54 protein-coding genes and 2 pseudogenes (1 of these 56 running past the window's edge) are annotated in these 57671 nt (G+C 40.1%); 23 read left to right on the top strand and 33 right to left on the bottom strand.

Translation table 11 applies throughout. The features are described 5' to 3' along the window. The 3 genes in view from EXE29_RS04600 to EXE29_RS04590 are tightly spaced (at most 11 nt apart) and all read right to left on the bottom strand, a layout consistent with a single transcriptional unit that may run on beyond the window. A protein-coding gene (locus EXE29_RS04600) for an NAD(P)(+) transhydrogenase (Re/Si-specific) subunit beta (protein WP_106984607.1) crosses the window boundary here: on the bottom strand, positions 1-1130 show its 5' portion. 325 nt of this gene lie to the left of the window's left edge; 1130 of the gene's 1455 nt are visible here — the first part of the coding sequence; it begins with the start codon at positions 1128-1130; its stop codon lies beyond the left edge, outside the window. A 3-nt stretch (positions 1131-1133) separates the two neighbouring features. Beyond that, positions 1134-1454: a proton-translocating transhydrogenase family protein gene (locus EXE29_RS04595; RefSeq protein ID WP_106984606.1), complete on the bottom strand. Its 321-nt coding sequence runs from the start codon at positions 1452-1454 to the stop codon at positions 1134-1136. A gap of 11 nt (positions 1455-1465) precedes the next feature. Further along, a complete protein-coding gene (locus EXE29_RS04590; protein WP_106984605.1) occupies positions 1466-2593 on the bottom strand; it encodes a Re/Si-specific NAD(P)(+) transhydrogenase subunit alpha in 1128 nt (375 codons plus the stop codon). An 889-nt stretch (positions 2594-3482) separates the two neighbouring features. On the opposite strand from EXE29_RS04590, the gene EXE29_RS04585 reads away from it, so the two are divergent. Continuing rightward, positions 3483-4400, top strand: a complete 918-nt coding sequence (locus EXE29_RS04585) for a DMT family transporter (protein ID WP_117007189.1) — start codon at positions 3483-3485, stop codon at positions 4398-4400. 43 nt (positions 4401-4443) lie between these two features. Here the strand turns inward: EXE29_RS04585 and soxR are convergent, their stop codons facing one another. Beyond that, complete coding sequence (soxR, locus tag EXE29_RS04580; protein ID WP_117007188.1) at positions 4444-4944, bottom strand: redox-sensitive transcriptional activator SoxR; 501 nt, start codon at positions 4942-4944, stop codon at positions 4444-4446. Positions 4945-5013: 69 nt separating this feature from the next. On the opposite strand from soxR, the gene EXE29_RS04575 reads away from it, so the two are divergent. Together EXE29_RS04575 and EXE29_RS04570 are read left to right on the top strand one after the other, a co-directional pair. After that, on the top strand, positions 5014-5439 hold the full coding sequence (locus EXE29_RS04575) for a RidA family protein (RefSeq protein ID WP_117007187.1): 426 nt from the start codon (positions 5014-5016) through the stop codon (positions 5437-5439). Between the two features lie 18 nt (positions 5440-5457). Next, positions 5458-6651, top strand: a complete 1194-nt coding sequence (locus EXE29_RS04570) for an MFS transporter (protein WP_106984601.1) — start codon at positions 5458-5460, stop codon at positions 6649-6651. 72 nt (positions 6652-6723) lie between these two features. Here the strand turns inward: EXE29_RS04570 and EXE29_RS04565 are convergent, their stop codons facing one another. Beyond that, positions 6724-7365 (bottom strand): HEPN domain-containing protein, encoded by a 642-nt coding sequence (locus EXE29_RS04565; protein WP_106984600.1) that lies wholly within the window; start codon positions 7363-7365, stop codon positions 6724-6726. Between the two features lie 464 nt (positions 7366-7829). Between EXE29_RS04565 and EXE29_RS04560 the strand changes: the two genes are divergently transcribed. From EXE29_RS04560 to EXE29_RS04550, 3 genes are all read left to right on the top strand, one after another. Further along, a complete protein-coding gene (locus EXE29_RS04560; RefSeq protein WP_120364005.1) occupies positions 7830-8660 on the top strand; it encodes a hypothetical protein in 831 nt (276 codons plus the stop codon). A gap of 541 nt (positions 8661-9201) precedes the next feature. Then, the gene (locus tag EXE29_RS04555; protein ID WP_057049767.1) at positions 9202-9885 is read left to right on the top strand and encodes a hypothetical protein; all 684 of its coding nucleotides are present in this window, start codon (positions 9202-9204) and stop codon (positions 9883-9885) included. Positions 9886-9896: 11 nt separating this feature from the next. Next, entirely contained in the window at positions 9897-11042 is a 1146-nt protein-coding gene (locus EXE29_RS04550) for a helix-turn-helix domain-containing protein (protein WP_106984598.1), read from the top strand. Between the two features lie 97 nt (positions 11043-11139). On the opposite strand, the gene EXE29_RS04545 is transcribed toward EXE29_RS04550, so the two are convergent. From EXE29_RS04545 to EXE29_RS17810, 7 genes and pseudogenes are all read right to left on the bottom strand, one after another. Continuing rightward, the gene (locus EXE29_RS04545) at positions 11140-14244 is read right to left on the bottom strand and encodes a type I restriction endonuclease subunit R (RefSeq protein ID WP_120364004.1); all 3105 of its coding nucleotides are present in this window, start codon (positions 14242-14244) and stop codon (positions 11140-11142) included. A 107-nt stretch (positions 14245-14351) separates the two neighbouring features. Next, positions 14352-15176: an ATP F0F1 synthase synthase gene (locus tag EXE29_RS04540; protein ID WP_117007181.1), complete on the bottom strand. Its 825-nt coding sequence runs from the start codon at positions 15174-15176 to the stop codon at positions 14352-14354. Continuing rightward, positions 15173-15727 carry a KwaA family protein gene (locus EXE29_RS04535; RefSeq protein ID WP_117007180.1) on the bottom strand — a complete coding sequence of 185 codons (555 nt, stop codon included), beginning with the start codon at positions 15725-15727 and terminating at the stop codon, positions 15173-15175. Before EXE29_RS04535 ends, EXE29_RS04540 begins: the two co-directional genes overlap by 4 nt. 2 nt (positions 15728-15729) lie before the next feature. Next, positions 15730-17088, bottom strand: a complete 1359-nt coding sequence (locus tag EXE29_RS17690; RefSeq protein WP_117007179.1) for a restriction endonuclease subunit S — start codon at positions 17086-17088, stop codon at positions 15730-15732. After that, positions 17085-18491, bottom strand: coding sequence for an AlbA family DNA-binding domain-containing protein (locus EXE29_RS04525; protein ID WP_120364003.1), 1407 nt, complete (start codon positions 18489-18491; stop codon positions 17085-17087). Before EXE29_RS04525 ends, EXE29_RS17690 begins: the two co-directional genes overlap by 4 nt. Next, complete coding sequence (locus EXE29_RS04520) at positions 18481-20211, bottom strand: class I SAM-dependent DNA methyltransferase (protein ID WP_120364002.1); 1731 nt, start codon at positions 20209-20211, stop codon at positions 18481-18483. The genes EXE29_RS04525 and EXE29_RS04520 overlap by 11 nt, the downstream gene beginning before the upstream one ends. Positions 20212-20454: 243 nt before the next feature. Further along, positions 20455-20643, bottom strand: a pseudogene (locus EXE29_RS17810) (hypothetical protein); the annotation flags it as partial. A 196-nt stretch (positions 20644-20839) separates the two neighbouring features. Between EXE29_RS17810 and EXE29_RS04510 the strand changes: the two are divergent. Beyond that, positions 20840-21619 (top strand): TorF family putative porin, encoded by a 780-nt coding sequence (locus EXE29_RS04510; RefSeq protein ID WP_106984591.1) that lies wholly within the window; start codon positions 20840-20842, stop codon positions 21617-21619. A gap of 45 nt (positions 21620-21664) precedes the next feature. Here EXE29_RS04510 and EXE29_RS17865 read toward each other — a convergent pair whose 3' ends face one another. From EXE29_RS17865 to kdpA, 7 genes are all read right to left on the bottom strand, one after another. Then, a complete protein-coding gene (locus tag EXE29_RS17865; protein ID WP_106984590.1) occupies positions 21665-21880 on the bottom strand; it encodes a hypothetical protein in 216 nt (71 codons plus the stop codon). 10 nt (positions 21881-21890) lie between these two features. Next, complete coding sequence (locus EXE29_RS04500; protein ID WP_004679616.1) at positions 21891-23306, bottom strand: glutamine synthetase family protein; 1416 nt, start codon at positions 23304-23306, stop codon at positions 21891-21893. Positions 23307-23502: 196 nt separating this feature from the next. Continuing rightward, positions 23503-24216, bottom strand: a complete 714-nt coding sequence (locus EXE29_RS04495) for a response regulator (RefSeq protein WP_010115588.1) — start codon at positions 24214-24216, stop codon at positions 23503-23505. A 27-nt stretch (positions 24217-24243) separates the two neighbouring features. Continuing rightward, complete coding sequence (locus EXE29_RS04490; protein ID WP_106984588.1) at positions 24244-26892, bottom strand: ATP-binding protein; 2649 nt, start codon at positions 26890-26892, stop codon at positions 24244-24246. A 205-nt stretch (positions 26893-27097) separates the two neighbouring features. Further along, on the bottom strand, positions 27098-27694 hold the full coding sequence (gene kdpC, locus EXE29_RS04485) for a potassium-transporting ATPase subunit KdpC (protein ID WP_227865915.1): 597 nt from the start codon (positions 27692-27694) through the stop codon (positions 27098-27100). A gap of 25 nt (positions 27695-27719) precedes the next feature. Continuing rightward, complete coding sequence (kdpB, locus tag EXE29_RS04480; protein WP_106984586.1) at positions 27720-29762, bottom strand: potassium-transporting ATPase subunit KdpB; 2043 nt, start codon at positions 29760-29762, stop codon at positions 27720-27722. Positions 29763-29773: 11 nt separating this feature from the next. Then, positions 29774-31498, bottom strand: coding sequence for a potassium-transporting ATPase subunit KdpA (gene kdpA, locus EXE29_RS04475; protein WP_106984585.1), 1725 nt, complete (start codon positions 31496-31498; stop codon positions 29774-29776). A 313-nt stretch (positions 31499-31811) separates the two neighbouring features. Here kdpA and EXE29_RS04470 point away from each other — a divergent pair, with 313 nt between their 5' ends. Further along, positions 31812-32609, top strand: a complete 798-nt coding sequence (locus EXE29_RS04470; protein WP_004281622.1) for an undecaprenyl-diphosphate phosphatase — start codon at positions 31812-31814, stop codon at positions 32607-32609. Positions 32610-32664: 55 nt separating this feature from the next. Here EXE29_RS04470 and EXE29_RS04465 read toward each other — a convergent pair whose 3' ends face one another. The 5 genes from EXE29_RS04465 to EXE29_RS04440 all read right to left on the bottom strand — a co-directional run bounded on the left by EXE29_RS04465 (position 32665) and on the right by EXE29_RS04440 (position 37373). After that, positions 32665-33600 carry a recombination directionality factor gene (locus EXE29_RS04465; RefSeq protein ID WP_106984584.1) on the bottom strand — a complete coding sequence of 312 codons (936 nt, stop codon included), beginning with the start codon at positions 33598-33600 and terminating at the stop codon, positions 32665-32667. 195 nt (positions 33601-33795) lie between these two features. After that, entirely contained in the window at positions 33796-34854 is a 1059-nt protein-coding gene (locus EXE29_RS04455; protein ID WP_120364001.1) for a YqaJ viral recombinase family nuclease, read from the bottom strand. Between the two features lie 174 nt (positions 34855-35028). Beyond that, entirely contained in the window at positions 35029-36060 is a 1032-nt protein-coding gene (locus EXE29_RS04450) for a DUF932 domain-containing protein (RefSeq protein ID WP_106984581.1), read from the bottom strand. Between the two features lie 22 nt (positions 36061-36082). Next, a complete protein-coding gene (locus tag EXE29_RS04445) occupies positions 36083-36361 on the bottom strand; it encodes a hypothetical protein (protein ID WP_120364056.1) in 279 nt (92 codons plus the stop codon). Positions 36362-36464: 103 nt separating this feature from the next. Further along, positions 36465-37373, bottom strand: a complete 909-nt coding sequence (locus EXE29_RS04440) for a YagK/YfjJ domain-containing protein (protein WP_106984579.1) — start codon at positions 37371-37373, stop codon at positions 36465-36467. A 463-nt stretch (positions 37374-37836) separates the two neighbouring features. On the opposite strand from EXE29_RS04440, the gene EXE29_RS04435 reads away from it, so the two are divergent. Further along, positions 37837-38733, top strand: a complete 897-nt coding sequence (locus EXE29_RS04435; protein WP_106984578.1) for a hypothetical protein — start codon at positions 37837-37839, stop codon at positions 38731-38733. 311 nt (positions 38734-39044) lie between these two features. Here the strand turns inward: EXE29_RS04435 and EXE29_RS17685 are convergent. Both EXE29_RS17685 and EXE29_RS04425 read right to left on the bottom strand, forming a co-directional pair. Then, positions 39045-39170 (bottom strand): annotated as a pseudogene (locus EXE29_RS17685) (tyrosine-type recombinase/integrase); the annotation flags it as partial. Positions 39171-39217: 47 nt separating this feature from the next. Further along, positions 39218-40387: a hypothetical protein gene (locus EXE29_RS04425; RefSeq protein WP_228198708.1), complete on the bottom strand. Its 1170-nt coding sequence runs from the start codon at positions 40385-40387 to the stop codon at positions 39218-39220. Between the two features lie 149 nt (positions 40388-40536). On the opposite strand from EXE29_RS04425, the gene EXE29_RS04420 reads away from it, so the two are divergent. After that, positions 40537-40833, top strand: coding sequence for a pyocin activator PrtN family protein (locus tag EXE29_RS04420; RefSeq protein WP_029574588.1), 297 nt, complete (start codon positions 40537-40539; stop codon positions 40831-40833). Here the strand turns inward: EXE29_RS04420 and EXE29_RS04415 are convergent. After that, complete coding sequence (locus tag EXE29_RS04415) at positions 40799-41935, bottom strand: site-specific integrase (RefSeq protein WP_010115612.1); 1137 nt, start codon at positions 41933-41935, stop codon at positions 40799-40801. The genes EXE29_RS04420 and EXE29_RS04415 overlap by 35 nt on opposite strands. A gap of 131 nt (positions 41936-42066) precedes the next feature. On the opposite strand from EXE29_RS04415, the gene dusA reads away from it, so the two are divergent. After that, positions 42067-43083 carry a tRNA dihydrouridine(20/20a) synthase DusA gene (gene dusA, locus EXE29_RS04410; RefSeq protein WP_120364000.1) on the top strand — a complete coding sequence of 339 codons (1017 nt, stop codon included), beginning with the start codon at positions 42067-42069 and terminating at the stop codon, positions 43081-43083. Positions 43084-43192: 109 nt separating this feature from the next. Here the strand turns inward: dusA and coaBC are convergent, their stop codons facing one another. Continuing rightward, entirely contained in the window at positions 43193-44467 is a 1275-nt protein-coding gene (coaBC, locus tag EXE29_RS04405; protein WP_117007173.1) for a bifunctional phosphopantothenoylcysteine decarboxylase/phosphopantothenate--cysteine ligase CoaBC, read from the bottom strand. A 112-nt stretch (positions 44468-44579) separates the two neighbouring features. Here coaBC and radC point away from each other — a divergent pair, with 112 nt between their 5' ends. Both radC and EXE29_RS04395 read left to right on the top strand, forming a co-directional pair. Then, complete coding sequence (gene radC / locus EXE29_RS04400) at positions 44580-45269, top strand: RadC family protein (protein WP_120363999.1); 690 nt, start codon at positions 44580-44582, stop codon at positions 45267-45269. Positions 45270-45346: 77 nt separating this feature from the next. Then, positions 45347-46258: a bestrophin family protein gene (locus EXE29_RS04395; RefSeq protein WP_106984574.1), complete on the top strand. Its 912-nt coding sequence runs from the start codon at positions 45347-45349 to the stop codon at positions 46256-46258. Between the two features lie 55 nt (positions 46259-46313). Here EXE29_RS04395 and EXE29_RS04390 read toward each other — a convergent pair whose 3' ends face one another. Then, positions 46314-47165, bottom strand: coding sequence for a PHP domain-containing protein (locus EXE29_RS04390; protein WP_120363998.1), 852 nt, complete (start codon positions 47163-47165; stop codon positions 46314-46316). 46 nt (positions 47166-47211) lie between these two features. Here EXE29_RS04390 and EXE29_RS04385 point away from each other — a divergent pair, with 46 nt between their 5' ends. From EXE29_RS04385 to mnmC, 4 genes are all read left to right on the top strand, one after another. Further along, positions 47212-47823 carry a septation protein IspZ gene (locus EXE29_RS04385; protein WP_106984572.1) on the top strand — a complete coding sequence of 204 codons (612 nt, stop codon included), beginning with the start codon at positions 47212-47214 and terminating at the stop codon, positions 47821-47823. A gap of 29 nt (positions 47824-47852) precedes the next feature. Next, positions 47853-48155 carry a YciI family protein gene (locus tag EXE29_RS04380; protein ID WP_120363997.1) on the top strand — a complete coding sequence of 101 codons (303 nt, stop codon included), beginning with the start codon at positions 47853-47855 and terminating at the stop codon, positions 48153-48155. Between the two features lie 4 nt (positions 48156-48159). Continuing rightward, positions 48160-48663 (top strand): SH3 domain-containing protein, encoded by a 504-nt coding sequence (locus EXE29_RS04375; protein WP_106984570.1) that lies wholly within the window; start codon positions 48160-48162, stop codon positions 48661-48663. 79 nt (positions 48664-48742) lie between these two features. Continuing rightward, complete coding sequence (gene mnmC / locus EXE29_RS04370; RefSeq protein ID WP_410159310.1) at positions 48743-50647, top strand: bifunctional tRNA (5-methylaminomethyl-2-thiouridine)(34)-methyltransferase MnmC2/FAD-dependent 5-carboxymethylaminomethyl-2-thiouridine(34) oxidoreductase MnmC1; 1905 nt, start codon at positions 48743-48745, stop codon at positions 50645-50647. Between the two features lie 64 nt (positions 50648-50711). Here the strand turns inward: mnmC and EXE29_RS04365 are convergent, their stop codons facing one another. After that, positions 50712-51026 carry a rhodanese-like domain-containing protein gene (locus EXE29_RS04365; RefSeq protein WP_106984568.1) on the bottom strand — a complete coding sequence of 105 codons (315 nt, stop codon included), beginning with the start codon at positions 51024-51026 and terminating at the stop codon, positions 50712-50714. 91 nt (positions 51027-51117) lie between these two features. On the opposite strand from EXE29_RS04365, the gene EXE29_RS04360 reads away from it, so the two are divergent. The 3 genes from EXE29_RS04360 (at position 51118) to EXE29_RS04350 (ending at position 52774) form a co-directional block, all read left to right on the top strand. Continuing rightward, positions 51118-51606 (top strand): YajQ family cyclic di-GMP-binding protein, encoded by a 489-nt coding sequence (locus tag EXE29_RS04360; protein ID WP_106984567.1) that lies wholly within the window; start codon positions 51118-51120, stop codon positions 51604-51606. Positions 51607-51634: 28 nt separating this feature from the next. After that, positions 51635-52138 carry a DUF4442 domain-containing protein gene (locus tag EXE29_RS04355; protein ID WP_106984566.1) on the top strand — a complete coding sequence of 168 codons (504 nt, stop codon included), beginning with the start codon at positions 51635-51637 and terminating at the stop codon, positions 52136-52138. 132 nt (positions 52139-52270) lie between these two features. After that, positions 52271-52774 carry a nuclear transport factor 2 family protein gene (locus tag EXE29_RS04350; RefSeq protein ID WP_120363995.1) on the top strand — a complete coding sequence of 168 codons (504 nt, stop codon included), beginning with the start codon at positions 52271-52273 and terminating at the stop codon, positions 52772-52774. A gap of 68 nt (positions 52775-52842) precedes the next feature. Here the strand turns inward: EXE29_RS04350 and EXE29_RS04345 are convergent, their stop codons facing one another. From EXE29_RS04345 to EXE29_RS04335, 3 genes are read right to left on the bottom strand one after another with little or no spacing between them, the layout of a single operon-like run. Further along, on the bottom strand, positions 52843-53271 hold the full coding sequence (locus tag EXE29_RS04345; protein ID WP_106984646.1) for an acyl-CoA thioesterase: 429 nt from the start codon (positions 53269-53271) through the stop codon (positions 52843-52845). 17 nt (positions 53272-53288) lie between these two features. Continuing rightward, on the bottom strand, positions 53289-53720 hold the full coding sequence (trxC, locus tag EXE29_RS04340) for a thioredoxin TrxC (protein ID WP_106984564.1): 432 nt from the start codon (positions 53718-53720) through the stop codon (positions 53289-53291). Further along, positions 53720-54616: an alpha/beta hydrolase gene (locus EXE29_RS04335; protein WP_117007169.1), complete on the bottom strand. Its 897-nt coding sequence runs from the start codon at positions 54614-54616 to the stop codon at positions 53720-53722. Before EXE29_RS04335 ends, trxC begins: the two co-directional genes overlap by 1 nt. A 121-nt stretch (positions 54617-54737) precedes the next feature. Between EXE29_RS04335 and EXE29_RS04330 the strand changes: the two genes are divergently transcribed. The 3 genes from EXE29_RS04330 to EXE29_RS04320 all read left to right on the top strand — a co-directional run bounded on the left by EXE29_RS04330 (position 54738) and on the right by EXE29_RS04320 (position 57202). Beyond that, positions 54738-55073: a protein tyrosine phosphatase family protein gene (locus tag EXE29_RS04330; protein ID WP_117007168.1), complete on the top strand. Its 336-nt coding sequence runs from the start codon at positions 54738-54740 to the stop codon at positions 55071-55073. Then, a complete protein-coding gene (locus EXE29_RS04325; protein ID WP_117007167.1) occupies positions 55066-55485 on the top strand; it encodes a protein tyrosine phosphatase family protein in 420 nt (139 codons plus the stop codon). The genes EXE29_RS04330 and EXE29_RS04325 overlap by 8 nt, the downstream gene beginning before the upstream one ends. A 337-nt stretch (positions 55486-55822) precedes the next feature. Next, positions 55823-57202 (top strand): dihydrolipoyl dehydrogenase, encoded by a 1380-nt coding sequence (locus EXE29_RS04320; RefSeq protein ID WP_120363994.1) that lies wholly within the window; start codon positions 55823-55825, stop codon positions 57200-57202. Positions 57203-57671: the final 469 nt, after the last annotated feature.

Genomic DNA, 57671 nt, shown 5'->3' with positions numbered 1-57671 from the left:
GCTAAAAGTACGTTCATGTGACCTGGCATACGACCCGCAACTGGGTGAATCGCAAAACGAACCGTTACACCTTGTTCTTTTAAGATTTCACACAATTCTTTCACTGCGTTTTGAGCACGACCTTGCGCCATACCATAACCTGGTACGATCACAACGCTGTCCGCATTTGACATTAAGAAACCAGCATCGTCTGCCGAACCTGAACGGTAATTACGTTGAACTTGCTCACCTTTGTCTGCAGATGCAACTGCTGCACCACCCATTGCACCACCAAACAAAACGTTGATGATTGAACGGTTCATAGCTTTACACATAATGTAAGACAGAATCGCACCAGATGAACCTACAAGTGAACCCGCAACAATCAGCATGTTGTTTTCAAGTGTGAAACCAATACCTGCTGCAGCCCAACCTGAGAAAGAGTTCAGTAGTGAAACGACCACTGGCATGTCACCGCCACCCACTGGCGCAATCCATACCCAGCCAAACGCAAGTGCAAGTGCAGTCATTGCCCAGAATGCATTCATGTTACCCGTCGTAAAGAAGTAAACACCACATGCCAACATTGCAATAAACAACAATGCTTGTACTGGTTTTACCCAACCGCCTGAAATGGTTTTTGCCCATTTTTTGGCAGCCAATTTACCATAAGCAAATACAGATGCAGTAAAGGTAATCGCGCCTACAAAACAGCCCACAAACAATTCAAATAAATGAACGCTGCTCATGTGCGCATGCTGTACGCCAGCAGCTGTTAAAGCCGCTTCGTTTTCTGCAAATAAAGCAGTTAACTGGTTGTTATGCAAAATGGCTGCTATCGCAATCAATACCGCAGCTAAACCCACCAATGAGTGCATCAATGCAACAGTTTCAGGCATTTGCGTCATTGGAACTGTACGTGCACGTGCAATACCCACGACTGCACCCAAAACCATCGCGCCACCAATCATCCAAACTACAGGATGATCTGCTACAAAGAATGTGGTAATCACGGCAATCGCCATAGCGATCATACCGTAGCGGTTACCTGCGATTGCAGTTTTCGGGCCAGATAGACCGCGTAAAGTGAGAATGAAAAGGACCGCACCAACAAGGTAGAACCAATCCGCATATTCTTTAATGAATTCCATGGATTAGCCCTCTTTTTTCTTTTGTTTTGGCTTAAACATTTCGAGCATACGTGCAGTTACTGCGAAGCCACCAAAAATGTTAATACTTGCCAAAAATACTGCTACTGCACCCAATACGCTCACTACGTTCACGCTTTGGAATTGTACGCTTGCTTCTAATACCCCAGGAATACCTACGGTTTGTAGCATTGCACCTACAATAATAATTGAAGACAACGCATTGGTTACTGCCATTAAAGGCGTATGTAAAGCCGGCGTTACACCCCAAACAACGTAGTAACCTACGAAGATAGCGAGGACAAAAATCGTAATCGTTTCAACCATGACAAGTCTCCTTAGCCGCGCTTCAACAGCACTTGACCGCTGTGAGTGACCAATAGGGCTTTTTGAATTTCTTCTTCTGGATTAATCGCGAAGTTTTTCTCAGCATCAAATAATGTGTCTAAGAAATTCAAAACGTTGCGTGCATACAGTGCCGAAGCTTCAGTCGAAACTGTAGAAGGAATATTTGGAATGCCTAAGATTTTTACACCGTTAGCAGTCATCACATTTTCACCACACACAGAACCTTCAACGTTACCGCCAGTTTCAACCGCCATATCTAAAATGATTGAGCCTGGTTTCATTTTGGCAACTGTTTCTGCTTTGATTAAACGTGGTGCATCACGGCCTGGTAATAAGGCAGTCGTAATCACGATGTCCGCATTTGATACAGCTTTATCAACAATAATCGCTTGATCACGGATGTATTCTTCACCCGGCATCCAACCATAACCATTCTTCGCAGCATCTGCCGCTTTTTGCTGTTCTTCTGGTGACATTGGTACGTCTAACCATTTACCGCCAAGTGATTCAACTTGATCACGTGCCGTTGGACGTAAATCTGTTGCTTCTACAACTGCACCTAAACGTTTTGCTGTTGCAATCGCTTGCAAGCCGGCAACACCCACACCCATAATCACTACACGTGCTGGTTTTACTGTACCCGCTGCAGTCATGAGCATAGGGAACATACGTTGATATTCAGCAGCAGCTAACAATACAGATTTATAACCTGACAAGTTGGCTTGAGATGAAAGTACGTCCATGTTTTGCGCACGAGATAAAGTACGTGGCAATAGCTCCAACGCAAATGCAGACACTTGCTGTGCAGCAAATTGGTCCAACTCCGGATTACGGTATGGGTCAAACATTGCAATGACTGCGGTATTTGGCGCAAGCTTTTGAATTTCGTCACCCTTCGGCGCACGTACTTTCAAAATAATTTGACTGCCGGTATAGGCATCATCTGTAATTTTGGCACCAACCTGTTCATAAGCACTATCGATATAAGCAGCGTTTACACCTGCTCCACGTTCAATAACGACATTATGACCAGCGCTGATCAACTTCTTTACTGTCTCTGGCGTCGCAGCGACGCGATGTTCACCGACAACAGTTTCGGCTGGAATTCCGATCTGCATGAGCGTTCCTCAAGCTAATTTTTCTTAAGTAAACATCGTAAAAACGATGCTTCCCCTCAGGATGTTCTTTTGTTGAATTTTTGGATTCTAATGGAACTTTTTTAAATTACCACCCAATATTTAGTTAATAAATACCCATATTTTGAACTGGTGATTCATAAAAAATATGATGCGATAAAGCAGTTATTCATTTTTATTTTTAATGGTATGAATCTTTTTTATACAAAATAATGCTGTTTTTAAGTTTTATTAAGCTAATTTAAATCTCAACTTATTGCTTATTGATCTAAATGACAAAAAAACATTCGTTTGATATTTATATTTTTAGTTATGAAAGCCTTTAAATGCCATACATAGCAACCTATTTTAAATATCCCAAAAACAACAGTTGACCTTGCTGACAAATTTTAGGATTTTTAAACTCAAATAAATTAAGCTGTTTTTGAAAGACTTGTACAATTATCACCCCACATAAATTCTTTGATTAAATTGGCGTGATCGACAGCATTTCCCCTTAAATTATGCCATTTATGGCATTCGCCTTAAGTCTATAGATCGCATTTTTTGCTAAAAAAATAATTTCTGCGACATTTTGCACCATGATGAACACCTCACAATTTGGCGAATTTGGCTCTTTTATGCACAATATTGGTGCGTTATGAAAAAATTGATGTATTTCAAGGCCAAACAATCATTTTTTACCGCCATCGTATTAAATTTGATATTTCACACAATTCGTCAACTCAGAATTCCTGTGCTGAGCTATGCCCATTCCAAATGAAGCATTCCATTTGGGTATCGTGCCCATTCATTTTTTTGCATTTAATCTTTGTCTGTAATTTTCTTATAATCATCTTATATTCTTTTCTCTCCCAGCCATTGCATCGCCATGCCTACGCTCAGTCTATCCCCACGTCAAATGGGCGCACTTTGTGCTATTTGTGCCGCTTTTTTATTTAGCACTAAAGCTATATTTATTAAGCAAGCTTATGCGTTATCCCCTTTGGTGGATGCCACCGTATTAATGGCACTCCGCATGGGCAGTGCTTTGCCCTTTTTCTTGATCATGTGTTGGTTTAGCCGTCGCTCTTACCAAGATCTAACAGCTCGTGATTGGGGCATGCTTATCCTTGCAGGTTTACTTGGCTACTATCTTGCGAGTTGGTTAGACTTCATGGGTCTGATGTACATTAGTGCTTCGCTGGAACGAATTATTTTGTTTTTATATCCTACCCTAACAGTTCTAGCATCTAGTGTTATTTATAAGCAAAAACTCAGCATCAAAACTTACCTTGCGATTCTATTAAGTTACGGTGGTACCGTACTCGTCATGCTACAAGAGCAAAGTAATGCGCCACAGGATGGTAATTTTTGGATTGGCGCGAGCTTTGTTTTTGCCAGTGCCGTGGCCTTTGCCTCTTATTTACTGCTTACCCCTAAAATGATAACCAAATTTGGCTCATGGCATTTTAATGCCTTAGCGTTAAGCATTGCCTGCCTAGGCACGCTCATTCATTATGTTTTATCGGTACCAGCACCAATACAACTCATTCAAAATCTGCCACCCGCAGTCTGGGGCTATGGGATTGCCATTGGGCTATTTGTGACTGTACTCCCAACGGTACTGATGATGCAAAGCATTGTTCGATTAGGTCCTGGCCACTCCGCCATGATTGCATCCATAGGTCCAATCTTAACGATTTTATTGGCCGTGGCCTTTTTAGATGAACACCTAAATTCTATACAGTGGCTGGGCTGTTTGCTCAATATCGTGGGTGTGCTGATGATTAGTCTATCCAAAAAATAACATCAATCATTCGCCTCATGACGGTGCACGTACGCTCTGCATATTAGGCTGTTGAATCATGATCAATCCCAGATTCAGTAAAGCGTTCTAAATGCATCAAGATGTGCTGAAAATGTGCGCCAGCCGATTGCTGGGATAATTGGTCATCTGGGTTACGTAATGGACATTGTTGTAAAGACAGGCAACCACAACCGATGCAAGAATCCAACTGCTGGCGTAACTGTAATAAATACATAATTTGCGCATCTAATTGCTGTTGCCAACGCTGTGACATCTGTTGCCAATCTGCTTTAGATGCCACTTGATGCTTTGGCAAAACCTCAAAAGCTTCATAAACCTGTTGTAGGCTAATTCCAACTTGCTGAGCAATTTTAATAATTGCAATACGGCGTAACATTGCACGTTGATAACGACGTTGATTTCCTGTGGTTCTTGTACTCCAAATAAGTTGTTTTTCTTCATAAAAGCGAACAGTAGGTACGCTGACACCACTACGCTCAGCAAGCTGACCAATACTCAGCCATTGCTGTTTAGATTCTTGCATATTTATTCTTGACCTCAAGTTAACTTGAGCTTTGATACTAGCAAGACTTTAAGCGCTAAGGAAATTGCGATGCAACAAAACCTGCACTCAGTCATCCACCTCATGAACCCAGATACTCTGTATAATCCCACTCCGTTTGCTTATAGCCACATTGCGCAAGTCAACATTCATGAGTTGAATCGTATTGTGCATATTGCAGGTCAAGGAGGCGAACAGCGCGACCAAACTTTGGCAACAGACTTTACAATACAGTTGGCGCAAGCCATGCATAATGTGCAATTGGCTTTAGAGGCTGCAAAGGCCACGCTATATGATATTGCGATGTTAAGAATTTGGGTCTGCCAATATGATCAACTCAAACATCAGCTGATTATTCAGCACCTAAAAGCACTATGGCAAGCACATGCATTGCCAGCCTGCACACTGATTCCCGTACCATGTTTGGCACTTCCTGACATGCAAATCGAAATTGAAGCCACCGCCTACTGCGCTTAACCACAAGTAAGGAAATCTATGAACCCCAACGTTGATATTAGCCAAAATAAAACCCTACTTTGGCTTATGGCAATTGCATGTGGTCTATGTGCGGGTGCCAATTATTATTGCCAACCGTTAATCGCCTCGATTCAACAAAGCTTTCAAGTAGCGCAATCACAAGTGGCGCTTACGGTCACTTTTGCCCAAGTGTCTTATGCCTTAGGGTTACTGTTTATTGTGCCTTTGGGGGATATTGTCAATAAAAGCAAATTTATTCCCTTGCTTATGTTTGGCGCAGCAGTAGGTCTAAGTATTTGTGCACTTTCGAATAGCTTAACGATGCTATGGATTGGCACCATTATTACTGGTTTATTTTCTGTGGCGGCACAAGTTCTTATTCCACTGGTCACCCTTGCGGTACGCCCTGAAAAAACAGGTGAAACTGTTGGCTTTCTAATGAGTGGCTTATTGGTGGGGATTTTACTATCGACCAGTTTGGCTGGGCTTTTATCTAATTTATGGCATTGGAATATTATCTATGTTGTAAGCGCTGTGCTCATGCTGGTACTTGCAGTGCTACTTAATCGTCAATTGCCTATGGTCAATACCAGTACACTTAGATATGCACAAATTTTTGCATCTATGGCACAGCTACTGCGCCAAGAGCGTCGCTTGGTCTACCGCTCCCTCATTGGTGGCTGTGCTTTTGCCTCAATGAGTATTTTATTTTCCACGATTGCCATGCTACTCACTGCACCGCCTTTTTCACTGCCTGATGTGTGGGTGGGAATCTTAACGCTGGTGGGCGTATTTGGCGCGCTCTCGACTCAGTGGATTGGAAAATGGGCCGACCGTGGACATAATTTAGTCCTCACTTGGATGGGCTGTGGCATATTGGCAATCAGTTGGGGACTGCTGTATTTAGGTGGCCAATCTCTAATGAGCTACGCTTTAGGCTATGCAGTCATTAACCTTGGCTTAGCTATGGTACACAGCTGTAACCAAAATGTGATTTTTAAACTTAACCCGAATGCACGCTCACGCATTAACTCTATTTATATGACACTGTACTTTATTGGTGGTGCGGGAGGATCGGCTTTAGGGGTATATGCATGGCACCATGGTGGCTGGCCAGCGGCTTGCCTAACAGGGTTTGGATTAGTATGTGGTGCATCGCTTATGGCCTTAATGGATCAACTTGGGCAAAAGCAACCAGCGACAACACACTAAGTTTTCACTGAAACCAAAGCATGGGCATAGCCTCTCGCTTTGGTTATATGCTCTCACCAGTCTAGGTCTGTCTTAGCTGACTTGCACCACTGGATAAAACGGTTTTCCCAAATCTAAACTTTGTGCATTTTCCAAAAGTACTAAAATAAATACAGGCAGTAATACCTCTAAAATACGGCAAGCATCCTTTAATTGTGAACGATTCACCGAACTGTTATAAGTTGCCCCGCCATGGACAATTTGATTACGCAAAGTATATAAGCGGTTAAACAGCACCATTAAAATATCGACCGAATCTTTATGCCCCAAAGCATTCAATACTTTTTGCTTTTCCGCAGCCAAGCCAGTTTTACAGGCCTCTAGGCTAATCTTTTCATTTTGATAGTCCCAAAAACCTTGGTAAATATATTGGTTATCAAGTAGCACTCGAATGGGCTGGCTATATTTCTCCCATAAAATATTATAGATCTTATCTTCTTGGTCTTTTTGGCAAATTAAATGTAAAAACTGTCTTAAGCTTTGCTTGTCCTGACTTATCAGCAAATCTTGTGCATAAATGGCATTGAACGAGACCCATAGAGCAATAAATTGTAAGTCCAACTCTTGGTCTAATTGCTGTGCTTTTTTTAGCCAACTGAGTCCACGATGTATCCGCAAATTAAATTGGTCACTATTTTCTGCTTTTTTGTCCTTAAAAATTTCTTCTAACATCATTGTCTAATCCCCCCAAAAAATTGTTTATTATTCTTCTTTTGCAAATTAAACAATTTATCCACAGAACTCAATCAACATGACTGAGTATTTCACATCTATTGTGTCCTGATTGTGTCAGCTTTCAGTGCCCTTCAATACTTCTCTAAATAGCCCTAATCCAATCCCCCTTACTTAGGCTTCACTTTTAAGAGATGGCTCAATTTTACAATTCAATTTAGCCCGACCCCATTCGCCAAAATTATTTAACAGATCTTCACAAATATAAGAAATCCCAGTCTTTTCGACAAAGCCTATACCTCCTATTAATTCACGCTAAATTTCGTCAACCTTTCAATTTATTAATCAAAATATATTTAACTTATTGATTTTCCATTCATCTTAAAAATTATTTTTTTGCTTTAATTTTAATTCATAGTTTAGCTAGCATTAACAATAATCATAAAAATAAAAGCTTCATATCAATAATGAAAACTCGATTTAAACCTGTTGCACTGACCTTCCACGGCAGTAGTTTTAAAGTGACACATCCAAAGCAATTTGGTCTTTTAAATATTCCTTTACCTACTTCAGCTTTAGAGCAAGTTTTAGAATTTAGTTGGAAAATGACCTTTGGCAAACAAGGTCAACATCGTGCTTATCGCACAGGCGGTTCAGAAATTCGTACGGACTTAATGGTTTTTCGTGATGTCTATCGGGGCAAATTAGGCGAAGTTGCTTTTTACTATTACTGTCAGCAGCGCCCTCGTGTACAACAGCTGTCACATATTGATTTTAGCTGTAGTGGCAAGGGTATTTGGGACTGTGCAGATTTTATTGTGAATGATGAACATCATATTTCAATTAAGACCACCAAAGACTTTGGAAATCTGTTGTATTTAGAAGCCAAAGACTGGGAAATAGACCTACTTCAGCACAAAACGATTTATAAGCCGAACCAACATGATCAGAGCAAGAATCGTGGAATCTATGATTATTTTTTTCTGTGCCGAGTAAAATCCAATATTGATGCGATCATTCATCAAATTAGCCAAGAGCCACAGCCTGCGACCCTAGATGATTTAAAACTCAAATTGTTTCGCATTTTAAAACTGCAAAAACCTAAATTAGACATTGCAGGCTACATCAGCAATAGTGATTTATATCAGGTCTTACAACAAGAGACTTTCTTACTACAAGCAGGCACCTTTGTTGGCAAAAGTGCTAAGCCACAAGATGCCGAAAATTATTATGTCCAAAGTGGCTGTATGCGTCCACTTATGCCGTGGGGCTCTCGACCTATACAACGTAGTGCTTAGCAGATTCTTGCTTAAATTTCACACGCCACAAAGTCTATTTAAAATTGTGCTAATATAGCGCCCAATTTTGAAACGTTGTTTCAATGGTGCATCACATGACTCAATGTGTGCAATCTAATTTCTCTCCTAATTTCCATCTTTGTTTGCCAAGGCCTGATGTTTGATGACCGTAATCAATTCTACTGAAAATAAACTCGCACCTCGAATCAGCGTGGCGCCAATGATGGATTGGACATACAAATAAAATTAAATATTTATTATCAATAATTTAGTTTAATGTAAAAATATTGTGGCGTAAAATTGGTGTAAAAATGCGAAAGTAAATTTTTAACTGTTTAATTCATAATACTTTTCCCTCTCCATTAATTATTCAAAATTCAGTTTCAATTCATATATTCTAGATATCAATATTAATTCCTAACTGTATACATCTTGAAACAATTTAATTTCTATTTTTTACACCAAAAACTATGTTTATTTCTATTTTTACTACCAAAATCTATGTATGCTAAGCAAATGATAATTTACTAGATCGAACTTTATGCAACCATTATATTTAACAATAGATGATCCATTTCAAGCTAAGAATAGAATCAAAGAAGTTTTTGGGTTTGACCCGAAAATCTTGCTTGGAGTTATAGAGGATAGCTTCTCAGCTCGTAATGAAACTACAAACAATCATCCTAAAATTTATGGTGGTTATAGAAATTTTGCTGAAGGAACAGCTTTTTTAAGAGAGCGCTTGTTATCAATGGGTTATTTAAAATATACCCAAGGAAACTCAGAATGGGTTCACAATGAAAAGCTTGGAATTCTAATTAGTTTTATGACAGGTAATGCATGTGTTGGATTGAAAAACCAAGTTCCGTCTAATTCAGCGAGTTTGAAAACTGAGAAAATTGCTCGAAACCGAAACCCTAAGGGGAGCATGTTTTCAAGAATCGCCAATGCCCAATTACATGGAGATATGCTAACGACACAAGCTACTACCGATACTTGGTGTTGGGTGCTAATGTATTATATTGATTATAAAAATAAAATAATTCGAAGTGAACTATCATGTCCATCAAAACTGACTGAAGATGGTAAGTTTTTTACAGAATACCATGAACGAATTATTTTAGAAGAAATCAGTTTCGATCCTGAGTCTGAATTTGATACTATTCTTTCCCCTGCACCAACTCCCGCGCCAATTGATTTTGAGATCAAGCGCAAAAATGCTTAAGAGGCAATACTATGTTCAATATGGGTCGTTTCGATCTCGCTCGTCAACGCCGTGGTTTGACTAAGAGAGAATTGGCTCATCGATTAGAAGTAACCGATAGAACTGTTTCAAATTGGTATAATAACCAACAAGTTGATGAAAAAAATTTAGAAAAAGCTGCTGAAATTCTTGATTTTCCAATCAACTTCTTTTACGGACGTGAAGTAGAAAAAATTCAAGCTGAATCTGTAAGCTTCAGAGCGCTAACTAAAATGACAGCTAGAAAAAGGGATATGGCAATTAGCCAGACTATTTTAGCTGAATTGATTAGCGATTGGATTGATCAAAACTTTGATTTGCCACTTCCTAATGTACCTGATTTACATGAATTAAGAAGTGACTTTTCAACTGCGACTATTGGTTCATTGGATGAGACAGATGAAAATGATGTTAGATATTATCTTGAATATTCTTATCCTGAGGCATGTGCTGACACAGTAAGAAAAGCTTGGGGATTAGGCGAGCAACCTATTCCCAACCTGATTGCACTTTTGGAATCTAAAGGTATTCGTGTTTTTTCTCTCACAGATGAAGCACAAGATGTTGATGCTTGCTGTAGATGGACAAGTGGTCGTCCTTTTATTTTTTTAAATACTTCCAGAACTGCTGAAAGGTGTAGATTTGACTTAGCTCACGAGCTAGGCCATTTAGTTATGCACAAACATGGCATAATAGAAGGAGTTCACGTAGAACAAGAAGCAAATGCTTTTGCTTCTGCATTTCTAATGCCGCGCAGAAGCTTACTAGCAGATCCTTTACGGATTCCATCCTTAAAGAGTATTTTGTCCAAAAAAGTAATATGGCAAGTTTCTGCTGCTGCTTTGACCTATCGTTATAATAAGCTGGGGATTATTACTGACTGGAATGCCACAAGTATTTATAAACAGTTAGCCCAAAGAGGACGAAATAATGAGCCTAACCCCCTCCCTCATGAATCCTCTCTCTTATTAGATAAAGTTTTCCAAGCTTTAGCCCAAGAAAACTTTGATTTTTCTAAAATGACAAATGATCTATGTCTCAATCTAGTAGAAGTTAATAATCTTACTTTCAACTTAGCCTCTAAATACCAAAATTTAGATGCATTAAGGCGTCGAAGTGAGTTAATAGTTTTGGATTAAATCAAATTTAGAAGAGAACATTTAAAGTTCTCTTTTTTCTTTAAGTACATGCTATTTTCTTTAGGATTAAACATTTACCCCCCAATAAGCAATCGTGCTAGTTGATAGTCCAAGCATTAGACAAAGTCTCCGCCTGCTTCATCACCAACTCAATCGCTTCAGCTGCTTTATCAGGCGGGTACTTCCAACGCTGCAATGTACGTCGCACAAGAATTTTAAGCTGAGCACGTACACTGTCCCGAACCTGCCAATCCACTGTAGTTGACTTCCTAAGCTTCTCGGTAATTTCGCGGGCGATCTGCTTCAGAGTATCGTCTCCAAGCTCTCTGACCGCACTTTCATTATTCGCCAAGGCATCGTAGAAAGCGATTTCATCAGGATTCAAACCAAGTGCAGCTTCACGCTGCATTTCTGCCTGAAACTCTTTTGCCATTTGAATGAGTTCTTCAATGACCTGAGAAGTTTCAATCGCTCGGTTATTGTATTTCCTCAAGGTTTCCTGCAAACGATCAGAGAAGCGTTTTTCCTGCACGACATTGTTTCGTGTCTTTGCTTTAATGCCGTCATTCAACAACTTTTCCAGTAGTTCAACTGCCAAATTACGATATGGCATCTGCCGTACATCTTCTAAGAACTCATCTGAAAGCAAGCCAATGTTTGGTTTATCTAAACCACACATTGCAAAGACATCTGTTACGCCATCAGCAATGACAGCATTATCCAGAATCTGTTTTAGCGTACTGTCCTTTTCCGCTTGCGACAGTTTACGATCTACAGAGGTATGCTTGCTGATGACCGCTTTAATGGCTGAGTAAAAGGCAATTTCTTTGTGCAGGTTCTTCGCTTCATCCAAGGTGCTGCATAAAGAGAAGGCTTTATTGATTGCCAGGACTAAATCAAGAAAACGCTTTTTACCATCCTTTAAGCTCAGCACATAGTTAGCTGCGGGGATAATCAGTCGGTGTGCCTGAGTTTCATAAGCACTTAAATCCATACCTGCCTGTTCATTGGTTTTGGCGAACATTCCTCCTATTGCATCCATCTTTTCAGCAAGAACTGCATAGGCTTCTTCTGCACGTAAAGTCGGCTCACCTTTCCCTTTTGCATCGGTATAGGTTTTTAAGGCTTGCTTCAATTCATTAGCAATGCCGATATAGTCAACAACTAGTCCACCCTGCTTATCTTTAAAGACACGGTTCACACGTGCAATGGCCTGCATGAGGTTGTGCCCCCTCATCGGTTTGTCGATATACATCGTATGCGTGCATGGTGCATCAAAACCTGTAAGCCACATATCGCGCACGATCACTAACTGCAAAGGATCTTTGACATCCTTAAAGCGTTTCTCAAGACGTTTTTTAGTTTGCTTATTGTAGATATGCGGCTGTAATAATGGTTTATCTGAAGCTGAACCCGTCATCACAATTTTGATTTTGCCTTTTTCAGGATCAGGGTCATGCCAATCTGGGCGCAAAGCAACAATTTCATTGTAAAGATGGACACAGATCTCCCGGCTCATGGTCACAATCATACCTTTACCTGCTGTGGTTTCGGTACGTGCTTCAAAATGTGCGACTAAATCTGCAGCAATCTGTTTCAGCCGTGGTGTGGCACCCACCAGCTTTTCTAGTCGGCTCCACTCACTTTTAGTCTTTTCTCGGTTACCAACATCTTCCTCATCTTCCACCACCTCATCCACTTGATCAGATAGCTCTCCAATCTCAGCCTGATTGATGTCCAGCTTTGCCAAACGTGATTCGTAGTAGATAGGAACGGTTGCACCATCATCGAAGGCATCCTGAATATCATAGATGGAGACATAGTCGCCAAAGACAGCTCGGGTATCTTTATCCTCACTCGAAATAGGGGTTCCAGTAAAGCCAATAAAAGCAGCATTCTTTAAAGCATCACGCATGTGCTTGGCATAGCCGAACTTGTATGTGCCATCATTATTTAGTTTTGCTTTCAAACCATATTGGCTACGATGTGCTTCATCTGACATCACAACAATATTGTGGCGTCTATTCAATAATGGATGCTCACTCTCACCTTCCAGTAATGCAAACTTTTGTACCGTAGTAAAGATGATCCCACCAGACTCACGCTCAGCTAAAAGCTGTCTCAGCTCATCGCGGTTATTGGCTTGTACTGGAGTTTGTTTTAACAGTTCTTGAGCATTACTAAAGGTTTCAAAGAGCTGTCCATCTAAGTCATTACGGTCAGTCACGATCAACAAGGTTGGGTTGTGCATGGCAGGCTGCTGTAAAAGTTTGCCTGCATAGCAACACATGGAAATACTTTTACCCGAACCTTGTGTATGCCAAACGACACCTGCTTTTTTGTCCCCGGCTGGATTGGCTGCTGCAATGGTGGCTTGTACGGCTTCTCTAACCGCATGGAATTGATGATAGCCTGCAATTTTCTTAATGGTCTTTTCGCCATCTGTTTCAAACAGCACAAAGAATCGAATGTAATCTAGGAACAATTCTCGATCAAAGAAGCCTCGAATAACTGTCTCTAACTCCCATTCTAAAGCGGGTTTATCATCTTCATTCTTGATTGTACGCCACGGTAAAAAGCGTTCCTGATTTGCTGTCAGTGAACCGACACGTGCTGTTACGCCATCACTCACTACCAAGGCTTCGTTATAAACAAATAAATCCGAGATTTCTTCTTTATAGGTTTGTAGCTGGTTAAAGGCATCCCAAATATCCGCATTTTCATCGGTTGGGCTTTTTAGTTCCAACACAGCAAAAGGAATACCGTTGATAAAGCAAATGATATCAGGACGTCGAGGTTGTTTAGTACCTAGAATAGTAAATTGATTGATAGCAACAAATCGGTTTTGATGCACATGGTTGAAATCCACCATGAAGGCATGGTCGTGTACCCAATCATCTTGCTTCTTATATGTGACAGGTACGCCCTCCAACAACATACGATGAAAAGCACGGTTATTGGTGACGAGATCCAAACTTTCAGGCTTGCTCAGTTTTTGCCAAACCTGTTCAAAACAGCCTGCAGGCAAATGTGGATTTAAGCGTTCAAAAGCCGCCTGTAAATCAGCTTCGATTAAAATCTGTTTATAGTCCTTGCGTAAAGGGTTACTGCTCTCGGGTGCAATATCGATACCATGAACGACTTCCCAGCCATTTTCAGAAAACCAGTCTAAGCATAGGTTTTCGAGTTGTGTTTCGTTCATGATTTCCCCCTTTCATTTAAATTTTAAACTCGGCTCGCTCATTACTATTTATCTAAAATTTATCTTTTACATCCAGCCTAACAAGGCTTTAGCTTTTTTGAAAAAAGCTAAAGCCTTTGCACCGAGTTAGCAAGTCGCTTCTCTTTTCCACAAACAGTTGTATAAAATCTCTGTTCAACTCCATACAGTAAAAACTTCATATCTTCTTCGGATGATATTTCAAATTTTTTAGCAGATTTATCAAAGTTTAGATTTTCACAATATTCTTGGACATAATCAAAAATTGTGTCTTTTTCATCATTACTCATAGCCGTAAATGTAGCTAAAGCCAAAGCTATACGTTTTCTATTTTGTTTACCAACTTTTTGGGCATCATAACCATTCGATACTTTTATAAAACCTAAATCAATAAATTGTTGCACCTCCTCTTGGGTAGCTTCTTTATATAGCATATCTATTCCCTTAAAAATACTAGAAATAGTAGCTAAATTTCTAAAGATTAATCTATCTTCTTTTTTAAAATATATAGCATCAGGCAATTGGTTAATAACAACTCTATCGATATTATCTTCAATAACGAGCTCATCGCCTAAAGCAAGAAATGTCTTAGTCACATAAGATGATGGTGTAATTTTTTGAAAAAAATATTCGCTATCTTGAACTGAACAGAGATAGATTATATCTTTATACTTAGATTTTGGGATACTGTTATATTCTGAAGAAATAAACTGTTTTTCTAAAAAATCTAGGAAAAATTTTCGCTTACTAAAATTATCAACTTTAAACCAACTATCCCCATCAAGAAGATGATCAGAGGAATATTCAACCAAACTTACTTCACTAATATCAAACTCATATATTTTTTTATCAGAAAGCAGTTTGTAGAAAAACGGCTTCTTTCTTCCTCTTACACGAGCTACTAATTGATTCATTTATTACCCCTTTCAATATAGGTATAACTATTAATTCTATATGCCACATCAATTTCAACATCTTCTGGAGTTTTATAATCACACCTTGTAATTAAAAATATAGATGCTCCATGTTTTGTTTTTACATTATAGAAGTTAAAACCGAATAACAAAAACAATGGATTAAAATACAAAGCCTGTGATAAAAATGTAAACACAAACAGTATAATATAAACACATATTAGTGTTTCCAAGTTGTTTACACTAAGTGCAACAAAGAAATATCCTAAATAGCTAGGTAAAAAAATATTATTTGCATATTCAATTTCTTTTATTGGATAGCTTTTATTGACTCCATTTTCATCTAAATCACATTTAAAACTATCCTTACCCAGCTTAGAGCATAATACAATACTAAAAAATGTCATCAAGATTGGCAAAACAGCATATAAAGCATATGAAAAATATTCAGACACTCCTTGGCACAATACATACTTTTCTTTAATCAAAAAAATGATCAGCAATAATGATGTTGAATTCAAAGTGAGCAATAATCTAAATATAATGTTCATTTTCACTCAACCTTATCTTTCAAAGAAGATACATTAATTTCACCCGATAATAATTTTGGCAACAATGTATCTCTAATAATTTTTAAAATCTGATTTTCTTTTTCTATAACATTTTTTTTAAAATAAAATTTTTCAACTTTTCTGGAGTATAGTCTTCTTAAAGTTATTGATGGTATAACAACCTGAAAACTCATAATTGCTTTTTTATCACCTCTAGGCATTTTTGATCCTTTAGATGAAGCCATCATTTGATCAAAAAAACTGTCTTGGTAAATTAAATTGTATAAATATTCCTCACAACCTTCTTCTAAGACCTCAAAATTTAAGACATCATTAGAATGCCCTCCCTCAGAAGAAGAAAACCAAATTTTCTTAAAGTAAGGCCGAATATTAGAAACTAAAATATTTCCTTTTTTGAAAGCAGGGACACTATTCACTTTTGGCAATGAACTCGCTTTTTCAATTCCCTTCTTTTCAGATAACATATTTTCTGTGGAGATATAATTTTCAAGAGTTAGGTCATTTAATGAAATCTTATTAGAGGTATATTTAGCAATATCTTTAAATTGCTGTAATTCCCACCCCTTGGGCACTTCCCCCAATTCACTCTCTACCAACTCATCAGGAAACAGTGCAGCAGTCGCTTGTAACTCTGCAAAATCATCTTCAGCCATTTGCTCAAGTTCAGTTCCGCTTTTACCGCTAATCGCACACATCGTAGCAAGCTCAGGATCGTTCCCTTCTTGTTTTGCTGCAATTTTGGCACGGACAGGGTCAAAGTCGATAAACCAGCTTTTAAATAGGGCTTGGGCGATAGATTCTAGGGTTTGATTGATTTTGTTGTTCTGTTCAATTTTCATTGAAAAATTAAAATATATTTCTCCAACCATTTTTTGATATTCCAAATCTTCAGGAATATCTAAATATAGATTCCCAAAATCCCCTTTTTTAAAATGTGGAATTAATGAACCAACATGCATATTTGAAATTTTTTGCTGTACATTGTCCGATCGTAATAAAGCAAATAAATATTTAGGATCTATTTTTGTTCTATCAGCACGTATTGAAACCATATCTTGAGCTATGCAAAAATCAACAGGATCTTTAACCCATGCGACACGTCCAGGTGAACCTTTGCAAACAAAAATGATATCTTCAGGTTTGGGATGTCCTCTAAACCAATTCTTATAGGTTTCCACATTTACATATCGGACTTTTTCAAAAACAGGATATAGACTTTTGTTATTAATACAATTTGTTGCTATTAAAGGTAGACCTTGGTCTGCTGTAGGACAGGTCTTCCCTCGATTATCAACAATATTCGATAATAATTCTTTAAAAGAATATTGCTTAAATTTCACTTACCACTACCCCCAAATTCTTCCTTAACCACCCAATAGCCACGTGTTCCACCCACACGCTCAAGCCAGCCTGCATCTTTTAAGTTATTCAAATGCTTTTTCACTGCTGACTCATTAATAGCAAGTTGCTCTGCCATAGCACGATAGGAAACTTTCGGATTTTGTTGAATCAAAACTAAAATCTCTTTTTGACGATCTGTCAGCATAGTTTCTTGGATTGAGCTACCTATTGAGCCACCTATTGAGCCACCTAATTGCTCAATCGAAGGACGGTAAAACTCCCAATCCACAAAATCACCTTGTGCTTTCAATTGAGGTTCGGCATTACCTGCCTGCAAACATAGATCTTTAATACGGGCAATCCCACTACCCCACTGCTCGATATAACCCAGCTCTTTAAACACACGCGCCAAAACACGGTTACGGATCTCAGAACGACCTTGAGCCAAATCTTCTTCAGTCAGACCATTGGGCAAGCCACCTGGCGATACGATATTCAGAATGTCATCATAAATGCCAACCTTAATATCACGCCCTGCATTGCTATAATCACGGTGCAGCACTGCATTCACCAAGGCTTCACGAATAGCAGGAATGGGGATTTCATAACTTTCTGTACGCTGTAACCCTAAAATTTCTGCCCGTAGATGCAGATGATTTTTGATGAATTGCTCAGTTTGCTTCAACTGGCTAAACAAGTCGCCACGGTATTCTTTTTTATCCAAAAACACCGTCATGGTCGTGCCTTTAAAGCGGCTACATTTAATCTCAACCTGCTCATAAAGCCCCAACAAAATGAGTAACCCATGACTTGGGTAATCCTGTCCATTCTGCTGAATGATCAATTTGAGATTACGCATTTTCTGCAAAGAGAGCTCTTTACCCACCTCAGCAAAGGCTTGCTGTAAAGGCTGTAAATCGATGTTATCTAAACTGTATTGCGGATTCGGCTGCTCATCAAAAGTCTGGTTCAGACGCTGCAATTCGAGTTGCTGGATATACTCAGGCGATGCTACACGATTACTTGCACCCAAACGGATATAGGTTCCCTGTGCCTTGCCTTGTGGTTTGAGATAATAAGGCAATAACGAACCACGGCTGACTTCAATCACCAGCAACTCTATGCCTTGGATATTCTCGATATAGATATACGGCAGAATGTTTGGCATACACAATTCATTGATCATTGAGGTGATCTGATCTTGCAGCTCAAAAATATCATCTTGAATACCTACGAGTTGGCGATCATCACTTACACCCACTACCAATTTACCACCACTGGTATTGGCAAAAGCAATCAGGGTCTTTGCCACCTGTTGCCCTTTCGGTAACTGCTCTTTAAATTCAAGGGTTTGACTTTCACCCTTCTGAATTTCCAGCAATAAAGGATGATCAGAACTCATAGCCCAAGCCCTTTAGGTTCTTTTTAATCTCACTTTCCAAGACCGCACTTTCAGCAAATTGTTCTTTGAGCTGAGCGGTCAAACGCAGCATTTTCTCAGCGAATGGCTCGCCATCATCTTCCTGCTCGACTGCACCCACATAACGTCCTGGAGTCAATACATAGTCGTGCTTTTGTATATCTTTTAACTCAGCAGAGAAGCAGAAACCTTTCTCATCTTGATAGGCTTCGCCTTCAAAATTTTCGCCTTGTTGCCAAGCATGTAAAGTATTGGTGATTTTAGCAATATCCGCATCGGTAAAGTCACGCAGTACGCGATCTTTCATATAGCCCAAATTACGGGCATCGATGAACAGAGTCTTGCCTTCACGGTTGGCTTTCTTTTTATCTAAAGACAAGCCATTCTTTTTGTCCTTGGTTAGAAACCAGATACAGGCTGGAATTTGCGTGTTGGTGAACAGTTGTCCTGGTAATGCAACAATGCATTCCACTAGATCAGCTTCGATCAAGTTCTTACGGATCTCACCTTCATTGTTGGTGTTGGAACTCATCGAACCATTGGCAAGTAAAAGTGCCATGCTGCCTGTTGGTGACAGATGATGTAGCATGTGCTGCATCCAAGCAAAGTTAGCATTGCCTTGTGGCGGTGTACCATACTTCCAACGCACATCACTTTCTAGAGAAGCATGCCACCAATCTTTGATGTTAAAAGGTGGGTTAGCCATGACAAAGTCAGCACGCAAGTCTGGATGCTGATCCTCTAAAAAGCTGTCAGCATTTTTCTTACCGAAATTAAAATCAATCCCACGAATTGCCATATTCATGGCGGCCAGTTTCCATGTGGTCGGATTGCTTTCCTGCCCATAAATAGAAATATGCTTTTTCTGTTCGGAGGCTTTGTAACGCTTTTCCTGAGCATGTTGTTCAATAAATTTTTCACTGGATACAAAGAATCCACCTGAACCCATTGCAGGGTCATACACACGACCTTTATAAGGCTGCAACATTTCAACAATTAAGGTGACGATACTTTTAGGCGTATAGTACTGCCCACCTTGCTTGCCTTCAGCCAAGGCAAACTGTCCCAAAAAGTATTCGTAGACGTGCCCGAGGATATCTTTACTGTGCAGACTGAGTTGCTCACCGTTATATTCTGGATTAGTAAAACTGGTGTCAGAAAAAGTATTGATCAGATCAAGTAGCTTGTCATTGTCCAGCTGATACTGTCCAATACGATTCAGAATACCTTTTAGTTTTGGATTGGCTTTTTCAATTTCATCAAAAGCATTATCAATCAACCAAGATACAGAGCGTAACTTCACGTCCTGTCCTTGCTCATCCTGCCAAATGATTGAGCCAATTGGTAAAGCTGCTGCATTGCGGATACTTAACCAACGTGCTGCTTTGGGTACCCAAAATACGTTTTTTTCTTGGTAGTAATCCAGTATTTCTAGTTCGTCAGCAATAGCCTGTAGGTATTCTTCATCGCTATCATAGTGATCACGTGCCATGTAGTAGATATTGTTGTCATCTTGATGAGCGAATAAAGTCTTGAGCTCAGACTGTCGTTCATCAAAGGCATCAGAAACGTACTTTAAGAAAATCAGCCCTAAAACAATATGCTTATAGTTAGCAGCATCCAGACTACTGCGTAATTTATCGGCGGCTTTCCAAAGCTTGTCATCTAAGTCATTTAGAAATTTTTGTTCCAATGAATGCATTTTATTTCCTCAATCCAAGATCAACCGCTTTGGTTTTATACTTAATGTTAAACAATGTTGCTAAGTTAGCATATCTGCGACCTATTAAAAGTCATGCACTTACCAAAAAAAATAGAGATTAATTAAGGCTTGTCATTTTAACGGGATAACTTTAGCTAAAATAGTCCTTTAACAACTGCTACGTCTTATAATGTCGTAAAAAAAAAGAGCAACCTAGAAAGTTGCTCTTTTCCAACCAATCGATTAATTGACGGGTCTTACTGATCGCTGCAACCCTTGCTGAATACCCTGCACAAACCCTTCAGGCGAAGCTTGTTGCTCCACCGTACGGTTTTGTTCTTGTTCAGGGTAGTATTCCTCCAGCACCTCTAACCCTTCCTCTATATCCGTTTCAAACCGTGCATTGGCAAAACCCTTCCTTGCGGTAAAGTCTAATGATTCTATGAATACACCTAACTTTTTCAACTAACTACAAATGTGTTGCACTTGGGATTTGAATCTGCGACTTTAAAAAATATTCATCTTAAATTTTATACTTATTTTACGCAAAATTTACGATAATTTTATTATATATCAATAAATTAAACCATAACATACATTACTTCAATGACTACTAATTTAAAGTGTTATGAAAAAATTATACCATCTACTTTTTAGCCTTATACCGCTCTATTCAAGTTATGCTTTTGCTACTGGAGATGAAAGCTCTCCCGCTTTAAGCTTTTCAGGTAATGTATCATTGGCCAGCGACTACCGCTGGCGCGGCCAAACGCAAACCCAGAATGATCCGGCCTTGCAGGGAAACTTTGTTTTAAGCCATGCTTCAGGATTTTATCTTGCTGCATTTGCATCGAATGTTGATTTTGATGACGAAGTAAATTTAGAACTGGATCCCCAGATCGGCTATACAGCGCCAATCGCGCTAGGTTCAATCCATCCTGCAGTTGATCTAGGCATGCTGCGCTACAATTACATCGGCAACAGCGATTTAAATTATAATGAATACTATTTCAAAATGATCTTTAATGCGTTGCTGCATCAGAACGATAGCTTTACACCAAGCATAAGCTATACCTATAACTATGGTGGCAAAGCTACCAGTGACAGTATAGGTAAAGATATCTCAAATTGGTATTTTAATGTCTTATATGCTACACCGATTGCTCAAACTAATTTTGGCACAAATGTTAGCTTAGGTTATTCCAAAGCAAATCAGGACATTTATGGTTCTGAAGCAAAAGACCATTTTTTTGATTGGAAAATTGGTGCAACTTACCGCTATAAGCCAATGGGAATAAATGCAGAATTAGCAGCGGTTGGTAGTAATTTAAAAACCAAAGACTTTACAAGTCAAAATAAAAAAGGGGTAAAAACTGAAGCAGTATTCACCCTGACTAAATCTTTTTAAAAGTTAAATGCCAATAGTATCAGCAATTCTATTGGCATAATTATTTTACTTGAGTGATTTCAATATATGATCTATCTCACTTCGATTAAAACCTCTTTCTTTAAAAATAGTATGAATTATTTTTTTCATACTTTTTGACGCATACTGGTATTTCTTTACTAAAATGTCAGAATCAATTTCCTGTAAACTATACTTCAAATACAATTCTTCATTGAGCTTCTGATTTCTAGCATCATGTTCATTATTTATCGTGTTATACATTTTTAAGCAGTTAAATATCCCAATGTTGTTCGATCAAAGTAATTTGGCTGTACATATACTGATGCTCAGCACGTTTAACTGCACACCATAATTCCATAAATCTTTTGCCGAGATATTTTTGCAAAACAGTATTCCGGTGAAAAAATGTTAAAGCATCCAGCTGATTCGTACTTAAAAAGTGCGGCTGATGTTTATTTTTTATCTGAGTGGCTTGCTGTGGAATTTCCAGATTCTGTGTCAACCCATGCAGTGTGCCGATCAAAATCAGGGCTGCAGTTAAATAAGGATTGCAATCCGCACCTGCAACACGATATTCCAAGCGTTGATTTTCATTGTCCGAACATGGTATGCGAATGGCCACATTGCGGTTATTCACGCCCCAATTAGCTTCTAAGGGCACATGGTTTCCAGCTTTAAACCGGCGGAATGAGTTTACATTCGGGGCAAGCACGGCCATGGACGGCGGCAGCAAGACTATCAGCCCGCTGATCGCCTTTAATAATTGCCGTGACGGTAAAGGATTCTGCTTCATGCTGAAAATATTCTGCTGGTCTTGATTTAACAAACTCATGTGAAAGTGCATGCCGCTGCCCGCTTTATTCAGATCAGGCTTAGCCAAAAAGCTTGCATGTAACCCATGTTCTACAGCGACTTGCTTAATGGTGCGCTTTAGCATCATGATCTGATCGCATAGCTTCAAAATATCACCGCTATGCTGAATATTAATTTCGTATTGCCCGGAAGATGATTCCGAGACTAAGCCTGTAATCTGAATCCCCTGCAAAAGGGCAATCCGTTCAATTTCATCCAGAACGTCTTGATATTTATCTTGCGCATTCACATCAAAACATTGATTTAAATAAATCTGATTGGAGCCAGATTTTTCATTGCTGTCAAATAAATAAAACTCCAATTCTACGGCCATGCAAGGATAAAAGTTTTGATCATGCAGCGCTCTTAAACTTTTTTTTAAAATATTGCGCGGTTCAACTTCGCAATCTTGATGATTGTCATCTTTCATGGTTAGGAATAACTGTGCCTTGGACTCTGGATTTAAAGCGCAGGGCTGCAGGCTTCCCAATATAGGTTTACATAAATAATCCGGCTCACCGATCGATTTTCCTAAACCCGATTCTTCAATCACTTCTCCATCAAGACTCATGGCATAAATAGACATTGGGAAATAACAGCCTTGTGCAATATTTTTTAGACCGACAATATCTATGCGCTTGCCGCGGACATGACCATTCAGATCGTGCAGGCAAATCTCAACATGACGGGTATTGGGATAGCGCTGCAAATAGTTTTCGATTTCTTCTGAAAATAGAATATCTTCAATATCGCAGCATTGACGCGCAGATGGCATGGATTCAGGGACCGCTTCTTCGTCAGCTATATTATGTCTAGCCATGAGTAAATTACTCATTATTTTGTCCTGTTAAATATTAACAATGATCAAAATAAAACAAGTTCTACCGAATGTAACGTAAATAAACCGTAAAAAAGCACCCAACTAATATGATTATTTTTTAAACTATTAAAACCACGAAAAAGCTAATTTAAAATAAGTTAAAACATAAAAATAACAATAGACTCATGTAAAATAAATGGCATATTTAATATTAATAAATCTTCAAAAATCGCAAACCCACTCCCGGTTCAGTAATAATATATTTAGGCTGCACAGCATTATCATTTAACTTCACTCTTAATTTAGCTACCAGAATCCTTAAATAATGCGTATCTTCTTGGTGCGTTGGCCCCCACAGCTCTTTCAGTATTTGCGGCTGGGTAATCAATTGGCCTTTATTTTTCGCCAATAAATTCAGCAGCTGATATTCTTTGCGCGTTAAGGAGAGCAATTGTTGATTTAAAAAAACCTGCCGTTTGGAAAAATCGATTTTTAATACGCCATCATCAAAAATTGTCGTATAAACAGTACTATGCTGATGCTGCCTAAGCAGTACACGAATGCGCGCCATCAGCTCCTGAACACTAAACGGCTTGGTCACATAATCATTTGCGCCAGCATCCAGAAGCTTCACTTTTTCTTCTTCATTTGCCCGCACAGACAGCACTATCACTGGAACGTGCGACCATGTGCGAAGCTCAGACAAAACCTCATAACCATCCAAATCTGGCAAACCCAAATCGAGGATCACTAAATCCGCACCTTGCAAAGCTAGGAGTTCCAAGCCCTTTTGGCCATTTTCAGCCAAAAGCGTTTTATAGCCTTGCGCTCTGAGTGCTATATCCAAGAATTTTCGAATCTGATTTTCGTCATCAATAATCAAGACATTGGTCATGGAGCTGGCTGATTCATTCTGTTCTGGCATTTTCCCACCTAAAAGCTGCTAGATGCTTTAAGTAATTTGCTGAATAGGAAGCTGTATGCGGATACATGTTCCTTGATTGTTCTTGCCTGATGATGCCATGATTTTCCCCATATGCGCACCCACAATCGCTTTCACAATCGTCAAGCCCAATCCTGTACCATATTGCCCGCGGTCACCGCGCTGCATGGTATAAAACATGTCAAAAATGCGTTCCCGCTCACCTTCCGGGATACCCTGCCCCTTATCAGTTATGGCAATTTCGATCTCATTTTCATTCACCTGCTGCACCTCAATCATCACAGCTTTATTCTCTGGTGAAAATTTTGCGGCATTTTCCAGCACATTAAAAATGGCCTGTTCAATCAAGGCGGCATGTACAAATAAACTCAAAGATTCTTGAGGCGCACGCACTTCAACCAATGCATCTGGCATATAACGGTTTAAACGGCGCACTGCTGAACCGATCAGTTCATCAACTCCAATCCAGTCCCGCTTCAAGCTTAAGCCTTCATGGCCTAAACGGGTCATATCCAGTAGGTTTTGAATATAGCGGTCTAAACGCTCCCCCTCTAAATGAATCGCTTCCAGCAAGCTGTCCTGATCATTTTCATTCATGGAATGGCGGTAAGTGCTCAAAGTATCCGCTGCTCCAATCATCGACGCCAAAGGCGAGCGTAAATCGTGCGATACGGATGATAATAATGCCGAGCGCAATTTTTCCGTTTCAGAATTCACATTGGCTATTTCCAAAGCCTTGGTCAGCTGGGTGCGGAAAATCGCCTGCGCAAGATACTCTACCATGAGTTCAGCGAGCTGTTTTTGCTCCGTATTGATTACTGCTTGCACATCTTTAAGTTTCAACCCCACCACGCCTAAGCATTGCTTGGAAGCCAATAAGGGCAAAAACCACCACTCATTTTCCGTCAAGGTTTGGGTAAAGCGACCGGACGGTTGATGGTTTTTGAATGTCCAATCGGCTGAAATTTTTTCTTTATTACTCATGATAGTGGATGATGCTTGAGTTGCTGCAGTATCTGGGAAATACAGCCAGACATCTGCATTGAGATTTTTACTCAGGCTATGTTCAGCAATCTCCTTGATTTGTGCCAAATCTAATGCTGTGGACAGCTTCTGCCCTAAATCCTGCATAATGCTGTTATAACTGTTCGCCGTTTTGAGTGCAGTCACCTGCTCTTTCAAACGTGACGCTAATCGGCTCGAAATTAAAGCCGCGCCCAAAAATGCAATCACGGTGACAATCCCCTGATGTGCAGAAATTTGAAATGTAAATTGCGGGGAAATAAAGAAAAAATTATAAGCTAGAAAGAATAGGATGGCTGAAAAAGCTGCAGCCAGCATCCGTGTTTTTGATGCCACAAAAACCACAGCGGTGATAAAAATCACCGAAAGATCTTCAATCCCTAAATACTTTTCCCCTAAGCTTGCAATCACAATGCTGATGACCGTGGTGGCTAGTACGTACTGTATTTCTCTTAGCGACAAGAATGCCCTTTGAGTGAAAAAGGACAGATGCTTATTCTCTGCAATAATCGGCACAATACTGAGTTCAAAACTGGGCCGGTATTGCAACAACTGATCAATCAAATTGAGCCTTAAATTCAGAGAAAACTTTTGCGGAGCCGCTTGCGCTAAAACTAAGGTTGAAATGCCGCGGTCCATCACATAATCAAATAAAGTTTTAGCATGTTGCTGGCCGTGAAGGACTTCTGTCATTCCGCCCATTTGACGCGTTAAGTTTAAAGCCCGTTCTATTTCACGGCTTTGCGAGTTTTCCTGTTTATTCATGATTTGCGTATCATGAGAAAAAGCAACAACCGTCCAGTTTGCCACACGATGCTCGGCAATACGACATCCAGTCCGAACTAAAGCTTCAGAATGCCCTTTACCATCAATCATAATTAAGACATGATTTTTTAAGGGGATTTGAGCAAGCCCTTGAATGGCGAAATTTTCGCGTACATCATTATCAACATAATTGGCAACGGTTTGCATTGCCAGTTCACGCAGTGCCGTTAAGTTGGAGCTGTTGAAAAATCGCTGTAAGGCCTGTTCCGCCTGCTCAGGCACATAAACCTTCCCTTGGTTTAAGCGCTCCAACAGCTCATTCACAGGCAAATCAATTAAGCGGATATCTCTAATCCGTTCGAACACCCGGTCTGGCACGGTTTCAGTGACACGAATCCCAGTGATTTGATATACCACATCATTCAAACTTTCCAAATGCTGAATGTTCATGGTGGTAAAAACATCAATACCAGCATCTAATAATTCATTGATGTCTTGCCAGCGTTTTTCATGACGGCTGCCGGGCATATTAGTGTGGGCAAATTCATCCACCAAAACAATACTGGGCTTTTTATCCAAAACGGCATCTAGATTCATTTCCTCCAGATGCTGCCCTTGATATTCAATAGCCTTGCGCGGAATTATATCTAAACCAGAAATTAAATTTTCAGTTTCTCTACGGCCATGCGTTTCTACATAGCCAATGACGATATTAATACCCTGCAGCGCCAGTTCATGCGCACGAACCAGCATGGCAAAGGTCTTTCCCACGCCCGGAGCTGCGCCTAAAAAAATCGTCAGCCGCCCAGACTGATAACGCTGTGTATGTTGCAGCAAAACATCGGCTTTATTGGTTCGTGGATCAGTCATAGAAGTAATCTTTATTTATTGCTTTAAAAGATGTTTTTAAATTCATTTAAATGCGTCTAAAGTCAGCTTGGCTATTGCTGGGCAATATGGATGCCACCGTTGGGCGGAGGTATAGAACATCCCCTCGCCCAACAATCGTATATAACTTAATTCAGATTATTCAATAGCTTTCAATCACTATATTTTAATCATCAAGCCATTCATATCACTTCCCGCCCCGATCCAAAGCCAAATTCAATTCAAGCACATTGACACGTGCCTGCCCTAAAATCCCAAAAATCGGCTGAACCGTATGCGACTGAATCAGTTTTTCGACATTCTGTTCAGGCATATGCCGTGCATGGGCAATCCGCTTCACTTGAATCATGGCTGATTGCACGCTAATTTCAGGGTCGATGCCGCTGCCTGAAGCGGTGACCAGATCCGCAGGAATTTTAGATTTTTCAATCTGTTCCTTCGCTGCGATTCGATTCAGCCGTTCCTCTATGGCTTTCTGCAGTTCAGGATTGGTTCTCGCCATGTTGCTTCCGGCCATCGCCATAGGATCATAATTTGCGGCAGATGGACGCGGATGGAAATATTGAACTTGGACAAAAGGCTGTGCCACTAAGCGTGAACCGATCACTTGATTATTTTCGACAATCAAGCTGCCGTTGGCTTGTTTTGGAAAGAGCATTTGTCCTAAGCTGGTTGCAGCAGCACTATATACAAAGCCGCATAAGCCTAGAGCAATGATGGTCATTCCAAACGAAGCGCGCAGTTTCTCACCCCATGATGAGTCTGCCAATTGATGATTTTGCATATTCACTTTGTCATCCTCAAAAAATTTATAGGGCCAAGATTGGACTGATCAGCAGATCAATCGCTTTAATGGCAATAAACGGTAGCAGCACCCCGCCCACACCATAAATCAGCATGTTGCGGCGCAATAATTGGGTAGATGTCGAAGGTTTGAATTTCACACCGCGCAGTGCAATTGGAATCAGCAGAGGAATAATGATCGCATTAAAGATCAGCGCAGACAGGATGGCACTTTCAGAACTGCCTAGTTGCATGACATTTAACACATGCATTTGCGGAATTGCCGCGACGAATAATGCCGGCAAAATTGCAAAATACTTTGATACGTCATTCGCCAAGGAAAAGGTGGTTAATGCACCGCGAGTAATCAGCTGCTGTTTGCCTATTTCAACCACAGATAGCAATTTGGTTGGATCAGAATCTAAGTCCACCATATTGCCTGCTTCTTTGGCTGCTTGCGTTCCCGAGTTCATGGCTAAGCCAATATCTGCTTGGGCCAACGCCGGTGCATCATTAGTACCGTCACCGACCATCGCTACCAAATGTCCTTTGTTTTGCTCGGTTCGAATGCATGTGAGTTTATCTTCTGGTTTCGCTTCAGCGATATAATCATCCACACCAGCCTCTGCTGCGATGGCCGCTGCTGTGAGCGGATTATCTCCGGTCACCATCACAGTTTTAATGCCCATTTCACGTAAGCGCGCAAATTTTTCTTTAATGCCTTGCTTAATCACGTCTGATAGTTCAATGACACCCAACAAATTCTGGTCTTTAGCCACGACCAGCGGCGTTGCCCCTTTTGAAGCTATTTGTTCTACGCGCGCTTTCAATTCGGCATGATTTTCAAGGTTTTGCGAAGCGAATTTAAGAATGGCATCCATAGCGCCTTTACGCGCTTGATGACCATCCGCCAAGTTAAGGCCTGAAATGCGTGTGGACGCATTAAAAGCGATAAATTCAGCCTGTTCAGGCTCGGCCACTCTTTCACCTTGCTCTTTGGCCAAAGCAACCACCGATTTACCTTCTGGCGTTGGATCGGCCAAAGAAGTCAGTACCGCCGCTTGGCGAAGTTCAGACTCCGTCACTCCTGTTAAGGGATAAAAAGCAGTCGCCTGACGGTCACCGTAAGTAATAGTTCCGGTTTTATCGAGTAGTAAAACATCTATATCGCCTGCAACTTCAACCGCCTTGCCTGATTTGGCAATCACATTGGCTTTGAGCGCTCTGTTCATCCCTGCAATTCCAATAGCTGGCAATAAACCGCCGATGGTGGTTGGAATTAAGCAAACCAATAGCGCCACCAATAAAATCGGGCTGATTTCAATATGCAGGAAATGTCCAATCAACGGCAGGCTGACCACGACGATGATAAAAGTCACAGTCATCACGGTCAGTAAAATACCTAAAGCTATTTCATTCGGTGTTTTTTGACGGTTTGAGCCTTCGACCAAAGCAATCATTCGATCAAGGAAACTATTTCCCGCCTCTGCCGTCACTTGAACGATGATCCGGTCGGTTAAGACTTTGGTTCCCCCAATCACCCCTGATTTATCCGTGCCCGCTTCACGCAGTACCGGCGCAGATTCACCTGTTACAGCAGCTTCATTGATCGTAGCAAAGCCTTGAATGATCTCACCATCTGCGGGAATGAACTCCCCTGCACGCACTTCAATCAAGTCATGCATTTTCAATTCAGCCGCTGAAATCTGCACCCCATCCATATCATCTTTAGAATGGATCCGGCGCGCCGTCAAATTTTGACGCGCTTGACGCAGGGATGACGCCTGTCCGCGGCCTTTAGCTTCGGCAAGGGCTTCAGCATAATTGGCAAAGAGAACAGTCACAAATAAAATCAATGTCACCAATAAGCCAAAAACCAGACTGGCTTGCCCCAAAATTGTACTAACCAGTGTAATCAGCGTCCCAAGCCAAACGATGGCCATCACCGGATTTTTAATCACATGCTGCGGTAGCAGTTTAATAAAGGCATTTTTCCATGATTCAGCTTGAAATAAGGTTGAAGCGATAGTGTTTTGCTGTGTTTGAACAGTTTGTTTTGAATGATTCATTGTACTCACCCTTAACCTTGAACCAATAACAGATGATCAGCAATTGGCCCCAAGACCAGGACTGGCATAAATTGCAATAAGGTCAACATCACCACAATGGCGATTAAAGTCAGTGCGAATGTTGGCGTTTCGACTTTTAAACTGCCGCTGCTTTCAGGTGCTTGGCGTTTGGCAGCTAAACGTGTAGCGATGATTAAAGGAATAATTAATGTCGGGAAACGGCCGAGCAATAAAGCAATACCGCATGTGACATTCCACCACACGGTATTATCTGATAGCCCTTCAAAGCCTGAGCCATTGTTGGCAAATGCAGACACATATTCGTACAGCACTTGAGAAATGCCGTGGTATTGCGGATTACTGTTGCCCGTCAATTCAGGAAAAAATACAGTTATTGCGGTTAAACCAAGAATGACGATGGGTTGGATCAAAATCACAACAGCGAGCAGCTTGATTTCACCGGCTTCAATTTTGCGGCCAAACAATTCTGGGGTGCGGCCGGTCATTAAGCCTGCAATAAAGACTGCTAAAAACAGATAAATAATGAATTGCTGTAAACCACAGCCAATCCCGCCCCAAATGGCATTGATCAGCATATTGGACAATTGCACCATACCTGTGAGCGGTGCAGATGAATCATGCATCATATCCACTGAGCCGTTATTGACTTGGGTGGTGACCGCTGACCACAAAGCAGATGATGCCTCGCCAAAACGCACTTCTTTACCTTCCATGGCGGAAAGCAATGTCGAAGTCGATGAAAGGCTTTCTGACCAGATAGCGCTAGTCGCAGAAATGATCGACATCAGCAGCATTGAAGCAAAGACCAAGCCTGCGAATTTGGCGCGTTTGGTGAAAAAGCCCAGCATAAAAATCACCGAAACAGGGATCAGTAAAATCGCAAGCATTTCCAGAAAGTTTGACAATGGTGTAGGATTTTCCAAAGGTACACTGCTGTTCGGACCATACCAGCCACCACCATTACTGCCCAATTGCTTAATTGCTACCATGGGCGCAACAGGGCCTAAAGGTATTTTTTGCGTTGTTAATTCGCTGCTTTGGTCGATGACTTGAACTTCTGGGCCGCCTTGAAAAGTCGATGGTACGCCTTGGCTAGTGAGCAATAATGACCAAACCATGCATAAAGGAATCAGAAAGCGGAACGTCGGACGAATCACATCGGCCCAATAGTTGCCGATATTAATTTGTTGCACTTTATGCTTAAAGCTGGTCTGTTGATCGGTTTCAGAAAGTGCATTGGATTGTTTGTAGAACAGTGCTCGAACTGTAGCCACCACCATCGCCAGGCCCATCATCGGCGTGATGATCTGCAAGCCGACAATGCCGACCATTTGCGATAAATATGACAGTTGCACCTGTCCTGAATAGTGCTGCTGGTTGGTATTGGTCAGAAACGAAATCATGGTATGCAGCGCCAAATCCCATGACATATTCGGTGCATGGTTTGGGTTCAACGGCAGGCTGGCTTGAACCATAAATAGAGTCCAAGTCACTAAACCGATCACTGCACAGCTCATGATAAAATTGAATGAATAGGTTTTGACATTCATCCCCCGTTTGGGATTGATTCCTAAAACCGCGTAAATGGGCTTTTCAATCCAATTGAATAGAGGATCAATTTTCATATCGCGGTTGTGCATAATTGCTGCGAGGTATTTACCCAAGGGATAAGCCAGAACAAAGACGATGGCTAAAAGCAAAGCAAACTCTAACATGGCATTTCACTCCTATGTTTCAGAGCTGAAATCTGCTTAAAGAAGTTGAAATAAGATATATTTTGATTGTTTTGTACAACGCAATTTTTTTGATGCTGTACCTGCTGATGCGCGTGAATGACCGCACTCATGTTTTTCATCCTAAGTATTGGGATATTCCACTATCTAGTATGAAAAATAAAACCGTAAAGTCTCTATCCATAACTTTGGATGCCGCGTAAAGAAAGCGTAAAAATTTGGCTCAGTGAATTTATAAATGCAGAAAAATATCTTAAAAGTGATGGCTATTATTATTCTGTGACTCACTTTATTTATGGATATAATTTCAGTACTTAAAGCCTTATTTTTAGGTTTTATAGAAGGTTTAACGGAGTTTTTACCCATTTCCAGTACTGGTCATTTAATTTTATTTGGCCATTTAATTGATTTTCATTCAGACTCAGGCCGTGTCTTTGAAGTTGTCATTCAACTGGGCGCAATCTTAGCCGTTTGTTGGCTCTACCGTAAAAAAATTATTAATCTACTACATGGTTTTATATCAGGTGATTACCATGCGAGACGTTTTGCGATAAATGTCTTCATTGCATTTATTCCTGCAGTAGTGATCGGAGTTATAGCTGTTGATTTTATTAAACAAGTTTTATTCAGTCCTTCGGTTGTTGCATCTGCACTGATTATTGGTGCACTGTTAATTTTTGCTGTAGAAGCTAAAAATTTTAAAGTCCAAACCATTGAGGCAACCAATATTGGATTCAAACAGGCCATTGTTATTGGTTTGGTTCAATGTCTTGCGATGATTCCGGGGACTTCACGGTCTGGTGCAACCATTATTGGGGGGATGTTGGCGGGTTTATCACGTAAAGCAGCTACTGAATTTTCTTTTTTCCTTGCCATACCAACAATGCTTGGTGCCGCTACTTATGACATATTTCGCAACGTTGATGTTTTAACTTCAGAAAATTTATTGAATATTTCCGTAGGCTTTGTAACCGCATTCATCGCAGCTTTGCTTGTGGTAAAAGCCATGGTTAAATTTGTAGAAAAACATACTTTAAAAGTTTTTGCTTGGTATCGTTTGGTATTAGGTTCAATCATCTTATTTATTTTTTAATACAAGCAAAAAAATAAATAAATTAAAGAGAACTCGCTGTTCTCTTTAAGTTTTTTTAATTTACAACCCGTACATTCTGCTGCAAGCTTTTCTGAATCTCTTGTACAACACCCTCTCCCTGATGGAACTTAGGCCCTGATTTAGATCCCTTTTTGGTTCTAGTTTGCAGGGGTTCAGATTCAATAAGTTCATCTATATCAAACTCCTTAACTACCTCCAAGCCTTCCTCCATGTCTACGTCCATCCTTCCATTCCCAAAACCCTTCCTTGCCGTAAAGTCCAAAGCCTCCTGATAAAACCCAGCCTGCTTACTCTGCTCATCCATTTGCTTCGCTTGCATAATGGCTTCATTCAAGCTAATCCCCTCCCTTAAAGTTAAATCCACGTAATACACTGGTTGACGATAACTCTGTGTCGTACTCTTGCCCCGCAATATCAACTGCAATGGGAGGCAAGACAACAAACCATTTGATGCCGCATGGTAATAACTCAGCCGTGCAGCCAAAGTTCGAATGCTGTTAAAACCCGTGGTTCTAAAGATAAAAGTTCCAAATTCATCCGATTCATCCAAGTTCACATGCAAACGCCCGTAGGGCTTGCAGCTCCCTCCTTGAGCCAATGGACATAAATCAGGGGATGGACAGGGATGTTGCTCCACGCCTTGATTGGTTAAACGTTGGCAGGTTTCTCCATTACCGACACAGACGGGACGACCGGTCTGTCGGTCAAATAAGGTGTATTCAGCGCGTAAGTTCAGATCAGGATCATTGAAGATCATTCTGACGGGGATTGAGCGTAGCTTTTGATTCGGAGCATTCGCTCGGAGCTGTTCATCCAGTGGATGCTTCACCCAGCCTTCTTTGCTTTGAATCTGAGAAGTAATGGTGAACTGGTCATCTTTTTCAGGCAATCGCTTACCATTCTTTTCGATCATACGACCGATACTGATACGCCCCAGAATTGGTGGAGTAATAGCTAAACCTTTAATCATGTTGATATTCCTTAATGTATTACCTTACAAATTTGGGTCTATGTATGTAGGTCAGAACAAGGACCAAATAAGTTACCCAAAGAATGTAGAGCCAGATAAAGTGCTACAGAAATCGCGACCGATTTGCTCTCTACCGAAGGGTAGAGAGCGGGGAGCGATTTTTGTGAATTTTCGATTGGGTGCTGTGGATCGGGCTTAGTCGGTATAGATGTTGAATCGACGACTGCCCTGCTTTTGAAGTGGATAAAGCTCGATGAGTTCAGGCTGGTGCTGAAGCAATGCTTTGGTATTGAGACTGATAGAGTCCTTAGCTTTCTTCCAGACTACTGAGCCATTTGCAAAGACTGCCCTTTCCTTGTCTTGCATCATCATCTGGATTTCATGTTTAAGCTGGTCAAAGCTTTCCTGCTGATTCTGAATCTCTTCCTTCATTTTGATGAGCTGGTCGAACATCAAATTGGCATTTTCATTTTGCGAGAGATCCTCTACGGTTAAAGGTACATGCGCTGGATAGAGTTGTTGAATCGCTTTAGCTGCGGATTCACTTGCATCCACGGATGGTGGTGTATCCTTTTCCACGCATTCCCAGAAATATCGTTCTGCTTGAACAATATGTTCAATCACGGATTCTGATCGTGTCACTTTGAAGATCTTGGTTTCATGCCCACAGATCAAGACACAAACATGCGCTGCCTGTTTACCAGTCACTGCCAGTTGATGTTGTACCTGACAAAGCACATATAAAGGCACACCATCACGCCACAATTTTGCTCCATGCTCACCTGCTGTTTTGCATTCCAAAATTTGGACTTCATCACTGCCGACCACGCTGTAATCCAGATTGGCTAACATAAAGTATTTATCGGGATCAGGATGCTGAAGTACTGCATTGATCCGTCGCACCTTATTATGGGTGTGCATGCTATAGAACTCTGCCACCAAAGGTTCCAGCTGCTTACCCCAATACAACGGTGCCACACCTGAACTTTCATCTTCAATAGATTGAGTCTGACGACCTGTTTTGATCAGCCAAAGCTCTAACATGGACATGTAGGGATTAAGACCACAGGCAGTCGCGGCATCACTGCTACCGATACCTTGTTTACGAACTTCAAGCCAATCCTGATATTCCATCCCTTTGGTGTTGACCAATCGCTTGGCTGCTGTTGAGCGTTTGGTGCTGATAGTTGGATTGACTACGATCTTTGATCCTACAGTCGTAGGCTGATGGGAAATAGATACAATTTGATTCATGGAATTATCCTTATAAGTTCTGATCTCTGTAAAAGAAATGCATAAAAAAGCCATACCCGACACGAGGTCGGGTATGGCGATTTGCTTGCTGTTTTAATTGAGAGGGTTACATGAGTGCTCTGACTAGCATTTGTTTGGGGTGACTTGATTTCGACATAAGTGAGTCAATTAATTTCAGGCGATCAAAGCAAGTGCTTGCTCCAATCCTCGTTGTTTCAAACCCGCACCTGCACCGAACCAAGCTGAATCAAGACGGTGATCTGTACTCATGGCACGTCGTTCATGATCCACAAATTCTGTGATCGAACACAGTAAACCATAAGCCGTATCTTTAGCTGATGACAATTCAGCACCGCGTCCTTGTCCATTAAACATCTCTAAAGCTTTATTCATGGCACGACCATTCGGTTCAGGCTTTTTCTCCTGAACTTGCTGCGCGACATTACGATAAAACTGAATGATGTTTTCTTCAGGATCGGAAATTGACATGGTGCTATTATTAAACACGGCATCAAAGTAAGCTTTGGCTTCCTGCTGACTCACCTTACGCTGTGTGAGTTGTTTCATTTCATACATGTGCTCATCCCAGGCACGAACTGAAATACCCAATTGCTGCTTCACTTTCTCTGCATCAAACTTGGTACTATGTGGAACCTTCACTACACCTGCACTACTGCTCTGTCCACGTAGAGCAATGGCTAAAGTGTTGTTACAGACCACCCTAATACTTGTGAATTGTGCCGTCGTTGCCAACGTGCCGTCACACGCAGTAGCCAGCAAGATATAACCATTACTGACATCCTTAGACTTTAATGCAGTGCTTTGCCCGGTACGTGCCAAAGCCCAGAACTTCTTCCCACCTTTCAAAACCCCTGCGGTTTCCAACTCAAAGCCTGATTGTTCAGTCAGATCACGATAGAACTCCAAAATCTCTTTGGGTTGTACTTCCTGATAACGCTGACTGACCACAGATAACGGTGCATGAGTATCTGAGCGATACAGTACACGCTGTTCCTCAAATGGCATGATAATGCTTTGACCACGTTCATTCTGAGCCATGTAACTGACATCAGATGATTCGATGCGCCAATCCATCCCTGCTTGCTGTGCCCAGACTTCCAGTGGTTGATTCGGACTTAGCTGATTTCCTAAGCCATGCCAAGGTGTTTCGCCAACATAGGCTATTTGTTCAATTTGATGTGCCATTGCTTTGATCTCCTATGCTAACTCAACGAAAGTTTTGCTGACATTGATTACAGTGATAGTAGGTCATGGTGATAGGCTTTTTCGGCTCATCAAACACACTACTGAATAGACCACCAATGACTACACCTGCAAGCCCGCCAAGCAGTGGTGATACAGGCAAAGGTAAACCCTTTGAAATGGATGCACCGATGGTTGCGAACGAAGCTGATGCTGCTAGACCTGTAGAATCAGAACCACTCACCTGCTGATTAACCACTTGAATAACCTGATCGGAAAAACAATAAGGACAATTTAAACTCATAATATATACCTCTAGAAATGACAAAGGCTCACCGATTGGTAAGCCTTGCAAAGTTAAAAACCTCGTTTTCATCTAGATAATGTATATCTGAGATTATTTTCATTTAGCGTCTATCATACTGCACTCTTAACTGACCTTTACCAAATACTCTTCGTCCTTTTGGCTTTACACGTAAGTATTGAAGAGTACGTTTGTGATGATCAGCAATGTATTGCATTGCCTCAATGAAATTTGTCACTTGGGTTGAATCACGACGATAAATCACACCGATCCCTAGCTTATTCTCTCTTCGAAGTTTCGCTATACGTTCACGGTTCCAGCAATTATAGCCTTGACCAAAATCCCTAGTAATATCCCTCCATAGCTCAATAATTTCATTTCCCCAATATGCTGCGCTTCCATCACGATAGGCATTATCATAAATGATTGCTAAGTGACAGTGAAAACCTTTACTTTTACCGCCTTGCTCCACTCCCCATATATACCCGATCACATGTTTAAATATGCCATCTTTATTTTGGATACGGTTAAGCAGTATATCTAAGTCCTTATAAATATCTTCAACTCTAATTCGACTAGAATATTCTTGCAAATAACCCAAGTCTACACGAGCAACTAATATTCGACTGCATTTATTAAGTATTGAACTACAATATTCCTGCACTTCAATTTTATTTTCATCTTTCTGTTTTTCAATAGTTTCATAATCTTTCTTGAAAAGCTCAAATAAATCTAAAAACCATTTTCTCATCTCTCTGTACTCAATTATCTTTAACTCGTCCATAAGTTCAAGATAACCAGAGTCTATTCTCTGTAAGTCATATCTCAGAATTACAAAGAATTTAAGATAACCTGTGTATTCATCATCAGGATCATAAATATCATTAAAGTCTAATAACAGATTAGTAAGCTGTGAATAGAATCCATCCCATTTTGTACGTTCTCTTTTTAAACGTTTTAAAAATTTCTCAATCTCAAGTGTAAGTTTTTCCTGATTAATTAAAACTCTCATGTTTAAACCTATGTGTGTGACAGTTACATAAGAGATAGGGAATTCAGTATATATATACGTTTACTTTACAATAAAGTGTTACCTAATAAACGATTAGATTAATAACCAAAGCTTTAGGGAGTCCAAATTCCTCCTGTAGTACAGTACCTATTCTCCACATGAAAAACTTTTCCTCCCTGCTTTAAGCTTAAATTCATGCAGGCTCTAGTCTCAAAAAAGCTAGAATTAAGGAATAAAATGAATTTTAGACTATATCGTTTTAGTACCTAATTTTAGTTATAAAAAAATTAAATTAAAAACTTATATTGCCTAAACATTGTTTATTTATACCCCCCTTATCCCTTAGTAGAAAGCTTTTAAAAATATAGTGCAAAACAAGGGGAAATAGAGCGAAAAACTTAGTAGAAGGTATTGTTTTTATTGCCTAAAGTATGACGTAAGCTTTTTAGAAACAGGATACAAAATGCGCAATTCTGAACTAGACAATCTTAAATCATTCCTGACACAACTTCGAGATGAAGATCTTATCTGGGTACTGTATGTCTATCATCGCCCAAATATTGATAACAATCGCAGAATACGGGAGAGCAACGATGCTATAGAAAAAGACATCGCAAAACTGAACAGCCTAGATAAACTCAGGAACATAAGTAAATTTATAATTGATGAAATGAATAATAGTAGTGATGATGATATCTATTATTTTTTACGTGATTTAAAGGATTTTCAATCTAGAATCACAATACATTCTTTTGACTTTAATAAAATTAAAGATAATCAAAGATTCTTACAATTTGCATGCAAAGTCTTGAATGAAAAAGAAGGAGATCGCTTAATTTTAGATATAAAAAATCTATACTTCCAGCTCCTTTATCTGGCTTATACAATCCCTTTTTATTATGAAAATTCTAGATCAATTGAAAATATATATTATCGATTTGACAAAATATACACAAAATTCAACAGTCATTTTAAATCACCATGCTCTGATTTTTTTGTATGGGCTAAAAAGCATATTAATGAAAACTCAGAATTTAGGAGATACAGAAGAGATGCATCACATGTATCTGAATATGAGACTTTAATTAATTCAATATTTGATATTATCTATTATGAAGATGAAAATATTCACTATGCTCTAAGAAAAAAATTATCTAATGCGTGGTATCAAAAAAAGCACCGTGAGGAGAAAAAGGTGAAAAAACCTAACTATTACGCATTAACCAAAAGAGCTAGAGAAGCGTTGCTTACATTAGCTTTCAAGAATGGTGTGTCCGAAGAGCAAATGATCGAAAGACTCATCAATGAAACCTATGCCAAAGAATGCTGTTCAGTCGATGGAGAAAACCTATATTTGTAAAAATAATCTTTCCACCAGTCACACCCAATCTAGTCCATTATATAACTAAGATTGGGTTTGTGCGTGCAGACCTAATGAAAATAGGTATCTTAATAAAATTTTATTGATTTAAGCTCATATTCACTTTGCTTAAAGCACTTTTAAACGGCTTTGTTGCACAAAGATTTCATAACTATATGATTTAAAAAGTTTTGATTATTTTTTGATCCAAAGTTAAATTTATTTAAATCAGATACTTACATATTTATACAACAAAGCCTCGGTAGTGTAAAAATGACCCCCTAACGGCATTTAAAAACTGACCCCCTTGGTTAATATTGCGCTCGGTTATATGCCGAGCGAATTCTGTTCTGTGACACATGAGCAAGTTGCCGTTCAATGGGATCGGGATTAAACAAATTTAATTCGTTCACAACTGGACTGAATAGCGCTCTCAAACAGTGTTTGTTCATTCAACCTGTATAAATAAGCATGCTCTAATATTTTAAAGTTTAGCCTTAGCTGCTTGTAACTGCTTCTTGAAGAATGCATTAGAATTCGGATTATAGTAAAAATCATGAATAAAAACTCTTTCGTTCATTCCATACATTTTTTCTTCCACCAAGCACTCTATAGTTATACGTATAAGCCTGTAAATTTCATAGACACGATCATAGCAGTCAAATATAGTTTTTTCAGACACAGAGAAACCAAATTCAGCTAATTTTTTTCTTGCGAGCTTGGCACATGAGATATCCGAGTCCACAACATATTGAGGGGACTCTTTGAACAATGGTTTATCGAGATTATTACCTTTCTTAAGTATCAAATGCCATGCACCGATTAAGGCAATCCAATTAGCCGAACTATCTGAAAAAATGGGATTATGTCCTAATCGCTCTTCAATATTTATTAGGAACTTCTTCAGATCATTCTTAGTCTTTAGCTTATAAAATCCATCATATTCAATCCCCTTTAATGACTTGGCCTTACCCCTAGCCTTAATGGCAGCTGCTACTTTTTCATAATCTTCCAAATCATTTAAGTTAACAATCTGATCTTCGGAATAATACTCTGCAATTAAGTTATTTTTAAAAACTTCAAACTCTAGAAATAACATCGCCCTATAGAAAAGTTTATTTAAAAAACTCTCATTGATGACTTTATTCTTTTTTTGATATTTAGCTAGTGTTAAAAAATTAAAATCTAGAAATTTACTAAGCACCCCTATACTTATATTATCGTACTCAAAATATAGAACTTGACTAACAATTTTAAAAGCAGCAGCACCAGTAATTAACTGAATTGGATTTTGTATTAATATTTCATTTAAATCTTGCTTATAATGATCAATTTTAAAACCCACCGACTCTATTTGTTGAATTAGGTAGGCACGATATTTTTCTTGCATTTGAAAATAGATATCATTTTCAATTAATTCACCCTTTCCAAAAGCTAACTCAAAATCTACTCCTATCAATAACAAATGCTTGTAATGCTCCCTTATCAACATGCCCTCAGACCTACGATAAGCCAATGAATCAATAGTAGCTAATAACTTACTATATATACTTAACTTCTCTGTTGAGAAGCTCTGCATGGCTGCAACATCATGAAAATATAAATAATCTAATAGTCTGACTGTGCTGTTTTGAAAATCGTTAAGTTTTGGCATAAATGTGTATTCTTAAAAAAGTTCCCCTTATTTCAGAATTATTACCCATTTCATCTTATTTACAATTATTTCAGTTGATTTAGTTACCTAGACCTTAGCTCTATGTACTAAGAATTCGAAAAATTAACATTCTTTTAAAAGGTTCCCAAATGAGTACAGTAAAAATGAATTTATCAGACTATTTATTCATGCAATTTAAAACCATGACTCCCACTCTTGAACAAGTGGCAGCCATGTATTACCCCCATCTAAGTAAAGCAAAAATATTAGAAAAAGCGAGAAAAAAGGAATTTCCATTTATTTGCTACAAGATAGATGAAAGTCAAAAATCACCATACTTAGTTGATATTTTTGACTTAGCTTTTGTTTTAGACAAACGTTACAACGAACAAGCTAAAGAGTATGAAATTTTTACGAAGTCAGCTCTAACGAATTCTCAAAATTAAGGGTCTGTTTTCTTCGTTTAACCGATACATACCTTTCCAAACTCCCCCATGAATCGTGCAAACTAATTTGCTGTATCTGGGGGATAGTGAAACCTTGCTCAGCTAAACGGGTACACCCTTCATGTCTCAAATCATGGAATTTTAAATCATCTATTCCAAGCAACTTACAAGCTTTTCTAAATTCACCACCTATTGTTTTTGGACTAAGAGGTATCAGATATTCATCGCCATAGCCTCTTTTCAACATTCTAGCTCTAACTTCCTGCTCCGATAAAAGCTCAATAATTTTTTTACACTGAGGTAATACATTAAACTCCTTATGATTCCCTTTAGAGCCCGTTGGGTTTTTCAAATCACGTATTTTCCATGAGTTGTTATGCCTGTCAAAATCTATTAATTTCATTCGAGTGATTTCCGCTTCACGTCTACATGAGTAGATCGCAAACCAGATAATTAAATGCATTGGATAGCTATAGTTCGGATTACGCCATTTTTGTACAAAATATTTTGTAAGTGCCATCAGCTCATCATTGGTCGGGAGCCTATCTCTTTTCTGACTTGAAGAAATTTGGCGTGTTTTTCGTAATTGCGCTGTCGCTTTGTCAAAGGCATTTAGATCAATATCTATATCCCACATCACCGCTGCATGAGATAGCACCCCTCTAATATGTAACAACTCATGCTGGAGTGTACTAGATGCAACAGGGTCAAGTCCTAGATCTTCAATGCCCTTTTTGCGTAGGGCCACGTGTTCAGCAATATGAGTCGATTTAATTTTTGTGATAACATGCCGCGCGATTGGAAACTTCTGAATAAGTTTGAGTGAATATGTTTTAGTTCGTCCATACTCAGCTCCCACTTCCGCCAAATATTTCGAAATAGCGTTAGAAAGAGTTAGATCTATTACATCTTCTTGACCAAACAAAATTTCAGGATTTTCTTCTATTTCAGCTTCCCTTTTTGCTAACCAAATTGCTGCAACTTTCTTCGATCCAAATGTTTTACTTTCTTTATATATTGGTAAATCTTTTCGATTGATTCGAATTTCAGCACGATAGCGTATTGATCCATTGACTAACTTACGCTGCGTGATTGTACCCATTTTTACGCCTTATGATATTTTTACTTATTATGGCGTATTTATGGCGTAAATCAAATTTTAAAAAGAGCAAAAAAAGATGAAATAGATGCAAATAAATCCAACACAACACTGATTCAATAGGTTGATTTTCAATGAGTATTTTATCAAAACCAAGCAACACACAGAATCCTCGAATCAGTGTTGCACCGATGATGGATTGGACCACCAAAGATTATCGTTTCTTTGCACGTTTATTTAATCCAAATGTCATCCTCTATACAGAGATGGTGACCACTGGCGCGATTTTATTTGGTGGCGCGAACCGTCATTTAGACTTCAACAAAGAAGAACATTCGATTGTGCTCCAGCTGGGTGGTTCGAATCCTAAAGACCTAGCAACTTGTACTAAAATGGCACAAGACTGGGGCTATGACGAAGTGAACCTTAATGTAGGTTGCCCAAGCGATCGCGTACAAAACAATAAAATTGGTGCATGCCTCATGGCTGAGCCTGATTTAGTAGCAGAATGTATTGCAGAAATGCAAAATGCTGTGGATATTCCAGTGACGGTTAAACATCGTATTGGTATTGATGACATGCAGTCTTATGAAGAAATGTTGCACTTTGTCGACACTGTTGCCAAAACTGGATGTAATAACTTTATTGTGCATGCACGTATTGCTTTACTCAAAGGCTTATCACCCAAAGAAAACCGTGATGTACCCCCCTTACGCTATGAAGATGTCTACCGCTTAAAACAAGAGCGCCCGAATCTGTTAATTGAAATTAATGGTGGTATTAAGACCTTTGCCGAAACCGAAGAACATTTGAAGCATGTTGATGGGGTCATGATTGGACGTGAGGCCTACCATAATCCCTACCTTTTGGCAGAAATGGGGCAATTATGGAATTTGGAAGCACCTGACCGCTTTGAGATTATGCACAGCATGATGCCATATATTTCGCAGCGTATGGCTGAAGGCGCGCCTTTATCTATTATCACTCGTCATATTTTAGGCCTATTCCAAAACTTACCAGGCGCACGTAAATGGCGTCAGGCACTCAGTGGTGGTAATGCAAAAACACTCAAAGATGTTGAAACAGCATTGTTTAATATTCAAGATGCGATGAAGCGTACTGAAGAGTATGTGCGTGAACACCAAGCTTAAGTCAGTTCTACTTTAGCTCGAACCAATTAAAAAAAGCCCTCAATCATTGAGGGCTTTTTTGATTCAAGCTTTCAGCTTGTAATGCGAAGTTGAGTCAAGAAATGAAGGCTTAAAGCAACTCATCTGTTTCAGCTTCATGATGTAATGCATCATGAATAGCCTCAACCAACTGCTGTGCAATCTCTTGCTTGGAAGCTTTTTCTAAATCGCGCTTTTCCATTTGATACTGTTCTGCAAAAAACACAATCATGGCATTTTCATCAGAAGCAAAGCCAATATCTGGACGGGATACATCATTGCAAGCAATCATATCGAGCTTCTTGGCAACCAATTTACCGGCAGCATATTCTTCCACATTGCGCGTTTCAGCAGCAAAGCCCACCATAAATGGACGTTTATCCTGCTGGGCAATCGTCGCCACAATATCTGGGTTTTTAATCAGCGCAACATTTAACTCATCGCCTGCTTTCTTAATCTTATGCTCAGCCACTTCTGCCACACGGTAATCCGCCACTGCTGCAGTTGCAATAAAGACATCACACCCTTGATCCAACTGTTGCATGCTGTGATCAAGCATTTGTCTTGCTGATTGTACATTAATACGGCGTACACCATTGGGGGTGTCCAGACTCACAGGCCCAGCCAACAATGTTACTTTTGCACCAGCAGCATAACATGCCGCTGCCAAAGCAAAGCCCATTTTGCCAGTACTGTGATTGGAAATATAGCGCACAGGGTCAATCGCTTCACGGGTTGGACCTGCCGTAATCGTGACACGTTTTCCAGCCAACAAGCCAAATTTTTCCGCAATTGCACGTTGCGCACGGTGGAAGTATTCAGTCACTTGATTTGCTAGATCTTCGGGCTCAGGCATACGGCCCAAACCTACATCACCACAGGCTTGTGAACCTGCGTCAGGCATAATCACATGCACGCCATCTTCAATGAGCGTATTTAAATTGCGCTGTGTTGCTTTGGCAGCCCACATTTGTTGATTCATGGCTGGGGCAACCCAGACAGGCGCTTTCGTCGCCAAGTAAAGCGTCGAAAGTAAATCATCCGCCAAACCCGCTGCAAATTTTGCCAAGCTATCACAACTGGCAGGAGCCACCAGCAATAAATCCGCCCAACGCGCAAGCTCAATGTGCCCCATACCTGCTTCTGCTTCTGGATCGAGCAATGTTGTATGCACAGGATTACCCGAAAGCGCCTGAAATGTTAATGGCGTAATAAAGGCTTGTGCACCGGCGGTCATGACCACACGTACATTAAATCCAGCGTCTTTTAAACGACGAACCAAAATCGCACTTTTATAGGCAGCAATCCCACCCGTAACAGCCAAAACAATGTTTTTATTTGGAATGACACTCAAGTCGAAGCTCACAAACAGGCTTCCTATCTGTTGCAGTGGCGCTCACAATAGCATTAAATATGGACAGACCCAAGATTGCACTTGGAAAAACCACAGCAACTCATAATAAAAAAGTCTAACAAAAATGAATTTCTCAATTAAACATTGGCCCAGTCAAGAACGGCCTCGTGAACGCTTACTCCAACAAGGTGCACAAAGCTTATCCGATGCTGAACTACTTGCGATTTTTTTACGCTCAGGCTCACAACAACATTCCGCCGTAGAATTGGCAAGATTATTAATTCAACACTTTGGAAGCCTAAGCCCTATCCTCAATGCTTCTTTAAGTGATCTCAGCCAATTTCATGGCATCGGCGCAACCAAATATGCACAGCTCATGGCGGTCAAAGAACTTGGCAAACGCTACATTAGCCAGCAAATGAGTCAGAATGCACTGACTTTAAATCACTCTACGCAGTTGATTGATTTTTTACGTTTTGAATTTTTATCCGAGACTCAAGAAGTTTTTGCAGTACTGTGTCTCGATGCACATTTAAGAAAAATAAACTTTAAAAAATTGTTTTTTGGCGCTGTTAATTCCTGTGAAATTTCGATCAATCAATTGTTACGCTATGCCATTTCACAACATGCAAGCGCGATCGTGATTGCACACAATCATCCCTTTGGCATGCCATCTCCATCTGAAGCTGATCGCGTGCTCACCGCACAAATTCATCAAGCTTGCCAACTCCTCGAAATCCAGTTAATTGACCACTGCATTATTGCGCAGGAGGGAAATTATTCTTTTGCTGAACACGGGCTCATCAATCATTAAAAACTGTCGTTTTCATATATTGACAAAGGTATGAGCAAAGATGAAGATCAGAGCAAATTTATGAAGATTCTAATCATATGATTGTTCGTGACCAAACCAGTGTATTTAAGCTGTTGTTCTCATGGCGAGGAACTATTTTACCTAAAGTTTTACCGCCATTAGGTGTGGTCATGTTGCTCTCAACCGTTATTGGTGGTCTGTCATATTTTAATATTTTTCACTTCCCAGAATTACCCTTGGTCGGCTTTACCTTAATTGGGGTTGTACTGTCTATTTTTTTGGGCTTTAAAAACTCTGCCTGCTATGACCGCTGGTGGGAAGCACGGCGTTTATGGGGCATTTTAATTGCCAATGCACGCCACTTTGACCGTGACTGTCGTATGCTCAGTCAGGGTCGCCGTGAGCGTGTGATTCAACATGTGATTGTCTTTGCCAATGTTCTGCGCGATCGCTTACGTCACGATACAGCCAACCCTACGGAACTCATCGAAACCAGTGGTATGAGCGCTCAAGCCATTAAACAATTGTATCAACAAGTCAATGCGCCACAGTACACGCTCAGTCTTATGCAATGGGAACTCATGCAAGCCCTAAAAGAAGGTGAAATTTCCGACATCATCTATGCACAAATGAACGATCATATTATGGAGCTCAGTACGGTACAAACAGGCTGTGATCGCATTGCGACGACTCCCTTGCCATTTGCCTATTCAGTATTACTTAACCGTACGGTCTATTTCTTTTGTTTTATGTTGCCTTTTAGCTTGGGCTCAACCTTAGGGCTAGTGACCCCTCTTTTGGTGGGTATTTTGGCGTATACATTTTTAGGTTTAGATGCCTTAAGTTCTGAAATAGAAGAACCTTTTGGTACACAAAGTAACGATTTACCCCTAGATTCAATGGTGCGTACCATTGAAATTGAATTGCTAGGTACCTTGGGTAAACCAACACCACCCCCCATTCAAGCCCACGACAACAACTTGCTTTAAGTTTTACCAGCCACCCCTCTTCAAAATGGAGAGGGAAAAAAGCGTGTGTTGCTCATTAAACGAAACTTTCCCAAATACCTCTTTGCCCGTCATTAACACGTGGAATATTGCCAAGCTTAATCCATGGCATATTGCTCCCATGATAATCACTCCCGACAGAGACTTTTAAACCAAATTCAGCAATCATTCGATCGACCATTTGACGTGTGCCCAATGGATCTACTGCAGGTGGGAGCTCAACAGCATCACCACCAAATTTCGCAAAAATTTCGATTAAGTAGCGAATATTGGTTGCAGATAAATCATAGCGGGTTGGATGTGCCAATACAGCAAAACCACCACTGGCATGTATCACTTGAATAGTTTCTTCTAAACCTAAACCATCAAATTTTACATAGGCTTTTTTGCCTTCTTTAATATATTTATCAAATGCTTGCTGTGCACGGCTGACATAGCCTTTTTCTACTAAGGTTTTAGCAATATGTGTTCGCGTCACACGATCAGGCACATTGTCCACTTTGGCAATAACATCTGCATAAATATCTTCACCAATTAACGGGATCAGTAAGTCACAAATTTGTTTGGCACGTACGGCACGTATGTGCTTTTGTTGTTCGAGTAATTCAAGTAAAGGCGCAGGATTTTGCATATTGAGTGCAACGACGTGTACACCATAGCTTTTTTTAGTGGCCGGGCGTGACCATTGGCTGGAAATTTCCACCCCAGAAATCAGTCGCATGCCGAACTCTTGTGCCACTTTTTCAGCTAAATTTAAGCCATCCATGGTATCGTGATCTGTCAGCGCTAGGGTATGAATGCCAATTTCATGCGCCGCTTGCACCAGTTGCTCTGGAGACAAAGTTCCATCAGAAATATTACTGTGTGTATGTAAATCTACGCCTAGCATCACTTATACTATGTCATTTATTTGATCAGATACCAGATACTCTAACATGAAAGCACTTTTAGACTTTGTGCCACTCATTATTTTCTTTTATTTATATAAAACTGTAGATCCAAAAGATACTCAGCATCCATTATTACAACTCTTCGGTTCTGCTGGAGGCATTGATAATAATAATATTTTAGTTGCAACTACAGGTTTAATGCTTTCAATGCTGGTGGTTTACGGCGCATTATTTTTTATTCAAAAGTTCCGCTTAGACAAGCAACAATGGATTGTTTTGTTTATGACCGTCATTTTTGGTGGCATTACTTTGGTACTGAGTGACGATTTCTATATTCGTTTAAAAGCGGTATTGTTGAATTTAGTCTTTGCAGGGGCGTTCTTACTGTCGCCTTGGTTTAGCAAAGACCGCAAGCCACTGATCGAACGTTTGTTTGGGCCTGTACTCGAACTGAGCGCATCAGGATGGAAAAAACTGAACTTTGCATGGGCCTGTATGTTTGTGGTGATGTCTTGCTTACATATTTTCTTTGCTTATTTATTTATGGGCGGAAAATATTGGGGTGAATTCACTGCATTTGGCGACATGATCGTGATGTTTTCCTTTATCATTATTCAGTTTATTGTATTGCGAAAATACTTTAAGACCTCTGAATAATACTTCTAGTTTAAAAATCGAGAAATCACATGCCATTATTTGTCGTTAGCTGTACAGATCATGAAGGTACAGTCGAAAAACGCCTAGCGGTTCGCCCACAACATCTTGCGCGCTTAGAGCAATTAGATACTGAAGGCCGTTTGATTGTTGCAGGTGCAATGCCGAAAGACCCAAGCAATCCTCAAGCGGGCTTTTATGGTAGTACGATTATTGTCGATTTTGAAACGCGTGAAGCTCTCGATGCATGGCTCCAAGATGAACCATTCCTAAAGGAAGGCGTATATAGTCATATTGACGTTAAACCGTTCAATAAAGCCTTCCCTAAAGGATAAGTTCATGCGTGCCGTTTTTACCTGCATCATAGGCTGTTTTCTTTTTAGTTCCGTAAGCTGGGCAGTTGAACCTGCCCCTACGCCTACAGAGCCAGTCACAGCAACAGCTGCTGTACTCCCTGCCACTGTACCTCAAACTTTGCCAGCCAATAAACCTACAACTATGCGTGTAGCCTCCCAACCCAATGCAATGATGGCTGCCGAAAATGCACCGCTGACTGCTGAGCAACAGATCAAAAATAAAGTTTTACAAGATGCTAAAATTAAGGCGCTGGTCAAAGATCAACACTCACGTTTACAGCAACTTGAAAAAGCAAACCTTGACGCTTTAGCACAAAACCAAGAGCTACAATTGAAAAATGATAGTTTAGGTGTACAAGTGCAAGTTCTACAAAGTGAGCGCAGTGCACAAATGTTTTTATACGGCGCTGTGACCATTGCAGTAGGCGTACTGCTTGGCTTCTTAATGGCGAGTTATATTCATACCAAACGTCGTCGCCAATGGTAATTTAAGTTTTTATCTGTATCTGTAAAAAGGCTCTCCTGCTTTGTCTCAAGCAATTCAAACTGCTGATCTTGATTGGCGTATGATCGATGGAATTGATGTTCCAATTTCTAAACAATTTGGCGATGCCTATTTCTCCCGAGATAATGGCCTGCTCGAAACACGACATGTGTTTTTAAATGGCAATGACCTCCCTGAACGGTTGGCACAGTTGCAAGACTTTGAATCTTTTCATGTCGGTGAAACAGGTTTTGGTACGGGCTTAAATATTTTGGCCTTGTGGCAATTATGGCAAAAGGTTCGCCCGCAAAACCACAGTCGCTTGCATGTGGTCTCTGTCGAAAAATTTCCGTTGTCTAAGCCAGACTTGATCCGCGCTTTGAATGCTTGGCCAGAATTACAGCCCCTCTCTGAGCAACTACTTGAGCAATATCCATTGCCCATCGCAGGCTGTCATCGACTGTCTTTTCCAGATGAACGCTTTACCCTAGACTTGTGGTTAGACGATGCGCATGATGTTTTTCCTGTGATGGCAAAAACCAGTCAAATTCATGCCTGGTTTTTAGATGGCTTTGCTCCAGCATGCAACCCAGATATGTGGGAAGAGCACGTCTTGCATCATATTGTTCGCCTTTCAGGCTATGGCACAACTTTCTCGTCATTTAGTGTAGCAGGCGTATTAAAACGTGGCCTCAAACAACACGGTATTCGTATTAGTCGCCCACGCGGATTTCGGCATAAACGTGAAATGCTCAAAGCCATTTGGCTCAAGGAAGATAAAGACCTTCCCTCTACAGATGACCTCATTATTCGTGCCGAGCCACCCACACAACCGATCACACAGCCACAGCAGCATAAGCAGCGTCATATTGCGATTGTAGGCGCTGGAATTGCAGGATTAAGCTGTGCTTGGGCACTCGCACAGCGTGGCCATTCAGTTACGCTATTCGATCAAGCAGAGCCCTTAGCAGGAGGTTCTGGTAATCCCCTCGCGCTCTTAAATCCCAAGCTCTGTCCAATCGAGCAAAGTGCGGAGCATCTGATGACGCTCACCTGGCAACACGCCATGCGCCATTATCCAAAATTTAAGGCTTTTCGTGCGCTAGACATCCATCAAATTGCACTCAAAAAGCCCGAAGAATTATTAGGCTTGATCGACCAGTATCCAGCAGAGCTATTAACCGAGGATCAAGCCTCTACAGCACAAGCAGAGTCACAATTGTTGCAAAGTGAATTTGCCAGCCTGTGCTTAAATGAAGCAGGTGCTGTTTCACCGCATCAGCTACGTGATCAAATCTTAGCATCGCCTCTCATTCAGTTTCAGCAAGCACAGATTACACAGATTGAGCACTTAAGTACGGGTGTTGAATTATTCAGTCATACACAGTCTGTTGGGCAGTTTGATCACGTGGTGGTCTGTGCGGCTCGTCAAAGTATGCAACTGATTGAGGACTATCCACAGCTAAAACCAATACGTGGCCAAGTCAGCTGGCTCAGTCAACCAGAATCTGCATTGAGTACACAACATGCGTATAGCTATGGCGGTTATTGTATGCAACTCGATGCAACGCAATTTATTCTCGGTGCATCGTTTTATCCAAATAGAGAAGATAGCGAAGTGCTATTAGAAGATCATGTGCATAACTACAATCTTATCCACAGTGTCTTTCCTCACTATGCCGAACAACTCCCTGCTGTAGAAACATGGCAAGGTCGCGCCTCTGTGCGTGCACAAAGCTTGGATTATTTCCCAATTCTCGGGCCAGTGAAAGCGGAGACAGAACTTTATACCTTTGCTGGATTGGGTTCTAAAGGTTTCTTATATGCTCCACTGTGTAGTGAAGTCTTGGTAGCGCAAGTCTTGTCTGAACCTTGCCCTATTCCTATGAGTTTATTGCAAAAACTCAGTGCACAACGTTTTAAAAAGAAAGTCAAAGCTAAAAAAGCATACTTTAAGCCTGATCAAACCATAAAACCGATTAAATGAAGCGTCATCGCTCCAATTTATAGACATAAAAAAAGCGCCCTTCGGCGCTTTTTTCTGAGGCGGATTAAGCGCCTTCAATCAGTGGTAAACCTGCTGCTCGAGCGGCACGAGTGCCTCCCATTAATACAACATATTCACGGCCACTGTCTAAACCCTCTAAAAGCTCAGCAGCTCGAGGTGCTTTACTACCACCACCACATAAAATGTAGATTGGCTGATCCGTTGACACCTGAGTCAAACTATCTGCAGACAAATCAGTGATTGGCTGATTCACAGCACCTTTTAGGTGTGCCTCAGTAAATGCACTTGCGTCACGGACATCCCAGATAATCGCATTTTCTGGGAACTCAAATGTTGTAATTTCTTGTTTACGGATCATTGCGCACTCCTTTGATGTAAACAACACTTGGCAAATGAAGAAAACATCCCTAGCATCTCAGATATTCTTTCCCTTTGTAAAGGTCTAAACTATGCCTTCTTTCGATATTGTTTCAGAATTAGAAGTTTTTGAAGTAAATCATGCAGTTCAAAACACGCAAAAAGAAATTGCGACACGTTTTGACTTCCGCGGTCAGGACGTTTCAATCGAACTGAACGAAAAAAACAAAGAAATTAAAATCAGCACTGAAAGCGACTTCCAATGTGAACAAGTCTATACCATGCTAGAAAACCATTTCTTTAAACGTAAAGTCGATATTCAAGCACTTGACCCACAAAAAATGACCGCTTCTGGCAAAAACGTGATTCAAGTGATCAAACTCAAAGATGGCCTTGACTCTGATACCGCAAAAAAAATTAATAAAGCCATTAAAGAAAGTGGCGTGAAAGTGCAATCTTCTATTCAGGGCGATAAAATCCGTGTAACTGATAAAAAACGCGATACCTTGCAACAAGTGATGGCGTTCTTGAAAGAACAGCAGTTCGGTGTGCCTTTACAGTTCAATAACTTTAAAGATTAAGGCAGGACACCTGCCAAGCAGAGGAATCATGGCGCAAGGCAATCGTTTATCTAAGCTGGTCAGTTCAACATCGAAATTTCCACAAAGCATTCGCACTGCGCTATGGTCCAAAGCATTTGGCAAAATCGTCCCAATGGTCGGTTCTGCCAAAATTCGTTATTTAGAAGTCAGCCCTTCCCGCGTTACGGTCAGCATCGCAAATCACAAAGCGATGCAAAACCATATTGGTCAGCTACATGCTTGTGCTATGGCACTCATCGCAGAGACTGCAACTGGCTTCGTGACTGCAATGAATGTACCGGACAGCGCCATTGTACTCATTAAATCATTTAAAGTTGATTTCCAACGTCCTAGTAAAGGCGCAATGCAAGCAACCGCTATTTTGACTGAACAACAACAACAGCTCATGCGCACCACAGACCGTGGCGAAACCTTAGTTCAAGTCACCGTCACCGATGAATCTGGCGAAGCACCCATTCAATGCGAAATGCTTTGGGCATGGGTAGAAAAGTCCTACCTGAAAAAGAAATAATTGTAAATAAAACTTACTTTTAAGTAAGTCTATTACTTACCGAATTAAGACTAAATCTTTACCAAAGGGTGCTATTTCTATAGCACTTCCTTGCTCATGATGGAGTTATATTTATAACGAGAGCAAAATTAAGTGAAACCCTTTTTAATCACCAGCGCGCTACTTTTCACTAGCATTGCTGTAACCGCACAAGCAAAAGCACCTGCAGACAAAACGCCAACTCAGACACCAACTACCGTCATTACTGCACAAGCTCAGCAAGCCGAACGCAACAAGAAACTGGTGACCGATTTTTATAATGGTGTCTTTCAAAAGCATCAGGTAAAAGCTTACTCAGATCAATATATTGGAACTGAATATATTCAACACAACCCTCATGTACCCAATGGTAAAGCGCCGTTTGTAAACTACTTCACCCAATATTTCAAAGAAAATCCTCTCGCAAAAAGCGTAATTAAACGTGCTGCTGCCGAAGGTGACCTTGTCTATTTACATGTGCATTCACAGCAAAATCCACAAGATAGAGGTGTTGCTGTCGTTGATATTTTTAGAGTTGAAAATGGAAAAATTGTCGAACATTGGGATGTTAAGCAAGATGTTCCAGCTGAAAGTGCCAATCAAAACACGATGTTTTAAGCTTCAACAAAATAAAAAACCCAGCATATATGCTGGGTTTTTTAAACACTCAAACTGCTTTTAGCGTCTTATTCTGCTTTCGTTTGTGATGCTTCAAATAACTGTTTTGCTTCTGCAGGAATTTGGCGTTTTGCACCTTTGACATCCACAGCAACAAAAGTATAGACCCCTTCCGTCACACGAATCGGATCACGTGAGCTGTCATGGCTGTCCCAAACCTCGATTTGCATTTGAATTGAAGTATTTCCCACTTTCAAAATTTTGGTATAGCAACTGATAACATCACCCACTTTTACCGGTACTAAAAATGTCATCTGGTTAATGGAAATTGTTGCACAGCGACCTTTACTAAAACGCTCTGCGTGAATCGCACCTGCCAAGTCCATTTGTGACACGATCCAACCACCAAACACATCACCGCTCCAGTTGGTATCTGCTGGCATTGCAATTGTTTGTAGTGAGAGCGTACCTTCCGGTTTTACATGAGTTTCTGACACTTTAACTCCAAGCCCCATTATGAATGGGCAGTCAATTGTTGATCGAGCCACTGCTGCAATTCACTTGAACGCAGCGCTCCACTTATTCTAGCAAGTTCGTTGGTTTTATTCATCAAAACTAAGGTTGGAATGCTCCGTACATTAAAAGCACTGCTTAAACGTGGGTTTTCTTCGGTATTAATTTTGGCAAAAATTACATGCGGATATTGCTTTGCAACTTGAGCAAAATGCGGTGCCATCATCTTACATGGCCCACACCACTCTGCCCATAGATCAATGAAAATCGGTAAGTCGCTATGACTAATGAACTGACTAAAATTCTGTTCATTCAGCTCAATAGGTGCCAGTGGTACCAAGGCTTCATGGCATTGGCCACATGCAGGTTGTTCTGCCAATTTTTCCTCGGGCACACGATTTTTTGCCAAACAATGCGGGCACACAATAATCATTAACTTACTCCTACATGCTGATTTAAAAAATCTAACTGCTTTGCCACTGCTTTTTCAAACCATGCGCCATGATAAATATCAAAATGAGCCATATCCCATTCATAATAATCAACATAAGGTGCAATATTCGTGGCTGCTTCACGGCTAGACTCAATTGGAATCAGACTATCATTCTTCGAGGCGATATACAGTACAGGAACAGCAATCTTGCGTAAATTTTGAATGGGCCGATAACGCATCAGATTAAAAAATGCTCGTGCAGGCACCTGCCCACTCCAATAATAATCAGGGTGAATAATCGATTGATATCCTGCGTATGCATCTTTGGTTTGCACAAAACATAATCCAGATGGATCTGTTACCGCCAAAGTCCTTGGCGATAATCCCACCTTCGCCCCCATATAATCTTGACTGGAGATTTTGAGTGCTTTTGGCAATAAATTTAAGGGAAAATTTTTAGCACTTTCTGCACCATCAACAAATGGATTTTGTGCAATGACCGCTTGAATATTTTTATTTTCCGAAGCTAATTCAAGTGCATAACCCGCACTCAATGAAATGCCCCACAAGACAATTTTACGAGAGTTAATCGATTTACGTTGCGACACATGCATCAACATTGTACGCCAATCGCTTAACTGCTCTTGAATGCTCACTAGCTCTCGAGGTCGACCCGTACTCCCCCCCCAATAGCGGTAATCAAACAAAACCACCGCATAGCCTGCCTGTGCAAAACGCTTAGCAAACTGTACTAATTTAAATTGTCTTAAACACGCAAAACCATGTGCCATGATAATGACACCCGGTGGAACATCTGTTTTAGGCCGATAAAAATCTGCTGCAATCACTTCCTGTCCGCTTTTCACATACAGCGGTTCAACGGTATAAGCGTGCATACACACTCCATGCAAAAATTGAACTGTTATTCTTTATAAAAATTTTAATACGCCACGCTCATATTCTCGCTTAATGCTATCATAAAGCATATTTCTATTTTTAAAATTTTGGAGTGACACTATGAGCGAAAATGTTGGTTTTGCAGGTCAAATTAGTCCTGAACATGTAACGCAAATTGTTGAAAAAGGATTTAAATCGATTATTAATAACCGTCCAGATATGGAAGGTGGTCCAGAGCAACCAACAAGTGCACAAATTGAAGAAGTTGCAAGTGGTGCAGGCTTAGACTATGTTTATCAACCTGTAGTCGCTGGTCAAATCACTGAGCTTGATGTACGTGCATTTGCCAATCATTTTAACCAATTGCCAAAACCTGTCCTCATGTTCTGCCGTACAGGCAATCGCTCAAACAACCTATTTCAACTAGCAAAACAAATGGACTTGCTTGATGATTAAGTCGATTTATGCAAGTTTACTTTGTTTATGCTTGAGCATGCTTAGCCCAGCATTTGCAGAATTGCCACAAAGCACAGCCCTGACACCCCAAGTCAGTGTTGCTGGACAAATGAACTTAGATAAATTTTCTGCCTTGCTCAAACAAGGCTTTAAATCTGTAATAGTGAATCGTCCAGACCAAGAAAATGGCAATCTGGTAAGTGTAAGTCAATTACGTGAAGTTGCTGAAAAAGCACATGTCAGCGTGATTTACCAACCTGTAGATAGCGGTAAAATTTCTCAAACAGATATTCAAGAATTTGCTAAGTATTATAATGAGCTGACTAAACCGATTTTATTAGTATGCCGTAGTGGGACACGTTCAACGGCACTCTTTAATCAAGCAAAAGCACAAGGACTCTTGAATGAATAAAATATGGATGCTGGCAATCATCACTGCACTTTTACTATCGGGCTGTAATTCTATGCAGATTAGACCCACTGTTGGGGTAAGTGTTGGAAGCTCTATTTAATTATTATTCATAAAAAACAGCGCCGAAGCGCTGTTTTTTTTATAACTTTAAATCGCCAAAAATTCTGAGTATTAAATTATTTATAAGACTTATTCTATCAAAATTAATAAAATAAACTATTGAACTTTTTAAACTTAGCTTAGTATTTCATACTAGTTATGCAGATATATCACTTAAATTAAAGTCAAATACACATTTAAAATGTCGCTACACTCTCAAAATAGGAAAGGCCTATCCATGTATGATCTAATTATTATAGGTGCAGGCACTGCAGGCATTTCTGCCTATAAAGAAGCCATAAAATATACCGATAACTTATTAATTATTAATGATGGTCCTTGGGATACGACCTGCGCGCGCGTTGGCTGTATGCCAAGTAAAGTTCTCATTGCATCTGCAAATCGGGTGCATGAAATACAAAATCTGGAAGGATTAGGTTTAAGTGCCACAGTAAAAATTGATACTTCGCAAGTGATGCAACATGTACAACAACTTCGAGACCGTTTTACTCGTGCAACTCTAAAAGATGTTGAATCTTGGCCTTCAGAACACAAAATGTCAGGTCGCGCCGAATTTATTAATGCCAATACTATTCAAGTCAATCATCAAGAATATCAAGCCAAAAATTTTATTTTAGCCGTTGGAAGCACGCCAAACATAGATGCAAAATTAAAACAACGACTTGGGGATCGTTTAATCACGACTGATCAAATCTTCGAATTAAAGCAACTCCCACAAAGTATAGCCGTAATCGGCAGTGGCGTTATTGCCTTAGAGCTGGCTCAAGCGATGCATCGTCTAGGTGTCAAAACTGAAATCTTTGCACGTAGCCGTAAAATTGGCACATTGGTGAGCAAAAATCTACAACAAGTAGCTCAAAATGAATTGCTCAAAGAATTAAATCTAAACTTCGAAATTTTGCCTAGTGACTACACTCGGACCGAACACGGTATTGAAATAATATATCAACAGAATGATACAAAACAGCTTATAACGGTTGATTACGTGCTATCTGCTACTGGTCGTCAATCACGCCTAAATACATTGCATCTTGAGAAAATTAGCAGCATTTTTAGTGATCCTAAAAAAATACCAGTCAATCCCAATACAAAACAACTTTCTAACTATCCAATCTATATTGTAGGTGATGCTTTTACCAATACTCCAATCCAACATGAGGCTGCGCACGAAGGAAAATTAGTTGTTCAAAATATATTAAGTAACAAGCAAGTTTCTAATATTAAAACATTAACACCGTTGGGCATTGTCTTCAGCTCACCAGAAATGGCATCAGTTGGGCAAAATAGTCTGCAACTTGAAGAACATAAAGTTAGCTTTATTACAGGTGTTATTGACTATGCCAAGCAAGGGCGAGCAATCGTTAATGCTAAAAACCAAGGTGCAGTTGAGATTTATATAGATAAGGATTCCCGCAAAGTATTAGGAGCTGAATTGTTTTGTCATGAAGCAGAACATCTCGCACACATACTTGCATGGATGATTGATGAATCACTTACAGTGGATGACTTACTCGATAAGCCGTATTACCACCCAACAATAGAAGAAGGCCTGAGAACGGCTTTGAAACATGCGAGAAGACAATTAAATAATGATTAAGGGTTAGCTAATTATTTAGTTTGTTATTGAGAGTAGCTGTTGCTTACACATTAGTGCTTTAATGCAACAGCTCCCATGCCAATCAATATTGTCAAAAAAACAATAATTATTATTTGGCTTATTATGGCAACGAGAGCACTATTTTTAAATGTATCAATACTAAGCACATATTTAAAAACAATTGATGCCAGCAAAATAGAGAATATGAACAATATGAATTGATTATCTATCGTTTTCTTTTATAACCTGTAATTGCAGAATTCAAAAATAAAGAAAAAAATGCTTAAAAAATTTGCTCTCAATGCACCTAATTTTTCAGCCGTTATTTTTACTACGTGATATACGATAAATAAGAAAATCAGGAAAATTGCAAATATCATATTATTGTCTTTATTTTTATAAGTACTTAATAAGTATATAAAAATATTTACTGATCTTCAATCAATTGCCCCCTATATTTTCTTTCAAG

The organism is Acinetobacter sp. WCHAc060006 (assembly GCF_004209135.1).
GTDB lineage: Bacteria > Pseudomonadota > Gammaproteobacteria > Pseudomonadales > Moraxellaceae > Acinetobacter > Acinetobacter cumulans.
This window is presented reverse-complemented; position numbering and strand designations above follow the sequence as displayed.

Coding starts and splice junctions, on each gene's coding strand:
- EXE29_RS04470 (WP_004281622.1), top strand. CDS start 31,812: ATGGATATAATTTCAGTACTTAAAGCCTTATTTTTAGGTTTTATAGAA.
- EXE29_RS04395 (WP_106984574.1), top strand. CDS start 45,347: ATGATTGTTCGTGACCAAACCAGTGTATTTAAGCTGTTGTTCTCATGG.
- EXE29_RS04595 (WP_106984606.1), bottom strand. CDS start 1,454: ATGGTTGAAACGATTACGATTTTTGTCCTCGCTATCTTCGTAGGTTAC.
- dusA (WP_120364000.1), top strand. CDS start 42,067: ATGAGTATTTTATCAAAACCAAGCAACACACAGAATCCTCGAATCAGT.
- EXE29_RS04355 (WP_106984566.1), top strand. CDS start 51,635: ATGGCGCAAGGCAATCGTTTATCTAAGCTGGTCAGTTCAACATCGAAA.
- EXE29_RS04535 (WP_117007180.1), bottom strand. CDS start 15,727: ATGAACATTATATTTAGATTATTGCTCACTTTGAATTCAACATCATTA.
- EXE29_RS04450 (WP_106984581.1), bottom strand. CDS start 36,060: ATGGCACATCAAATTGAACAAATAGCCTATGTTGGCGAAACACCTTGG.
- EXE29_RS04570 (WP_106984601.1), top strand. CDS start 5,458: ATGAACCCCAACGTTGATATTAGCCAAAATAAAACCCTACTTTGGCTT.
- EXE29_RS04510 (WP_106984591.1), top strand. CDS start 20,840: ATGAAAAAATTATACCATCTACTTTTTAGCCTTATACCGCTCTATTCA.
- EXE29_RS04540 (WP_117007181.1), bottom strand. CDS start 15,176: ATGAATCAATTAGTAGCTCGTGTAAGAGGAAGAAAGAAGCCGTTTTTC.
- EXE29_RS04575 (WP_117007187.1), top strand. CDS start 5,014: ATGCAACAAAACCTGCACTCAGTCATCCACCTCATGAACCCAGATACT.
- EXE29_RS04435 (WP_106984578.1), top strand. CDS start 37,837: ATGCGCAATTCTGAACTAGACAATCTTAAATCATTCCTGACACAACTT.
- EXE29_RS04585 (WP_117007189.1), top strand. CDS start 3,483: ATGCCTACGCTCAGTCTATCCCCACGTCAAATGGGCGCACTTTGTGCT.
- EXE29_RS04325 (WP_117007167.1), top strand. CDS start 55,066: ATGATTAAGTCGATTTATGCAAGTTTACTTTGTTTATGCTTGAGCATG.
- EXE29_RS04520 (WP_120364002.1), bottom strand. CDS start 20,211: ATGCATTCATTGGAACAAAAATTTCTAAATGACTTAGATGACAAGCTT.
- EXE29_RS04360 (WP_106984567.1), top strand. CDS start 51,118: ATGCCTTCTTTCGATATTGTTTCAGAATTAGAAGTTTTTGAAGTAAAT.
- EXE29_RS04425 (WP_228198708.1), bottom strand. CDS start 40,387: ATGCCAAAACTTAACGATTTTCAAAACAGCACAGTCAGACTATTAGAT.
- EXE29_RS04415 (WP_010115612.1), bottom strand. CDS start 41,935: ATGGGTACAATCACGCAGCGTAAGTTAGTCAATGGATCAATACGCTAT.
- radC (WP_120363999.1), top strand. CDS start 44,580: ATGAATTTCTCAATTAAACATTGGCCCAGTCAAGAACGGCCTCGTGAA.
- EXE29_RS04455 (WP_120364001.1), bottom strand. CDS start 34,854: ATGAATCAAATTGTATCTATTTCCCATCAGCCTACGACTGTAGGATCA.
- EXE29_RS04445 (WP_120364056.1), bottom strand. CDS start 36,361: ATGAGTTTAAATTGTCCTTATTGTTTTTCCGATCAGGTTATTCAAGTG.
- EXE29_RS04555 (WP_057049767.1), top strand. CDS start 9,202: ATGCAACCATTATATTTAACAATAGATGATCCATTTCAAGCTAAGAAT.
- EXE29_RS04565 (WP_106984600.1), bottom strand. CDS start 7,365: ATGATGTTAGAAGAAATTTTTAAGGACAAAAAAGCAGAAAATAGTGAC.
- EXE29_RS04560 (WP_120364005.1), top strand. CDS start 7,830: ATGAAAACTCGATTTAAACCTGTTGCACTGACCTTCCACGGCAGTAGT.
- EXE29_RS04590 (WP_106984605.1), bottom strand. CDS start 2,593: ATGCAGATCGGAATTCCAGCCGAAACTGTTGTCGGTGAACATCGCGTC.
- EXE29_RS04495 (WP_010115588.1), bottom strand. CDS start 24,216: ATGCCAGAACAGAATGAATCAGCCAGCTCCATGACCAATGTCTTGATT.
- EXE29_RS04380 (WP_120363997.1), top strand. CDS start 47,853: ATGCCATTATTTGTCGTTAGCTGTACAGATCATGAAGGTACAGTCGAA.
- EXE29_RS04420 (WP_029574588.1), top strand. CDS start 40,537: ATGAGTACAGTAAAAATGAATTTATCAGACTATTTATTCATGCAATTT.
- EXE29_RS04490 (WP_106984588.1), bottom strand. CDS start 26,892: ATGACTGATCCACGAACCAATAAAGCCGATGTTTTGCTGCAACATACA.
- EXE29_RS04390 (WP_120363998.1), bottom strand. CDS start 47,165: ATGCTAGGCGTAGATTTACATACACACAGTAATATTTCTGATGGAACT.
- EXE29_RS04525 (WP_120364003.1), bottom strand. CDS start 18,491: ATGAGTTCTGATCATCCTTTATTGCTGGAAATTCAGAAGGGTGAAAGT.
- trxC (WP_106984564.1), bottom strand. CDS start 53,720: ATGATTATTGTGTGCCCGCATTGTTTGGCAAAAAATCGTGTGCCCGAG.
- EXE29_RS04385 (WP_106984572.1), top strand. CDS start 47,212: ATGAAAGCACTTTTAGACTTTGTGCCACTCATTATTTTCTTTTATTTA.
- EXE29_RS04500 (WP_004679616.1), bottom strand. CDS start 23,306: ATGAGTAATTTACTCATGGCTAGACATAATATAGCTGACGAAGAAGCG.
- EXE29_RS04330 (WP_117007168.1), top strand. CDS start 54,738: ATGAGCGAAAATGTTGGTTTTGCAGGTCAAATTAGTCCTGAACATGTA.
- EXE29_RS04335 (WP_117007169.1), bottom strand. CDS start 54,616: ATGCACGCTTATACCGTTGAACCGCTGTATGTGAAAAGCGGACAGGAA.
- kdpB (WP_106984586.1), bottom strand. CDS start 29,762: ATGAATCATTCAAAACAAACTGTTCAAACACAGCAAAACACTATCGCT.
- EXE29_RS04550 (WP_106984598.1), top strand. CDS start 9,897: ATGTTCAATATGGGTCGTTTCGATCTCGCTCGTCAACGCCGTGGTTTG.
- soxR (WP_117007188.1), bottom strand. CDS start 4,944: ATGCAAGAATCTAAACAGCAATGGCTGAGTATTGGTCAGCTTGCTGAG.
- EXE29_RS17865 (WP_106984590.1), bottom strand. CDS start 21,880: ATGTATAACACGATAAATAATGAACATGATGCTAGAAATCAGAAGCTC.
- EXE29_RS04320 (WP_120363994.1), top strand. CDS start 55,823: ATGTATGATCTAATTATTATAGGTGCAGGCACTGCAGGCATTTCTGCC.
- EXE29_RS04375 (WP_106984570.1), top strand. CDS start 48,160: ATGCGTGCCGTTTTTACCTGCATCATAGGCTGTTTTCTTTTTAGTTCC.
- kdpC (WP_227865915.1), bottom strand. CDS start 27,694: ATGCAAAATCATCAATTGGCAGACTCATCATGGGGTGAGAAACTGCGC.
- mnmC (WP_410159310.1), top strand. CDS start 48,743: ATGATCGATGGAATTGATGTTCCAATTTCTAAACAATTTGGCGATGCC.
- EXE29_RS04465 (WP_106984584.1), bottom strand. CDS start 33,600: ATGATTAAAGGTTTAGCTATTACTCCACCAATTCTGGGGCGTATCAGT.
- EXE29_RS04365 (WP_106984568.1), bottom strand. CDS start 51,026: ATGATCCGTAAACAAGAAATTACAACATTTGAGTTCCCAGAAAATGCG.
- EXE29_RS04545 (WP_120364004.1), bottom strand. CDS start 14,244: ATGAACGAAACACAACTCGAAAACCTATGCTTAGACTGGTTTTCTGAA.
- EXE29_RS04440 (WP_106984579.1), bottom strand. CDS start 37,373: ATGAGAGTTTTAATTAATCAGGAAAAACTTACACTTGAGATTGAGAAA.
- kdpA (WP_106984585.1), bottom strand. CDS start 31,498: ATGTTAGAGTTTGCTTTGCTTTTAGCCATCGTCTTTGTTCTGGCTTAT.